The organism is Ruegeria sp. BI12 (assembly GCF_056537985.1).
Window position 1 is genome coordinate 2,547,924 of sequence record NZ_JBQFSL010000001.1, and the last position, 57,671, is coordinate 2,605,594.

Below are 57,671 nucleotides of genomic sequence, written 5' to 3' on the forward strand. Positions count from 1 at the left end.
ACATTGATAACACCCATATTAGTCGCGACACTTACCATCCAAGAAGGCATGCTATTGGGCAAAACCACGTCTTCCATGTAAGCCACGCACTCTTGGTTAGATTTAAAATCTGGAACCTCTAATCCGATTAACTCCGGGGGTGATTTGCCGTCGTCGATAACCGTATGCGTCAGAACTGTCGGAAGTCCTTCTCGTTTGAGCGCCTCCGCCGCTTTGTTCGTCAACGGAACGATATCGCCGGGGCGTTTCAAAACGTCTATCGCCCAAGCCCGAAGGGGATCAATATCATCTTGGTCTTCTTCGTATTCGGGTTCTTTGCTGACGATGCCAACGGCGATCTCAGCCATAGCTGCAGTGGTTTGCCGTTTGCTAGCCTGATTGCTGAACATCATGGTAACTACAACGACTGTGACAGGGATTGCAGCTCTAACGAGTATGTCCCAAAAATCATACCAATCCCTCTTGGGCTTATCATCCTGTTCTTCTTCTTTGATGTCGGTAACCGTTTTTGCCGCAGCGACTGCGCTGGCGACCGCGACCTGAATTGCCTCTTCCTGTTCTTTTGTCAAAGCCATCAAAAACGCTTCCTTTTGAATATTTTACCGTAAATATTGGCAAAATTTATCAAGCCCCCAAAAAATTCCAAGGCCCATTTTTGGCAACTTGTTCCATGCTTTGCCAAAAGGCCTCGCTGGGGGTCGTGCAGTACAATCAACTACCCAAAAAACCACCAAATTATCTCGGCAGCGTTCGCGGAAATTACGTCCCCCCGCAGATTGGCAGAAAAAGCCATAGTAATGACATTTTGGCACAATTCACTGCGCCACAATCACTTACATACAAACGAAGATGCCACTTTGGCGGCAGAACCCGCTTGTCGCCAAAAATAGAAAAAAGTATCTGATTGAAACATGGACAAGAAAGACAAACTTGAACTCAGCGAAATCGATATTTGCGATCTGTTCATTACTCCAAGCATCAGGGATGCGGGCTGGGATCCGCTTACCCAGATCCGGCGAGAAGTAACGCTCACGCCGGGTCCGGTCGTCGTGCGCGGCAACATGTCGGCGAGGAACAAGAAGAAAAAGAAATTCGCTGATTACGTCTTGTCTTGGCGGAAGGGTGTACCGCTTGCCGTGGTCGAGGCGAAGGACAACAAGCACACTGTAAGCCAAGGGATGCAGCAGGCTTTGTCCTATGCCGAAATCCTTGACGTGCCCAGCGCCTTCAGTTCCAACGGCGATGCTTTTGCAACGCATAACAAAACGGCTGTCCCGCCCGAGCTGATCGAGGATCAGGTTGGGCTTGATGCTTTTCCTGATCCCGACCTTCTTTGGGCGCGCTACAAGGCCTATCGCGGCATATCGGACGAGGAAGGCGCACTTGTCGAGCAGCCCTATTATTCCGATGGGAGCGGCAAGGAGCCGAGATATTATCAGGTCGAGGCCATCAACCGAACAGTTGAGGCAATCTCAAAAGGCGCGGACCGGGCTTTGCTCGTGATGGCCACTGGCACGGGGAAAACCTACACCACGTTCCAGATTATCTGGCGGTTGTGGAAAGCCGGAAAAGCTAAGCGTATCTTGTTTCTTGCGGACAGGAATATCCTTGTTGATCAAACGCTTGTGAACGACTTCAAGCCGTTCGGCAGCGTCATGACCAAAATCAAGAACCGTAAGATCGACCCCGCATACGAGGTCCATCTGGGCCTATATCAAGCGCTCACAGGCACAGATGAAGCGGACAAGGCGTTCAAGACCGTGTCGCGCGACTTCTTTGACCTCGTAGTCATCGACGAGTGCCACAGGGGCAGCGCCGCGGACGACGCTGCATGGCGTGAAATCCTTGACTACTTCTCCGGCGCTATACACCTGGGCCTGACAGCGACGCCCAAGGAAACCTATGACGTTTCGACCAAAAAGTACTTTGGTGACGCGGTCTACACATACAGCCTCAAGCAGGGGATCGAAGACGGGTTTCTAGCTCCTTATAAGGTGATCCGCATCGACATCGACCGCGACGTTGATGGCTGGTCGCCTGAGCCGGGTATGGTGGATGATCTAGGGCAGGAGGTCGAAGATCGCGTCTACAATCAGAAGGACATGGATCGCGTCCTCGTTTTGAACCAGCGGACGAAGCTGGTAGCAAATCGGGTTATCGAATTCCTCAATGCAACGGACCCATTCGCCAAGACCATCATTTTTTGCGAGGACATCGACCACGCGGAAAGAATGCGCGTGGCACTGGTGAATGCCGCAGGTCAAATTGCAATCGACAACCCGAAGTACATCACGCGCATTACCGGCGACAGCAAAGAGGGCAAGGAACAGTTAGATCCGTTCATTGACCCTGAAAGCCGGTTCCCGGTCATTGTGACAACCTCCGAATTGCTCTCGACCGGTGTAGACGCGAAAACCTGCAAGTTGATCGTTCTGGACAAGTCGATTTCATCCATGACCATGTTCAAGCAGATCATTGGGCGTGGCACGCGGATCGACGAGGAACACAACAAGATGTTCTTCACTATCATGGACTTCAAACAGGCGACCGAACTGTTCCGTGACCCTGCTTTTGATGGTGATCCTGTTCAGGTCATCGACGGCGATGATTGGACACCGGACGGCGGAGGCGACGATGGTCCCGGTGGTGGCGGCGAAGATGTTGATGACGATGACGGTGATCACGGCGTTGGGCAGTCCAAGTACAGGCTTGGTGCTGTCAGTGCGACAATCACGAACGAACGGATCAGCTACATGGGGCCCGATGGTAATCTGGTCACCGAAGCCTACCGCGATTTCGCAAAAAAACAGATCGTCGAGGAATACCGATCACTGGATGAATTTATCCGAGGCTGGAAAGAAGCGGACAAGAAGCGGGTGATCATCGAAGAACTGGCGGAACGAGGAGTGCTTCTGGACCACTTGGAAGAGGTGGTGGGCAAGGATGTCAGCGAACTCGACCTGATCTTGCACGTTGCGTTCGATCAGCCGCCCCTGACGCGTGCGGAGCGAGCCAACAACGTCAAAAAGCGCAACTACTTCGCCAAGTACAGTGATACAGCAAAAGCGGTGCTGGAAGCACTGCTGGACAAGTATGCGGACGGCGGTGTTGAAACGATTGAGGACAACCGGGTATTGAAGCTCGAACCCTTCGACAAGATCGGTACACCCCTCCAAATCGCCAAGGCATTTGGCGGAAAATCAAACTACGAACAGGCCGTTCGTGAGTTGGAAAATGAAATATTCAAAGAGGCCGAGGCAGGATGAGCATAAACGCGACCCTAAAGACGATCCGAAACATCATGCGCAAGGACGTGGGCGTTGACGGCGACGCCCAGCGGATTGGGCAGTTGTGCTGGATCTTCTTCCTCAAAATCCTGGATGACCAAGATCAAGAACTGGAGTTTACAAAGGACGACTTTGTGTCCCCGGTTCCCGAAGATCTGCGCTGGAGCGCTTGGGCCGCTGACGCTGAGGGTATCACAGGCGAAACCCTGCTGAACTTCGTCAACGATACGCTGTTCCCCGGTCTCAGAGATTTGCCGGTCGAAGCAGGCCCACGCGCGGTGGTCGTTCGCGAAGTCTTTGAAGACGCCAATAACTACATGAAATCCGGTCAGTTGCTGCGTCAGGTGATCAACGTCGTGAACACCGTGGATTTCAACGACATGGCCGAGAAACGCCATTTTGGGGAAGCCTATGAAGGTTTGTTGAAAGAACTGCAGTCTGCGGGTGATGCAGGCGAGTTTTATACCCCCCGAGCAGTAACTGAGTTCATGGTGGATCGGATCGATCCTAAACCCAGTGAAACGCTCATGGACCCGGCGTGCGGCACCGGAGGCTTCCTGACCTGTGCCATGCGCCATATGCGCAAGCACCACATAAAAACCACCGAAGATGAAGTTGAAATGCAAAGCAACCTGCGGGCAGTAGAGAAAAAGCCTCTGCCTCACATGCTTTGTACAACGAACATGCTGCTGAACGGTGTTGAAGCGCCGTCCTTTGTCAAACACGACAACACGCTGGCCCAACCGTACCGCGATTGGACATCAAAGGACGCCGTGAATGTCATTCTTTCAAACCCCCCTTTCGGTGGGAAAGAAGAGGATGGCATAGAGCAGAACTTCCCCCAGAATTTCCGCACGCGTGAAACCGCCGACCTGTTCCTGGCTTTGATCGTCCGCCTGTTAAAGCAGGGTGGGCGTGCAGCGGTCGTTTTACCCGACGGTTCGCTTTTCGGTGAAGGCATCAAAACTCGGCTGAAAGAGCATCTGCTTGAAGAATGCAATCTGCATACCATTGTTCGGCTACCGAACTCGGTGTTCAAACCTTATGCCAGCATTGGCACCAACCTGCTGTTTTTCGAAAAAGGAACGCCCACAAAAGAAGTTTGGTATTGGGAACACAAGGTTCCTTCTGACAGGAAGGCCTATTCTATGACCAAGCCCATCGAGATTGGGCACTTGGATGATTGCGTCGAATGGTGGGGCGGTGAGACACGCGAGGGTCGCGAGGAGGGGCCAAACGCGTGGAAGGTCACAATCGATGAAATCAAGGAGCGCGGCCTCAATCTTGATATCAAGAACCCCCATAGCGAGGAAGAAGACCTAGGCGACCCCGAAACGCTGGAGCAAGATTTGCAGAGGGCAGAGGCTGACGTTGTCGCTCTTCGCGATCAGTTGAAGACCATTCTGTCGGAGGCGTTGCTGCGATGAACGCCGATCTGCTGCTTCAACACTATGATAAGATTAGCGATGCACCGGACGCCGTGGAAAGGTTGCGACTTTTTATTTTGGATTTGGCAGTTCGTGGCAAGCTGGTTGAGCACTTGCCCGATGATGAGTGCGCGTCCGATCAAATTCCGAACATAGTGAAAAAAAAAGAAGAGCTGCGTATTGAAGGTAAGTTTAAGTCCATCGACAGAACTGAACTTCCCCGAACACGCTTTCCGTATTCTGTGCCGAAGTCTTGGACTTGGTGTTTGCTCGACGATATCACTGCAGTGGCAAGAGGCGGATCGCCGAGGCCAATAAAGTCGTTTTTGACTGAAAATGAAAACGGTATCCCTTGGATCAAGATTGGGGACGCGGAAAGGGGAAGCCGCTATATCGAAAAAGCGAGAGAGAGAATAGTTGAAAGTGGAATAAGCAGATCAAGAATGGTGTACGCTGGCGACCTGCTACTTTCAAACTCTATGAGTTTTGGTTTCCCTTATATCTCAAAAATCAAAGGCTGCATTCACGATGGCTGGCTTGTATTGCGCACGCCCGAGGAACTGGTTGAGAAACTATATTTGCATCTTCTCTTGCGCTCCAACCACGCGAAAGGTTTCTTTTCAGAAGCAGCGTCAGGCGCAGTGGTTCAAAACCTAAACGCAGACAAAGTGCGGCTTTTGCCAGTTCCGCTCCCCCCACTCGCCGAACAGCACCGCATCGTCGCCAAGGTCGATGAACTGATGGGGCTGTGCGACCAATTGGAGGAAGCACGCAAGATCCGCGAAGCCACCCGAGACAAGCTGACCACCGCCAGCCTTGCCCGACTGACAGATCCCGATAGCACCGATGAAGAGTTCCGGGATAACGCGCGTTTCACGCTGGACGCGTTGCCGTCGATCACGTGTCGGAAGGATCAGATCAGGGCAATTAGGAAGACTGTTTCGGGTTTGGCTGTTCGCGGAAAACTAGTTACGCAACAAACGGACGATGAACCTGCAACTCAATTGGTCTCTAGGATCAATGAATGGCGCCTAAAAGCAATTTCTGAAAGGCTGATCAGACCGCCGCGAAAGAAACTTGGCCCAATTTCCAATGAGGATCGCCCATATGTTCTTCCTCAAGGTTGGGTTTTCGCACGACTAGGCAATCTTCTAACTGTACAATCAGGCGACGGGTTGACCGCAAAGAATATGAAAGATGGGCCTTACCCAGTTTTCGGCGGCAATGGCGTCAATGGCTACCATGAAAAAGCGAATGTTGAAGAGCCGACCATTGTGATTGGGCGAGTTGGCTTTCACTGCGGATCAATACATGAAACGCCTTCGAAAGCATGGGTTACGGATAACGCTTTTGTGGTTAAGTATGATACTTCCAGTATTCATCAAGGTTTCTTGAAGCTATTACTGAGCGCAACAAACTTAAAAGAAAACGAAAGCGCTACTGCGCAACCAGTAATTTCCGGTTCGAAGATATATCCGATAGTCTTGGGCCTGCCTCCATTCGCCGAACAAAGGCGCATCGTCGCCAAGGTCGATGAACTGATGGGCATCTGCGATCAGCTGGAAGCAAGTCTCAGTGCCGCTGAAGCCACCCGAGCCAAGTTGCTGGAAGCAACCCTGCGCAAAGCGCTTGAACCCGTTCAGGACGCGCTGGAGGCCGCTGAGTGATGGCGGAAAACAGGCCAACTTGGACTGACTTGCGCAAGTTGGATCAGCATCACCAAAAGCACTGTACGGGTGAGGCAGGTGAGTGCCTCAAGGACGTGCTGGGAACAAACAGGCTCCTGTCCCGCGATGAATACGCTGACCTGACCGAAGAGGTCTACGATGGCGCGTACATTGAGTATGATGCACGCGAGAAAGGTGAGGGTGACCGTTGGAACCCGCTGAGCCATTACCGGGTCGATGGGCGCTCAATGAAAGTCGTTGCCGATCTTCCCAAAGCGAACCCGCGCCAGTTTCGGTCTTTGCACCACGTCCATTACAGTGGTGGACATGACCCAGATGAGGTCAACAGGCCTGCATTTGACCAGCTAGTGGATTATATCGAAAAGAAGCTTTTGCATCGCCACGCTCGGGACCATGTTAGGCAATGCAAACTGAAGGTTACAACCGCGTTCGCAGACGGCATTAAAGACGATCCAAGCACACTGAGGGCGGCAGGGTATCTGACCAGTAAAGTTGTACGAGCCCAGCGCCAACTTACCCGAACGGTTGCAAACAGATGATCCGTCCGTCGCGCAAACTGAATGCTCTGAAGTCCAGTTTAAAGGACGCGGCTGAACTGCTTTCTCAGATCATTGAAGAGCAATCGGACGGTCAAAGCCCGGAAGAATTGCTTCGAGCCTCTGTCGATGATCCGGGCGACAAAAATCCGTCCATGCTCTCACACCCAATGCCGGATGAACCGCAGGTGCTGCTTTCAGTTGGGCAGGTTCTGACAGATTACCTGACCGCATTTGGGCAGTTGATCGATTTCTATGAAGCTGTTGGACCGCTTTGGCCGCATAAGGCGGATTTGGTTGCCAGAGACCTCTATCGCTTTGAGCCGCGCGCGGTATTCAAATTCCATGGCAGGCGATACGTAGACCCTGTTGAGAATTTGGCTGCCAGACTGCTGGCCAATCTAAACAAAGCCGCATCCCAATGGCGATATGACGAGATCCCTCGAATTTCGCCCACCGATTTTGGGGATCTGATGTGTGCTTATCGCGACTTCGTTGCCTTCGGACGCGGCGCTGTCGAACTCAACGATAACTTGAGCGGGATACTCCAACAGTCCGCGTCAGTTACGCATGAAAGTTGCTCAGTGCTTTACGAAGCAGTGAAGTCGTATGGTGATCCGGACGAAGTGGCTCAACAGATGCGGCGCTACGCTGGCCACGAATACCTGCTGCGGGATGCGAAATACGTTGATCCGAGCACGGAAGATTTGCGCGATCTATTGCTTGAAATGGCGTCTTACGGCGGAGGGAACAAGATCATGGTCGATATGGATGGATTGATTGGGCAGACGTTTGATCAGGATGTTGGTGGTGATCTGCTGAGCCGTATCAAGCGCATACTCCAAGGGCTCAGTCGTATCTTGGAAGACGATGATTATGAAGGCTTGGGTCCGATCATAGATGATTGGGGCGGAATGAGTGCCTTTGGGCCAGTCAACGTAATTCCAGGCTCAGGCAAGGGTGGGCAGTGCCAGGAAATCCTACTGGCAATGGCCTCTGGTGGAGGGACCTCGGCGGGTAGTTTGCAAGACGTGATGCGCCGTTTGCGCGCCCACCTAATTAGGTGTTCCGGCAAAACCCGCGTGGTCATAATCCTGACGGACCATTGGGATGCGTCGGTGCTACGCGAAAGCAAAACCGACATCGCGGCCCACAAAAGAAACGGAACGGTCTTCATCTCAGGATTGGTTAGCGGCCCGAACATAACCGCCCAGCCGCTTCCCTACTAGACTAAATCAAAATCCTGCTGATTAATTCACCCTTGAGTATTTGCCTTTCTGATCATTGCCGCGACCTCTTCGACGCGCTCTCTCAAGTCAAGGATGTTTAACTTGGCGTCCTTCTTACACACCAGCGTGGCGGCTTTAACTTTGTCGCCTGTTTTGTGAACGTATGGGTCGTTTCTTGCCTTTGGGTTCTTTTTGCTCCTTTTGAAATAAAAGGCGTGATCGTACGGACCTGTACCCATCGGCTCTTTGTAGATTGAAGGGTGTATCGATGACAAAGCTGTATGCAGGTCTTCTGGATCAACGTAGTTTTCAACTTCACGACCCTTTGTAATCCAAACGATGCTGCTGGTATCTTCAAGCTCGTCGCGCAGGCGCTGAACAGCAGGCTTCAACGCAGCTCTTGGGCTATCCTTATCGCTGTCAAGAATGATTGCCATATTTTGGTTTAGAGCTTTGAGATCAATGAAGTCTTGCAAACTGTCCTGATCGATTTCCTCTCTGCCACCAAGGTGCCGTACTAATGCACCCCCATAAAACATGATCGAGTAGTGAATGCCTTCGACAAGATGCTGATCCACTTTTTCGAGCCATTTCCGGAAATAGATCCGGTCTGACGGACCCTCAACCCAAACCACTGCATTTGATTGCAAGATGTCGGACGCACGATAGCCCAAGTCGTCACAGATCTGTTTCTTTTCATTTCTGGCCGCCGCGCTCGAAATACGCGTCTGATCACCGTCATTGGCAACCCTGAAAATAGATGCTTCTGGCGTATCAATGAAGGCTGCCGAGTGCGTGGCGATGAAGTATTGATTATTAGTGTTTTCCTGCAAGTAGTTGATCAACTTTCGCTGAAGTACTGGATGGAGGTGAATTTCCGGCTCTTCCATACAAATGACCATATCGTCATGAAGCGTGCAGAAAGTCGCAATTAGTATAACCTCCTGTATGCCCGTCCCGAGGCTTGATAGCGGCAGCACCTTGTTGTCGATTTTTACTAGGATGTGGTTCCGTTCAAAAGGGATCTCAATAAACGCGTCCTTGCCCGTTACTTCATGCACGAAGACGTTAATTTTCGCGAATAGCTCCTTATTCCTGTCTTGTAGTTCGAGCGACGGTCTTTCCAGTTCAGCTAGATCAAGAATGAGTGGTTTGTCGTCCCGCACACTAAAACCATCACCCTTCTCGCCAAGGTCACGCTCAGCGGGGATATGCGCGATCTCTGGAAAGTTGATCGATACCATTCTGATAAGCGAATGGATAACCTCCGGGACCCATATCTCTAGGCTTCCGCCAGTCTTGTTGCAAAGCCTGTTCCAAACAAATCGCCATTTATCTGCTCCGCACAAATCCACGAAGTCCGCGCGCTCGAAGGGTTTCGCAAGGGTGGCGTTCGACCGCCCGCCTTGGGGAACGACCCATACAAAGCCATCCTCCGTCAGTTTGTCGACTATCGAAGAGAAAAGCCCCGGAATACCTTGCGTAACTTGCTGTTCTGCGCTGATCACTTTGTTCACCGCACTTAGGACCCTTTCTGGAGGAAGACCGACGGCCACGTTCAATCTTCCGGACTTTGCTCCCTTATACTCTTCAACGTGTTCAAGTTTCTTACTCCAATCGATCCCAGTAGCAAACGGTAGGCGGTCACGAATGAAGTTTAGAACTGTCGACTTTCCAGCATTGTTTGCACCGATGAACAAGTTCATTTGCGAAAACGGGCCTATTCTTTGTGTTTCCGCACCAATGCCGCGATAAAACTGCAAGGAAAGGGCATCAAGTTGATCTGCCATTGCTACTCTCTTTAAGATTGTTTTGAAGCGGATTAGTGCGAAAAATACTGAGCTATCTCAAGGGCATTATTCGCGGAATACACAATTTTTGAGTGTGTTCGGTTTCGCCCTAGAGCTGATTGCTTCTCTCAAACGCCCAAAATACCTTGCACATGGGCTTCCCACGCGTGCTGTGCCTTGCGTCGTTCTGCTTCCATCGTGCTTTTGTCGTATCGCTGGTGCAGATCTGATCGTGCATGTGCGACCATCAATTCGGCAACATCGAATGGCACGCCTAGTTCTGACAGGCCTGTGCGGTATGTCCGACGCAATGCATGAAATCCGAATTTCTCGTCGCCCAATGCCTCCTTCATGGGCTTAAGCAACTTTGACCATCCACTCATCTGCTTGAGATACCTACCGGGGAACACGAGGTCCGTTGCGTTGTATGTTTCCTGATCTGCAATAAGCGCCCGAGACATTGGGCCGAGATAGACCTTATGCGCGCGACCCATCTTGGTTTGCGCCGCAGGGATCACCCACTCGTTCTTGTTTCCAATATCCACTTGCGGCCATGCCATGGCTGCAGTTTCGGTGCGCCGCGTGCCGACCAGCAGCATGAAGCGAAGAAAGTCCCGAAACACCGGCGACCGCATGCTGCCGCTCGCACGCCAGAACAACCTCAATTCTTCCCAGGTCGTGAATGTGGTTCTGGTACTGGCTGCGGCTGACGCTTCGGCCTTAGTGCTGCGCTCGCGGCGATAACCAGCCATTGGGTTGTGTTTCAGGTGGTCCGCGCCCACAGCCCAGTTCAGCATGGCTGACAACGTCTTGCGCAGATAACCTGCAGCCCCTGCCCTACCGCCCGCTTCCATTTTATCAAGAATGGTGATGACCTGTTTTCGCGTCAGGTCGGCTGCTGGGCTGTTGAGGTGCTTTGTCAGCCCACGTTGGAGTGCTGAGACCATATCCGCTCGTTTGACCACGCCATGGGCGCTCAGACGGGCGTCATACAATTCGATTAGCCGTCCCAATGCCATCTGCGCCTCAAAGCGGGTGCGTGGATCAGACCCTTCCCGCATTTCACGCGCGAGGTCCAAGGCCCGTTCCCGCGCTTCCGAAAGTCTGACAGTTCCAACCGCGCCCAAATGTACTTCTATGCGCTTTGCAGCACGGCCTTTGCCTTGCCTCCCACGGACGTAAAAACTCTTTGCACCGCTAGGAAACACGCGCACGCCCAATCCGGGGGCTTTGGCATCTGATACGAGATATCTGCGGTCACGCGGCTCCAGCGCTGCGATACGCGCCTCGGTCAGAACTTGGGCTTTTTGCACTGTCATTTCTCAACTCGTTTAACTGATGGTCACGCACTGGTCACCCACAAGTATGATATGAATTGAGCGCCGACAAGCGCCAGCGAGCACAAAATTGCATTAATCGCAGTCACTTATAGCGCTATAGAACGACGAGATCACTAAGAGCATACTTTTGGTAAGGGAGAGGTCGAGAGTTCAATTCTCTCCAGCAGCACCATCCAATCTCAACTGGTGAATGCAAGCGCTGTTTTGTCATGAAGTTGGCAATTGGTTGTCGCGCTGATTGCGGCACCGCCCCGAACCAAGGCCGTGCGGTTCAAGCCCGAAAGCCCGTTTTAGAAATCACCCAGTTCGCGACGGTATCGTCGGATGCGTCAGACGCGCCGCTCCGACGCCGACAATGCACCAGCAAGTGAGCTTTTGATCTCAGACGGGATGTTCCGGCCTTGCTGTTTCATCTTTGCGGCGATCCAACCCGCGGAATGTCCGCGGCATCCGATTTTGTTCGTGCGTGCAGCGGCCAGCGTTGTCACCTTATCGCGAGCCAAGGCCATGGAAACCTCAACCTCGGACTCAGGCAGGGCCATTCGAACTGCGCTGAATACATCCATCGAAACCTGCAAAGTCTGATGCTCAAGCCGATGGGCGGCATTGGTCAGCAGCCGCATGCAATATGCCGACAAAAAATACCAACGGAACACTCGAAAAACCCGACTTTGGTAACCTGCTATGTCCGGCGCGCATCCAGCGAAGTCGGTCAACTCGGAAAAGGCAGCTTCAGCTAATTTGGCAGCATCGCAAATCTGCCGTTCGCGGCTTGCATGTGTAAGTGCGCCGCGATCGAAACGGGATTCAGATTTACCTATTTCCAGGTGCATTGATATACTCCACCGTCAATTTAGGATGAAGATATAAAATCTTCCGACGATGCCGGCATGGGATTTGCGGTCAAAGATTCCCGATGTGTCTGCTTTTTTGGCCAACTTCAGAGTCTGTCTATACATTTCACACTATAGGTTGGCCTGTTTTGCGCCTTTTGGTCAACTGGTGAAACATCGCAACGTTAATGTTTTAAACAAAAAGCACACATATCTGACACGATCTTGTAATAGTTATGCCCATTTCGATATGTATGAATACTCAATCCTGCTGACCAGTTTACCAGTAAAGTTTTAACGAGGGGGTACGAAGCAGGACCAGGGGGTGAGCGCCTGTCCGGCCAGGCTCGCCTTGGGACAGAGACGCTCCCCCCGTCCTCGCCAGTCAATCAATCTTGTTCTTTTGGGCATGCGGTGTCACACCAAAGCTTGATCGGTAAACGCGCGAAAAATGTCCCGGATTCTCAAAGCCGCAAGCCATAGCCACCTCGGTGACGGACGCTTCGGTCTGCAACAACAGCTTCTGGGCGCGCTCCAGCCGAAGCTCCATAAAGTACTTCTTGGGTGACGTATTGAGGTACTTGCCGAACAGCCGCTCCAACTGGCGCGTAGATATCCCCAGATCCTCAGCTATCTCAGACGGGGACACCGGGGCCTCGATGCAATCCTGCATGGTGTGAATCGCCTTGGCGAGATGTGCATTTCGCATCCCGTTGCGCGATTGAAGAGACACACGTTGTTTGGCCGTGGCGTTTCGAACGGCGTTATAGACCATCTGGTCAGCTACCGCGATCGACAACTCTTCGCCGTGATCCCGTTCGATCAGGTGCAACATCAGGTCAGCAGTCGCCGTGCCACCCGAGGCTGTGATGTGTTTTTCGTCGGCCACAAAGACACTTCGCACAAGGTTAACTTCGGGAAAAGCCTCCATAAAGGCATCGTGGTACTCCCAATGAATGGCGGCCTGCATCTCGTTTAGAAAACCGGCCTCGGCCAGCAACCATGCGCCCGAACACAAGGCGCCTATGGCCGTACCTCTCGCTCGCTCGCGCCGCAGGGTTGCAAGCAAGGGGCGCGAGACATGATTGCGCATATGAATGCCCGACAGAACGAACAGCTGATCCGTTTTTGGCAGCGCGTCCAGTGCGCCGTGCACTAGTGTCACTGACCCGTTGGAGCAAACGGCCTGCGCGCCATGTTCAGACACAAAAGACCACTCATACAGGTCTTCACCGCTCACCAGATTGGCAATGCGCAACGGCTCGACCGCACATGAAAAAGCAAGGTGCGAGAATTCCTCGATCAGGATGAACGTGATGTGGCGGGGTTTGCGCATAAACGTCCGTTTCAATTTGGCGTGGTCGACGGCTTATGCTGCACGATTTTTTTCTGTATACAAGTTGTATTTTCTTCGAATACAGAGAAAAGGTAAAACAACCGGCGCGATTCGTACAGCGGTCGGTGGAGGAACCGATGAAAGACGACGCCAAGTCTCGTAAAGCTGAACTGATGGAGCATCTGAAAGTGTCGATCCTGACGCTGCGCCTGCAACCGGGCACGGATCTGGACGAGGCGCATCTGTCCGACGCTTTTGGCCTGTCCCGCACGCCATTGCGTGAAGTGTTCCGGCAATTGGCTGGCGAAGGTTATCTGGACCTGCGCACCAACCGCAGTGCCCGAGTGTCCGAAATGTCCTATACGACTCTGCGCGACTTCTTTCTGGCCGCACCTATGGTGTATGGGGCGATATTGCGACTTGCCGCTCAGAATGCCACACGGACGCAGATTGACGACCTAAAAGACGCGCAGCTGGCGTTCAAGGCTGCGTTGCGGTCCGGATCCACCGAAGATCGGGCGCTGGCAAACAACCGCTTTCACGATGTGACCGGCGAGATGTCAGCCAATGTTTATTTACTGCCGTCATTCAACCGGTTGCTGATCGACCACGCCCGGATCGGGATGACATTTTACAGGCCTCAGTCAGCACATAAGGCTGAGAACCTATCTGAAGCCAGTCGCCAGCATGACGCTATTATCGCCGCCATCGAGGCGGGCGATGAGACGGCGGCCGCGCAGCTGGCCGAAGACCACTGGAACCTGTCACGCGACCAAATCGAGTTGTTTGTGATGCCTGACGCACTGGATGTCCCGATGGGCATCCCGCCCCTTTCAAAACCTGCATGAGGACGGAATGAACCCGATTTTCAGATTTGAGGGGATATATACCCCTGTGGTCACGCCCTATCACGCCAATGGAAGCGTGAACTGGGATGCTCTGGCGCAGGTGATCGAATACCTGATTGAGAATGGCGTGCATGGATTGATCTCTGGTGGATCGACCGGTGAGAATTACGCCCAAACTGTTGCAGAACGATTGGAGCTGGCAACATTCACGCACAAGCAGTTGAAAGGTCGGTTGCCCTTGGTGGTTGGAACCGGAGCGATGCTCACACCGGATTCGATCGCGCTAGCGTCTGGCGCGCGAAAGATCGGCGCGGATGCGATCCTGCTCGCCAGCCCGCCTTATTCGGTGCCGACCGACCGGGAAAACGCGCTGAATGCGCTGGCCATCGACAAGGCGGCTGATCTGCCGGTGATGCTTTACAATTACCCTCACCGTACCGGCACGATGATGGGTGAAGAATTCCTTGACCGTGTGGGGCGTAGCCGGAATTTTTGCGGCATCAAGGAAAGCTCGGGCGATATCAACCGGGTGCACCTGCTGGCCCGCGACTACCCACATATCCAACTGGGTTGTGGCATGGATGATCAGGCCCTGGAGTTCTTTGCTTGGGGCGCGCCGTTCTGGGTGTGCGGCGGATCGAACTTCCTGCCAGCCGAGCACGTGGCGTTGTATCAGGCCTGTGTCATTGAAGGCAATTTCGCAAAAGGACGCCGGATCATGAGCGCCATGATGCCGCTGATGCGGGTGCTGGAACAGGGCGGCAAGTTTATCCAGACGATCAAGCATGGCGTGACGATGAACGGGATCGACGCAGGTGCGATGCGGCCTCCGCTAAAGGGCCTGAACAAGGATGACAAACGCGCACTGGAACAAGTGACCCGCGTGCTGAAAAAGACAATCGCTGACATCGTGGCGGAAGGGTGAAAGACATGGATCTGCAGACACAGGACGAATACCAATCCATCGCCGCAGGCCTGGCCCTGCCGACCGGAGCCTTCATCGACGGCGCTTTCCGTCCGGCGATCTCCGGCAAGACCTTCGAAACGGTGAACCCCGCCACAGGCACAAAACTGGCCGATATCGCCGCATGCGACGCAGCAGATGTGGACTTTGCCGTCGAAAAGGCGCGGGAAGCGTTCGACGATGGCCGCTGGTCTAAGATGCACCCCTCGGATCGCAAGGACGTCCTGATCCGACTTTGCAAGCTGATGACCCGAAACGCCCGCGAACTGGCAGTGATGGAGAGCATCGACAGTGGCAAGACCATCTATGACTGCGAAACCGTGGACGTGCCCGAGACGATCCACTGCTTGAAATGGCACGCCGAAGTGATCGACAAGATTTATGATCAGGTTTCGCCCGCCAGCGACGACCACATCGCCATGATCGTGCGCGAGCCGATTGGTGTCGTCGGGCTGGTTTTGCCGTGGAACTTCCCGCTGCTGATGCTGGCGTGGAAGATTGGACCCGCGCTGGCGGCGGGCTGTTCGGTTGTGGTGAAACCGGCGACCGAGACCTCTCTGACCGCCCTGCGTCTGGCCGAACTTGCAATGGAGGCCGGTCTGCCACGCGGTGTTCTGAACATCGTTCCGGGTGGTGGCGCAGAGGTCGGCGAACCCATCGGGCGGCATTCGGATATCGACATGGTGTCCTTCACCGGCTCGACCGCCACCGGCAAAAGGTTCCTGACCTATTCGGCCGAAAGCAACGCCAAGGAAGTGGTGCTTGAAATGGGCGGCAAGAACCCCGCCATAGTGATGGAAGATGCGGAAAACCTGGACCGCGTCGCCGCGCATATCGTCAACGGTGCGTTCTGGAATATGGGCGAGAACTGCTCGGCCTCGTCGCGTTTGATCGTGCATAAGGATGTGAAGGCAGAACTGCTGGAGCGCATCGCCCATCATACAAAACAGTGGAATATCGGCGACCCGCTTGACCCGGAAACCCGCATGGGAGCACTGGTTAGCGAAGGCCATTACAACAAGGTTTGCGGCTATCTGGATCAGGCTGAAAACGTGGTGATCGGCGGCAAGGCGGACAAAGGGTTTGTCGAAGCCACCGTAGTCGAAGTCCCTAACAACGACGCCCCCTTGGCGCGGGAAGAGATCTTTGGCCCGGTTCTATCGGTGATAGAGGTTTCGGGTTTCGATGAGGCCATCAAGATCGCCAACGACACCGAGTACGGACTGTGTGCGTCGATCTTCACCGCCAACGCCAAACGCGCCATTCGCGGCGCGCGGGCAATCCGGGCGGGTACCGTTACGGTCAACAGCTTTGGCGAGGGCGATATCACCACACCCTTCGGCGGCTACAAGCAATCGGGTTTTGGCGGGCGCGATAACTCGGTTCACGCTCATGATCAATACACCCAACTGAAAACCATCTGGATCGATTTGGCCGATGATGCGGATGAGGCGGTCGATTGACGACTTATACCGCAAAGCGGCTACCGCAGCAGACTGGTCCGGCAGGGTGGAACGCCATCCTGCCGCCGCAAACACCGCTGCCGCGGCTGGAACAGAACATTGCAGCCGACGTAACGATTGTCGGTGGCGGGTTTGCCGGGCTGAGTGCGGCGCGCCGGTTGCACCAGCTAGACCCTACACTCAAGATTGTCCTTTTAGAGGCCGGGTGCTTTGCCGACGGATCCGCGGGTCGCAATTCGGGTTTTATGATCGACCTGCCGCATGATCTGGCGTCAGACAATTACGCCGGTGAGGGGCTAGAAGCCGACCGCGCGACTATAGCTCTGAACCGCCGTGCCATTGGGTTTGCAAAGAAAGTGGCGGACGAGTGCAACCTGCCGCGGGAAATGTTCGACCCCTGCGGCAAGTTCAACGCTGCCGCCACCCGTGCCGGAGACAAGCACAATCGCGAGTTTGCCGCGCATCTGGACCGGTTGGGCGAACCATATACGCTTTATGATCGCCAACAGATGCAAGAGATCACGGGCAGTCCGCATTATTCCTCGGGCCTTTATGCGCCCGGCACCGTGATGATCCAACCCGCTGGCTATATTCGAGCTTTAACCTCTGGCCTCTCGGTACAGGTCGATCTTTTCGAAAACTCACCCGTGACCGGATTTGAGAAACAAGGCACGGGGTGGCTGGTAAAAACACCTGATGCGCAGGTTTCGACAGGTCGGATCATTCTGGCCAATAACGGCCATTTGGAAAGCTTCGGGTTCTACGAACGGCGGCTGATGCATATCTGTCTCTACGCGTCGATCACTGAGCGTTTGACGCCTGCACAGATTAAGACATTGGGAGGCCAGCCCCGCTGGGCCGTCACCCCAGCCGATCCGATGGGCACCTCAGTCCGGCGCGTCTCGGGCAGTTATGGCGACCGACTGCTGATCCGCACCTGTTCGACCTTCCACCCGACGATCGAGACCAGCCCCATGCGCCTGCGCAATGCAGGCTGGGTGCATGACCGCAAGTTCCGTGAACGGTTTCCGCATCTGCCAGATGTGCGAATGGAGCATCGTTGGGCAGGCATGCTCTGCCTCAGCCGAAACGGGTCCGCCGCATTCGGAGAGCTGGACGACAACATCTTCTCTGCTTGCTGTCAGAACGGTTTGGGGATTGCCAGAGGGACGCTGCAAGGCATGGCTGTCGCAGAACTAATCACACAGAGCGAATCCGACATCGCGGATCATTTCCTGGCTCAACCAATGCCGCCGCGACTACCGCCAGAGCCGTTTGCCTCACTCGGTGCAAACAGCTATTTGATTTGGAAAGAGTGGCGTTCCGGCAAGGAATGACGGGTCAGGGCAGGCTGAGCTTCGTCATACGGCCACCATCAACAGTGTAAACCTGACCGGTGACAAAACTGGCCTCCTCGGACGCAAGAAAGGCCGCTAACGCAGCGACCTCCTCTGGTCGACCGGTCCGGGTGACAGGGTGAATGCGGCCAATATCACGGCGAAATGCATCTGGATCAGGCTGGGCGTCGATGAATTCCATGTTCAATTCGGTGTCGATCCAACCGGGGGCTACCGCGTTGCACCGGATACCGTCCGCGCCATGATCGACGGCAATTGCGCGGGTCAAGCCATGCAGCCCGGCCTTCGTCGCGCAATAGGCCGCATGCCCGGGATTGCTGCCCAGCCCTTCGATCGAGCCAATGTTGACAATACTTCCTTGCGTCTTCCGCAGATAGGGCAGCGCGGATTTGATCAGCAGAAAAGGGGCCGTCAGGTTGACCGCCAGGTTGCGGTGCCAGTCATCCAGGCTCATGTCCTCGACAGGGGATTCCTGCATCATGCCCGCATTGTTGACCAGAACGTCCAAACGCCCTGCGCGTTCGATAACACTGGCAATAACTGCGGCCGGGCTGTCCGGATTGCAAAAATCCGACTCGATCGCTTCAAACTCGGTGTCCTGCCCGCGCTGCGCGGTAAACACCCGCGCCCCGTCCTGGCGCAGTCGTTCAGCAATGGCCCGACCGATCCCGCTGCGTCCGCCGGTGACAAGGGCGGTTTTGCCATTAAATCGAGTCATGATACCGGCTTGCCTCCATTCACTTCCAGCAACGCACCACAAACATACCGCGACGCATCCGAGGCCAGAAACAGGATCACGTCGGCAATATCCTCAGGTTCGGCAATTCTGCCCAAGGGAACAGTCTGTCCCAGCTCGGCCACCGCGGTGTCCGGGTCGAACCCGCGCTTGGCGAACCCAGACCGCAGCATAGGCGTGTTCACCTCGTTCGGGCAAACGGCGTTGATGCGGATGCCCTGATGGGCGTGGTCCATCCCCATACATTGGGTCAGCGAAGCGATCGCGGCTTTGGTCATGCAGTAGACCGCATGGTTTGGGCCAGGACGCAGACCCCAACAGGATGCGGTGTTCACAATCGCCCCGCCCCCGTTGGCAGCCATAATCGGGATTGCAGCGCGGCAAATGCGAAATGGGGCCTCGACATTCACTCCCAGTGACAAGGACCAATCCTGATCCGAGGTTTCGGTAACGGGACCACGCGCAATGGCGCCTGCGTTGTTGACCACAATGTCCAACCCGCCCAGCGCGTCCGCCGCCCGTTTCGGCAGCGCATCGGCATATGCCGCGTCCAGCAGATCACCGGGCAGATGGGCCTCGGCATCCACCCCTTCGACCATGCGGTCGGCGACGGCGACTCGCGCACCGGCGGCACGCAACCGCCGCACCAGAGACCCCCCGATCCCACCGGCCGCACCCGTGACCAAAGCTGATTTTCCCATGAAATCCATGGCTTGCTCCTTCAGAACGACGCGACCGGGGTGCCAAAGCGAGTTTCGTCGGGCACGACACCCAACCCCGGTCCAGTCGGTACTTGGATGTGCCCACCGTCAATCCGGATTCCATTCTGGGCATCGTAGTTGCCTTCGATGTATGGCGCGGCCAGCCAAACACCTTCCAGCAGATCGGGTCGGACCGTCGCGCCGATATGCACGCAGGCCGCGGCGATAATGTCCCCGCCCCAACTGTCGTCGCAGGTATGAGGCAGATTGCGCGCCTCGCAGAGGTCTCGGAACGTGCGCATTGGCTGCAGGCCACCTATCCGTGTGACTTTCATACCAAACCCATCCACCAAGCCAGTGCCGGCCGCTGAGATAACGGTATTCAGATCGGTGGAATTCTCGTCCATGTAGATCGGATGGCCAAGTTGTGGCCGTATCTTTTGCAGGTCCTCAATCGTGTTGCAGGGTTGTTCCATGACAAACGGGATGTCCGGGCATTCGCGACTGACGCGCAATGCGTCGCGGGTTGTCCAACCTCGGTTTCCGTCCACGGCCAAGCGCATTCCGGACCCGCCAATGACCTCCCACACTTTGCGGATGGTTTCGATGTCAACCTCAACCGGCCGGCCGCCAACCTTGATTTGCAGTCGCGGATAGCCTTCGGCCAATTTTCCGGCTGCCAGAGTTGCGATATCATCCGGCGCCCCAACACCAGTCGCGTAATACGACGGAACCTTGTCCACTTCGGCACCGCCGAGCAGTTCCGATACGCTGACACCAAAATGCTTGCCGAGCAAGTCATGCGCTGCAATGTCTATGGCCGCTTTGGCATAGTTGTGGCCGTTTAGAAGTCCATCCATCCGACGGTGCAGCCCCAGCAGCGAAACCTCGGCGCCTAGCAACCCATTTGCCATTTGGGCCACAGCGGCACGCGCACCAGCGGCGTGTGCCTCGGCATACGTGGGGCCAACCGGGCAAGTCTCACCCCATCCAACCAATCCATTGTCGGTCACCAACTTAACCACTGTGGCGTCCAGCGCCCAAACCTCGGCGTTGGCCATTGTATAGGGGCCGTTCTTGACGGGCAGATCGTGGCTATAGATGTGAATTTCGGTAATTTTCACTGCAGATATTCCGTCGTGTCTTGAAAGGAAAAAACCCGCCCTGTTTTCGGGCGGGCAAGTCTCGGGGGAGATGATCCTAGTAACTCTGGTTCAGCTCGTCAGCCGCCGGGATCTCGCGCTCACGCCGGGCGATGTATTCCAGCAGGGCTTCGTTTTTCGCCTCGTCCAGTTTGGGTTCCTCATATTCGGCCAGCAACGCGCGTGCCCGACCCAACGCGCGTTCCGTAATTTCGACACTTCCTTCGGCCTGCCATTGTTCGATCGAGTTGTTGTCGAACAGTTCAGGCATGAAGAAAGCGTCCTGAAAGTTGTCCTGCGTGTGGGGATGGCCCAGATAGTGACCACCGGGGCCGACATCCGGCACGGCAGCAAGGGCCTGATCGAAATCGTGCCACTTGGGCCCTTCGGCCATGCGGTAAGCCATGGCGCATTGTTCGGCATCTACGATGAACTTGGCGACCGAGCAGTGCATCCCCGCTTCGTTCCACCCCGCCGAGTGCCAGATGTAGTTGGCACCAGCATGCATGACCGCCTGCAAGGTCGTTGCGGATTCATATCCGGCCTGCGCGTCGAACGTCTTGGCCCCGCCCAGGGTGTTCGACGTGCGCCAGGGCACACCGTAGTAGCGTGCCATTTGGCCGATCATGAAGTTCATCAAGCTGATCTCGGGCGTGCCCGCCATCGGTGCACCGGACTTCATCGACACAGTCGACAGGTAGTGACCATAGATCGCCGGTGCACCCTTGCGAATGACCTGTGTGTAGGCCAGCGCACTGAGAGCCTCGGCATTCAACTGCGCTACGGTTGCCGGAACAGATGCAGGCGTGTTGGCGCCCCCGAGGACGAACGGCGAGCAGAGCACCGGCTGCTTGCGACGACAAAAAGCGCGCATCGCACCCAGCATGGTTTCATCCCAAACCAAGGGCGAGTTGCCGTTACAGTTGCCGGTGGTTACCGGATGGTCCTCTAAGAACTCCTCGCCGAACAGGATCGCACACATATCCATCACATCCTCGGCGTTCTTAGGCGAGGTGGTCATGCCCATGAACGTCTTGTCCGAATGCTTCATCGAGGAATAGGTGATCCGCAGGTGCCGTTGACTGATCGGGTGATCATACGGTTCTACGATGTGATGCGCCGAAGAATGCAGAGCAGGCATCATATGGCTGAGCTTGTGAAACATTGCCAGATCGTCCAGCGTCGGGTTGCGGCGCACGTCGTCCAGATCGCGCAGGAACGGCGCACCGGTCATCGGCACAAAGATCGAGTGCCTGCCACCCAAACGAACATTCTTTTTAGAGTCACGTGCGTGGTAGGTGAAATCACTTGGGATAGTGGCAATCAACTCGCGCACCAAGCCACGGTCCAGATAGACCAGTTCGCCTGATACCTTGGCACCGGCTTTCTTCCAGTCCTCTAAAGCGATGGGATCGCGAAACTGAACACCGACATTTTCCAGAATGTCCATCGAGGCGGCATCGATGCGTTCGATCTGGCTGCCGTCCATCACTTCACACAACGGAATGCCGCGGGTCAGGCCGGGCAACATTTCAAAGTTCGGGGCGGTGCGCAGGGCGCGACGGGCAGAGCGTCCGCCTGAGCGTGTCGCAGTACGAATATTCACGGTGCAATCCTCCAGTCTTGTTAACCAGACTGACGGATTCGGCGGCCTTGCACCTCACTGATTGCGATATCTGGCTGCAGGAAGCGACACAGGCAACCGAACGAAAAACGCCGCCCCGGTCGGGGCGGCGTCTGTTTTGGCACTATGAGCTATACTTATTCAGCGGCCTGTGTGCTCGTGTCAGAGTGCTGGTCACGCCGACCGTCGCGGTAGAGCGCCTTGGCCAACGACACCATCATCAGCCCCATAACCATGGTAAATGGTAACGCGCCAATGATCATAGCGTTGCGCAACGCGTCCATCGGATTGTTTTCGCCTGCTGCCAGGATCAAAGCACCGATCACGGCTGTAAGAATAACACCCCAGATGATGCGATGCTTGATGCCGGTTTCCTGGCTGCCACCCGACATGATGGTGTTCATCACTAGAATGCCCGAGTCCGCGGAGGTCACCAGGAAGGTCATGATCAGGATCACGCACATGACGTTCAACATGGACAACAGCCCACCGTCGATCATGTAGGACAGTGTCACGAACAGCTTATTGGTGTTCGACGCACCGATGATCGCGCCTTCAGCAGCACCGGCCAATTCCAGATCAATCGCAGTACCGCCCAGAATGGTCATCCACGCAAAACATACCAGCGCTGGCGCGAACACACAGCCCAGAATGAATTCGCGTACAGAACGACCCTTGGAGATGCGCGCAAGGAACAATCCCACAAACGGCGAGAATGCAATCCACCAGGCCCAATAGAAGGTGGTCCAGCCCGACTGCCAACCAAACTGACGTCCTTGCTCACCAGCAGCGTAGACTGCAGCCAGAGTGTCATCGCTCAGCTCTGCAGCGGCACCTTCGAGACCGCTTTTGAAGCCATCAAAGCTGCCCCATGCGTTCGTTGCGCCACCCACAAGGTCAGCCGCATGCGCCTGTGCTTCCGCAGGCAGAGCCGCAGTAAAGGCTTCAACCGACAACGGACCATATGCACCAAAGCTCATCGAAAGGAAGTGCAGCAGGTAGTCAACCAGGGCCGTGCCATAGGTCGTCATGGCAAAGACAAACGAGCCGAATACGACAAAGGTGCCCAGCAGGATGATCGACAGAACAAGGTTCAGGTTCGACAGGTATTTAACACCGCGACCAACACCCGACACCGCCGAAATGATCGACAGTCCCATGATGACAACCAGACCTGCGATCAGGCCAACTTTGCTCGGGGTCGGCACTTCACCACCAAAATCCATGATCCATCCCATCCCAGTGATGGCATACAAACCGTCGATGAACTGGCTGACACCAAACCCGATGGTAACGGACACGCCGAGAATTGTTGCAACAACGCCCAGAACGTCAACGACATGGCCAAGAAAACCGTTCATCAGGCGACCAAACAGTGGGGTAAGTGCCGCGCGAATGGTCAAAGGCATGTCACGGGTATAGGCGTAATAGGCCAGCGACAGACCGGTCACCACGTAAATCGCCCAGGCGTGGAAGCCATAGTGCAGGAAAGTGTACCGATAAGCCGACTGAACGGACTCTGGGTCGTTACCTGCAACAGCGCCACCTACAACCTCGGGGTTTGACCCCCACAGTCCCAGCGGTTCAGCAGTCGCAAAAACCATCAGGCCGACACCCAGACCAGCGCCGAACATCATCGAGAACCAAGAGAAATTTGAGAATTCAGGCTTTTCGCCCGCTGTTCCCATGATCCGCTTTCCGGTTGCCGGGAGGGCTGCCACCACGACGAGGAAGAAGACAAACAAGCCAACAATGACAATGTAGAAGCTGTTGAAGATTTCCAGGATCTTGCCATTCCAGCTGCCGAGTGTGCTATTGGCATTGGCCGGGAAAATAAGCGCCCACAGTACAAGGGCAACCATTATGCCCTTACTGATCAGCGCGATTGGCACGCTGTAGTTTTCATAGAAACCGGCATCCGCCGTTTCTATCTCTAGATCCGTAAAGGGTTCGGGTATCGACATGTTGCTCCTCCGTGATGTCGTATTAATTTCGAAACTGTCTGTGCATTTCCCGCCATTTACCCAATCGCTTCTTACGTGGGAGATGGTGCTGCAGCAGACGTATCGGTTCTTTCTTGTTTCGTTCCTGTTTATCAGAAATGCTTCTCAGCGGCATGGTTCCGCGCCTGCTGGGTTGCATTGAATTCAACACACATTCCAATCTGGCGATATGCAGCCGTACCAACCGGGAGTGAGTTCCACGCCTCCTTCACTTTCCCTTTCGGCTTTCCCCGGTGGTCAGTTTGGGACGTCGTTAGGTCGCAGGCCCGTCACATGACGTCGGGATTTCGCTATTGAAAAGCCTGCAAAACACGACATTTGTTGGTAGAACTGACTATAGTGGCGCTCCGATCTAAATTCGGCCAGAACCGACGCATTGGCGAAAAATGCGACATTCGCCGTTAACATGAGCCAAAAGAACATCAAATCTTTAAAAGCGCTATAGCTTTCACCTTCAAAAAAACTAAAACTGAGTTGACAAAAACTAAACTAAACCGAATAGCGATTCACCAGCCACTATGTCCCGACGCCATTACAACCTGCCGCCGCTGACAACATTGTCAGCCTTTGAGGCCGCCGCCCGTCACCTGAGCTTCAAGAACGCCGCCGTGGAATTGTCTGTCACGCCCGGTGCGGTCAGTCACCAGATCAAGGCGCTTGAAGGCGATCTGGACACGCCTCTCTTTCAACGCAAGCATCGCGGCGTTGACCTGACCGAAGACGGCAAAGCCCTGTACGAGGCGCTGTCCACGTCCTTTGGGCGCATCTCGAAAACGCTGAGCATGATCCGCGACCGATCCACGGCCGGAAAGGTGACCGTAGGATCGACAACAGCGGTTGCCGCGTTGTGGTTGTCTCCGGCCGTTATTCGGTTCTGGCGTGACATGCCCGAGGTCAATGTGGATCAGCTGTCGCAGGACCGACCCTTTCGCGATCGCCCAGACGTCGACTTTTTCATCCGCTACGGGCGGGACAGCGATCCGAACCTGTCACATACGCCGCTGTTTCGCGACCAGCTTGTCCCTGTTGGCAGCCCCGAGATGGCAGAGAGGCTGGCAGATGCCGGTCTCGAGGATCTGACGTCTGAACGGCTGATCCACCTGGATTCAGAAGACCGCACCTGGACCACGTGGCCCGAATGGTTCCAGCAGTTGGGATATAACGGCACCGTACCCGTTGAATCCCGCGTCAACAGCTACTCGGTCGCGCTGCAGCTGGCGCGGAAGGGTGCCGGGCTGGCGCTAGGTTGGCAGCGGTTGATTCAACCTATGCTGCAATCAGGTAAACTGGTTCCTATTGGCACGCATCAAGTGCCCGCGCCGAACCAGTTTTACCTGGTCGGACGCCGCGACGAAGAGCTCTCAGAGAGCGCCCGCGCCCTGAAAAACTGGATCGTTCAAGAGGTTCAGGAAGGCTCGGTTTAGGTGAAATCACCCTCTGATGAGCTTTTCTGATATTGAGGCAGGCAGGTTCGATCCGCCAATAGGGATAAAAAGCATCCAGCAAAACCTCAGGAGAGCCCGATGAACAAGCATAGCGCGCTGTCTTCCGTTCTGGCCGATGTAAATGTCGCAAATGGCCTGCCGAACGAACACTATGTCGACCCGGCCGTTTTCAACGAAGAAAAACGATCTGTGCTGTATGCCAACTGGTCCGGCATCGGGTTCGGCAAGGACGTACCAGAAGAAGGTGATGCAAAGCCGGTCGATTTTCTAGGCATGCCGCTGTTGGTTGTTCGGGACAAGGATGGCGAGGTTGGCGTTTTCCAGAACACCTGCCGCCACCGTGGGATGATCCTGGTGGACACGCCGCGCAAAATCGGCGGCGCAATCCGCTGCCCCTATCACAGCTGGTGCTACAGCCTGAAAGGCGAGCTGCGTGCAACTCCACACGTGGGTGGCCCAGGCCAGAACAAGCACGAGGACGTCAAGCGCGAAGACCTGGGCCTCGTTCGCGTACGCTCCTATGTCTGGCGGGATGTGATCTTTGTGAATGTCGATGGCAATGCGCCTGAGTTCGAAGAGGTTCACGGCCCTCTGCTGGAACGTTGGAAGGAATTTGAGAAACCCGTCTTCCACGGCGGTGAAACGTCCTCATTCAAGCTTGACGTCAAGACCAACTGGAAGCTGGCGGTCGAGAACTATTGCGAAAGCTATCACCTGCCATGGGTGCATCCCGGTCTGAACAGTTATTCGCGGCTGGAGGATCACTACAATATCGAAGAGCGCGGTCAGTATTCGGGCCAAGGGACCCTGGTTTACCGCCAACTGACAGATCAAGACGGCGCAACCTTCCCGGATTTTGACGGGCTGAGCGACAAGTGGAACGAAGGCGCTGAGTATATTGCGGTTTATCCAAACGTTCTGCTGGGCGTGCAGCGCGATCACGCATTTGCCATTGTGCTGGAGCCAGTCGATCAGGAAAACACCGTCGAACATATCGAGCTGTACTACGCCAAAAGCGTTGATGACACTCCACAGCATGATGGACTGCGTGCCTCGAACGCGCAGCTGTGGAAGACTGTATTCGAAGAGGATGTCTTTGTCGTCGAAGGCATGCAAAAAGGCCGACATGGTATGTTATTCGACGGCGGTCGGTTTTCGCCCGCTATGGACGGGCCGACGCATAACTTCCACCATTGGGTCGCGACGCAAGTCGAAAACGGCCGCGCAGGCTAACCTTATTGGATCGGCCAGCCAGTCAGAGGTTGGCCGGTCGACGACAAATAGGGACACCCATGGACAAACAGGAACTGGATCGACTTCTGCTGGACGCGCATGATCGCAACGATCCTGCCGACCTGATCCGGTACTACACCCTGGCCGCAGATGAGCGCGAAACGGCGCGGGACATCGACGCGGCCTGCTTTTACCTAACACATGCCTTCATTTTCGCGCTGGAATCCGGCGCGCCAGAAGCTGATGCGCTGAACGAGCGGCTGGTGGCATACGGCCGGGCGCATAAGCTGGATTTCTGAGTTTAGCTTCAGATTAAATTCACTCAACCCAACTTGAAATTTATGTCCATTGCCGGTGCCATTGCGATGATGACACATGGCGGCGGGACCAACTTTGATACGGCAGGCTCATGAAAACGAATGCACAGGCGGTGGTGATTGGCGGCGGGGTGATCGGGTGTTCGATCCTCTATCATTTGACCAAACTGGGATGGTCGGATGTGGTTCTGCTGGAACGGGATGAACTGACATCCGGGTCCACTTGGCACGCCGCGGCGAACATCCACGGGCTGCACGACAGCACCAATATCAGCCGCATTCAGCACTACACGATGAACCTGTACAAAGAGCTTGAAGCCGAAACCGGCCAAAGCTGTGGCGTGTTCCAGCCCGGTTCGCTGTATCTGGCGCAGACCGAAGAACGCGAACATCAACTGAAGTTGCAGGCCGCTAAGGCCAAGCTTTACGGCATGAACTTTTATGAGATCAGCATCGAAGAGGCCCAGCGACTAAACCCACTGGTCAACTACGATGGCATCCGTTGCGTGATGTACGAACCTGACGGCGGCAATGTGGACCCTTCGGGCGTCACAAATGCCTACGCGGTGGGCGCCCGGCAGCGTGGGGCCGAGATTCATCGCTTCACTCCGGTCACCGCGACCGACCAGCAAGAAGATGGCACCTGGATTGTGCGTACTCCCAAAGGCGATATCCGTACCCCTTGGGTCGTCAATGCCGCCGGTCTGTGGGGTCGCGAAGTCGCTAAATTGGCTGGCATCGAGCTTCCCCTGCAACCGACCGAGCATCAGTATTTCGTGACCGAAACCATGGCGGACGTGGCCGCGCACGGCACGCGCTTGCCTTCGGTCAGTGATCGCGACGGCGAATACTACCTGCGGCAGGAAGGTCAGGGCTTGCTGGTTGGCGCCTATGAAAAGGACATGAAATTCTGGGCCGAGGACGGCACGCCACTCGACTTCGCGCATGATCTCTTCCCCGACGATCTGGAACGGATCGAAGAGAATATGATGAACGCCATCGAACGTCTGCCCGCGGTGGGTGAAGCCGGTATAAAACGGGTTATCAACGGGCCGATGATCTGGTCGCCCGACAGCAACGTGCTGATGGGACCAGTGCCCGAGGTCGACGGCTATTTCTGTTGCAACGGTATCATCCCCGGCTTCTCGCAATCCGGCGGCATGGGCCTGATGGCGGCGCAATGGATCATCGAGGGTGAAACGCAGTACGATATGTTCGCCTGGGATATGGCTCGGTTCGATGACTGGGCGACGAAAGAGTTCACAATGGCCCGCGTTCAGGACCAGTACGCCCACCGGTTCGCCATTCACTTCCCCAACGAAGAGCGCAGCGCAGGTCGTCCGGCGCGTACGCGCCCTGTCTACGACACGCAGGCTCAAATGGGTGCCGTCTTCGGCCTGAATGCTGGCTGGGAACATCCGCTATGGTTCGCAGACACTCCGGGCGCCAAAGACACCAATGGTTTTACGCGTCAGAACTGGTGGGGACCGGTTGGCGAGGAATGCCGCATGCTGCGTGACCGCGCAGGGATCATCGACATCTCGAACTTTGCCAAATATGTCTGCAAAGGCCCCGGTGCCGAGGGTTGGCTCAACGCAGTTTTCGCCAACACTATGCCCAAGGCTGTAGGTCGGTCCTGCCTGACGCCGCTGATCTCGAAACGCGGAGGAATCGCTGGGGACTTCACCGTTACCCGCGTGGCCGAGGACGAATTCTGGGTCATCGGTTCAGGCATGGCGGAACGCTATCACAAGCGGTTCTTCAAGCAGGTTCCTCTGCCCAAGGGCACCACTTTCGAAAGCAAGACCCAAGCTGTGTGTGGATTCAACGTCGCGGGCCCAAAATCGCGCGAGATTTTGCAACGACTCACTAATACCTCACTCGCCACCGAGGATTTTCCGTTCATGCGGTCGGCGAAAATCGAACTGGCCGGGATCAAGGTGCTGGCCCTGCGGGTCTCGTTCACGGGTGATCTGGGGTGGGAGGTGCACTGCGCCACCGAAGATCAGGCCAACCTGTACGACGCGCTGCTTCAAGCCGGTCAGGAATTTGGCGCGGGTCCAGTTGGCAGTCGGGCATTGATGTCTTTGCGCGTCGAAAAGGGGTATGGGTCGTGGAGCCGCGAATACAGCCCCGAATACTGGCCGCATGAGGTAGGTCTGGATCGGTTGTGCAAGTTCAGCAAAGACTTTCTGAACAAGAACGCAGCCGAGACTGTTTTGACCAACCCTGCCCGCGAACAGCTTGTCCTTTTGCAACTGGATGAGGCAGACACCAGCGCGTCGAACGCCGACGCGACTGGCGGTGAGCCAATCTTCAAAAATGGTCAGGGTATCGGCCGCGTGACCTCTGGCGCTTATGGTTATTCCGTCAGCATGTCTCTGGCGCTTGGCTTTGTGACCGGTGCCAAAGCAGGGGATGAGGTCGAGGTGATGGTATTGGGACATCCGCACAAGGCGACCATTCTTTCCGAGCCGCCTTTTGATCCAAATGGTGAAATCCTGCGCGGCTGAATAAACCGAGAACGGCGCCTGACCCTACGGGAGGCTGTTCTCACGCATTCCAGCGCCTATAGTCTGACCCAACCATATCGGTCGTTTTGGGAGGGACGGGCGCATGGAATGTCAAACCGATATGCTGATCGTCGGCGCCGGGTTTTCCGGCCTGACGATGGCGATTGAGGCCCGCAAACGCGGCATCAAGAATATTGCGATCCTTGAAAAAGCGAATGAGATTGGCGGGACATGGCGTGAGAACACCTATCCCGGTGTCGCTTGTGATATCCCATCGCACCTCTATTCCATGGCAACGCATCTGAACCCAGACTGGAGCCGAGCCTACGCGGGCGGCGCTGAAATTCAGGCCTATCTGAAAAAGGTCTGCCTTGATGAGGGGATTTACGAGCTATGCCATTTCGGTCAGCAGCTGAAATCTGCCCGCTGGGACGGCATGCGCTGGCAGGTGGAAACCGAAAGTGGGCAGCGCTGGTCGGCGCGGTTTCTGGTCTCGGCCATAGGGGCACTGCATCTGCCCAGCATCCCCGATTTACCCGGTGCGGACAGTTTTCCCGGGCCTTGCTTTCACTCTGCCGAGTGGGATAACGACACGCCGCTGGAGGAAAAACGCGTCGCAGTTGTCGGAACCGGCGCATCCGCTGTCCAGTTTGTTCCAGAAATTGCGAAAACTGCTGCACACGTCACAATCTTTCAACGCAGCGCCCCCTATGTCCTGCCCCGCCCGGATGGCCCGATCGCGCCCTGGTTACGCCGCCTTTACCGCAGCATCCCGGTGTTACCTTGGGCACGCCGGAAACTGATTTACATGGTCTTCGAGTATCGCCATCGCGTGTTCCGCGGCGAAAAACGGATGGTAAATTTTGCCATGAAGATGTGGCGCAAATCGTTGGAAAGCGCGATCGCAGACCCGGGTCTGCGCAAACAGCTGACGCCGGACTATAGTATCGGCTGCAAACGCATCCTCAGCTCAAACGATTGGTACCCGGCGCTGGCGCGTGAAAACGTGACGGTGCTCCCGCACGGTGTGGCATCAATTGAGGGCGATCAGATCATTTCATCTGACGGAAGCCGTACACAGGCCGACGTCCTGATCTGGGGCACCGGGTTTCATGTCACAGATGTCGTCGAGCGCCTCGACATAACTGGATCCGATGGACTGACATTGCGCCAGGCATGGTCGGACGGAATGAAAGCTCATCTGGGTACTGCCATCGCAGGTTTCCCCAATTTCTTCATCTTGCTTGGGCCACACACCGGCCTCGGTCACAACTCGGTTGTGCTGATGATCGAAGCACAGGTTCGCCACATCGGCCGAGTGCTGGACCAGATGAACCGCGACGGACTGCAGATTATAACACCCCGCCCGGACTACCAGGAAGCCTTCGAACAGGAGATGCGCGAACGGCACAAAGGCAGCGTATGGCAGGTGGGTGGCTGCGCCTCATGGTATCAGGACGCAAAGGGCCGGAACACGACGCTTTGGCCCGGGACCGTTTCAGAGTATGAAAAGCGCATGGCGCAATCCGGGCTGGAACAATACCACCCTGCCCCTTCCTCAGGCGGAGAGTGATGAGATGACCACAATTCTAGTTATCGCCCTTCTGGTAGGCATCTTCTTTGTCGGCATGAACCTGTGGACCCGAAGACTTACCCAACAAGGGTTAGAGCGCGTACCGCAACTTGGACAGATTGTTCCAGTCCGGGGCGGAACCATTCATTTCGTTGAAAAGGGCGACCCAACCAAACAGACAATTGTCATGATCCACGGGCTTGCAGGGCAACTGCAGCATTTCACCTATGCCCTGATGGATTTGCTGGCAGATGACTACCACGTCATCGCAGTCGACCGCCCTGGCTGCGGATATTCGACCCGCGACGGTGCAGATCTTGGACGCCTGCCCGAACAGGCCCGAATGATTCAGGAGTTTCTGGATGCAAAAGGCATATCAAACGCCGTTCTGGTCGGTCACTCACTGGGTGGGGCCGTTTCGCTGGCTATGGCGCTGCAACACCCCGAGAAAACCAGGGCGCTCGCCTTGCTTGCCCCTTTGACGCAAAAGCTGCCCGCAACGCCGCAAGTTTTCAAACCACTGGAAATACGCACTGAGTGGTTGCGCAACTTTATCGGCAATACGATCGCCGTTCCTATATCCGCTAAGACCGCCCCGCACACGTTGGGGGCCGTTTTTGATCCGGAACCTGCGCCGGATGACTTTCTAGACCGCGCCGGCGGCGCGCTGGGGTTGCGGCCTTCGGCTTTCATAACGGCATCGCAGGACGTCGTCGGCGTGGATGAAAGCATCGAAAAACAGGTAAGCCGCTATACCGATTTGTCCGTACCCGGAGGCATTCTTTACGGGTCACGGGACGCCATTCTTTCACCTGCCGCCAACGGTGCCCCCATGATGCAGTTTGGACTGAGTGACGAACAAATCGAGGGTCTGGGCCATATGATCCTCATCACCGCACCCGACGCCTGCGCAGCGTTCATTCGCAGAATTGCGGATACCACTGAGGTCAGCGCGCAACCGGGAATCCAAGCGGATTGAACGGGCCAAAAATAATCGTCATTGAGCGGTGTTTCCCCCTTGACCCTTCCCGGTCCCTCGCTTAAATCGCCTCTCACTCATGGCGGAGTAGCTCAGTTGGTTAGAGCAGCGGAATCATAATCCGCGTGTCGGGGGTTCAAGTCCCTCCTCCGCTACCATCCCCCACTTCAGATTTTTTGGATCGAGACGAAGGTGTTTCTGCATCGATAATCCTCGACCGAAGAGCCATCGTTTCCCACAAGGGAAACAGTGATATCAGAAACGAAGGATCTGATGTCGTCCAGAGCGTTGGTTTCTGATATCACCAATGGATTGACCACCGCGCTCACAAAACCTGGACGCAGAACAGCGTCGGCTTTCGGGCGAATTTGCAGAGTTGTCAGGACAATTTGGGTAGGCGTGGCCGCCAGTTAAGACCGTTTCAACCGCGCCATCCCTGCAACCAGCAGAGATGGGTCGGCATGTACGACCCGATTAGCGTTTGTCGGACAGGTATTGCCATCAAGGCACGTACCGTCATCAGAGAGTTCAAACAAGGAATGAACTGAACGCGAGCAACCTTGCCGATTGCGGTGCCATTGAAGGTCACCGTCCCGCTCGGAATCCAAGCCTAGGCCGGATGGGTCACAACCCAAGCCCGGGAGGATGGAACAGATGAGTTCTGATCATCGACGACATCCACGCCCTGGTCGCCTCACTTCGCGAGTAAGGCGCACCCTTTCGCACCGAAATCACTGCGAGTCCCGGGGGCATGCAAATCCTCTGCGAAGATCCATAAGGTAGTGTTGTGGAGCTTTTTCAGCCAAGCTAATCACCATCAATTGGAAACTGGAACCAACGCGCTTGGGCTAATTGCCGTGGTCATATGTTAGATCAAATTCGTAAATCGGTGTGGCGCCACGAATATCGACTCTGCCGGCCTTTATTCCGAAGTCCAAACGTCTCTCCGAAGCCGCGCTCACAAAGCTCAGCTTCGTTTCGTAGCGGAAAAGCACCCACGGTTTCTCGCGTTGCTAGTCTTCGCGCATGAGCGCGACAACCTCATCAAGTTCCGGGCGTCGCCTTGACGGGTGCGGAAGGTTTATCACCAGCGCCCGACCTGTTTCGCAGGCTTGCGCAGACATGCGCACCAATTGTCCGGATTTGAGTACGGGCGCGATCAGGCTTCCATGTGCCATCAAGGCACCTGCCCCGGACTTGGCTTCTTCGACCGCAAGGCCATAAAGCGAGTATTTCGGCCCCTTGGTGGGGTCGCTGACATATGCCCCTGTCGCGTTGGACCACCGTTGCCAGTCATCCTGCCATGTCTGATCGTGCAGCAACGGAACAGATTCAAGATCACAATTGCCGGCCAACTCCGGCGCGCAAACCGGGAAAATCAGGTCCTTCTCAACGACTACCTGATTGGCCGACCCGTCGGGTTCGTCAATGAATACCGAAAGGTCGAATAGTTCGCGCGACAATCGAGGCGGTGTTTCCATGGCAGTTACCGAGAACTTCATATTTGGCCGAATTTTTCGGATCCGCCCCAAGCGGGCCGGCAGCCACAATTGCGCGACCGACGGTAAAGCCGCGATGTGAATCTCGACGCTTGGGCTCAGATTCCGCAGTTTCTGCGTTGCAGCGGCAAGCTGATCAAAGGCCATAGTGAATTCTCCAGCCAGTTCTCGCCCGGCCGCAGTCAGTTCAACCCCTTGCGCATTTCGCCGGAATAGCGGCACATCAGACCAGGCTTCAACCGTTTTGATATGCTGAGAAATCGCGCCGGGAGTGACGCTCAGCTCTTCAGCGGCTGCTACGAAACTGCCCAGCCTTGCCGCCGCTTCGAAGGCGCGGAGAGCATTTAGTGGTGGCCCTTTCGGGCGTCTTGGAAGAACAGCCATCAGCACAGACTCAGTTTTTCTACGCCAAGAAATAGCAATTCTGATTTGCGATGTCGCCCCGATTGTTCAATCTGGTGACAAGCAGGAGGTCACAGATATGACAATCACACCCCGAAACTGGGTCCCGGATCAGTGCGAAACCCGTGTTCAGAAAATTGCCGCCAAGACTTCTAAGGCTGCGTCGGATGAATTGATCAAACGGATCGACGATCTTGCGAGAAAAAACCGCGAAATCCACGAACAAGAGTGTTTCAACCTCAACCCGGCAACAAATGTGATGAATCCAAGGGCCGAGGCTCTGTTGTCGTCTGGCATCGGGTCCCGACCATCGCTGGGCTATCCCGGCGACAAATACGAGATGGGGCTGGAAGCTATTGAAGAGATTGAAGTGATTGCCGCCGAGCTTTGCGCCGAGATCTTTGAAGCCAAATTCGCCGAAATCAGGGTGCCGTCAGGCGCGATTGCCAACCTCTATGGGTTTATGGCGACCTGCAAGCCGGGCGATACAATCATCGCACCGCCGGCCTCGATTGGCGGGCACGTCACTCATCACTTTGGGGGGTGTGCCGGGTTGTTTGGACTACGCACGATTGACGCGCCAACGGATGGTGACGGCTATACGGTCGATCTGGATCGGCTACGGGCATTGGCTTTGAAAGAACGGCCCAAGCTGATCACCATCGGCGGCAGCCTCAATCTGTTCGAACATCCCGTAAAGGAAGTCCGGCAGATTGCCGACGAAATCGGGGCCAAGGTCATGTTTGACGCCGCCCACCAATGCGGGATCATAGCAGGTAAAGCGTGGCGAAATCCTTTGGCCGAAGGCACGCATTTCATGACGATGAGCACGTACAAAAGCCTGGGCGGACCTGCCGGAGGTTTGATCGTTTCAAATGACGCTGAAATTGCGCAAAAGCTGGATGCGATCGCCTTTCCGGGTATGACGGCAAACTTCGACGCGGCCAAATCTGCAGCGCTGGCTGTTTCGATGCTGGACTGGCGCGACTTCGGCAAACAGTACGCCGCCGAAATGATCGCGATGGCGCAAGAGCTCGCGGCACGGTTGGACGCACACGGCGTTCCCATCTTTTCCGGACGGGAAGGGTTTACCAATTCACACCAATTCGCTGTGTTGGCAGAAACTTATGGTGGCGGGCAAACGGCGTCCAAAACATTGCGTCATGCCGGGTTTCTTGCTTGTGGAATTGGCCTGCCCGCGCCCGATGTTGAGGGGGACATGAACGGTCTCCGGATCGGGACGCCTGAGCTGGTTCGATGGGGAATGACGTCGAAGGACGCTGACCGCTTGGCGGCTCTGATCACCTCTGGATTGGCAGGAGCGGATATCGCCGCCGAGGTCGCCGAGTGGCGGAGGAGTTTTTCCGAACTGCATTTCGTGCATTGATTGCACCGTGGATGCCATCCCTGGCCGCCTTGCCTGCGGCCAGGGACGGCCGTCGCTTTTACCACGCTCGCAAATTTACACCATTGGAAATGCAAACGGGCGCATGCCGGTCCAAATGGTCCAAGATTTGGCGCGTCACATATCCAAATTTGGCTGGCTACGGGTTACTTCATGTGCCTGGGTCTTTCCGGATCTGGTAACCCGCAAAACCAGCTTCTGCGCGTTTTCAAACCGTTCGAAATATGCAAAGCGAATATTTTCCAGCGCGGAAACATCCTCACACTGGATAAGGTAGTCCGCCAGAAAGTCGCTATGTTGGTCTTGCTCGGCAGCCTCGTCGGTTTTGTCTTGCCCCAAACCCTCACCCGTCAGGGTCACATTGGCCGACGCGGTAAAGCACCCGGCCTCTTCCGGCAGCACAAACAAGCTTAAAGGCTTGGAAAGATCTGAGACCGCAACCGCCACTTGCGCACGATCGTCATCGGTTTCAGCCGAGCCTTCAAATCCTATGACATCAGCGGCGGGCACGGTGAGCGATAAAGAAAATGACTGATCGGAAAACGCAATATCCACATATCCCGTACCATGTTCATGGGCAGCGCTTTCCGCCTGCGACAGAACAACCGCAGGGGTAAATATCAAAGCAACGGCTGCACATTTAGCAAACAAGGCACCACCCAACATAGAATCACCCAGTCCATTCTAATCTGATTAAGACCCCGTGCAATCGCGGCATCGGATCGTCGACCCCGCTATTTCTGGGGATGGGGTGCGGCATTTATTTCCGACAATAAAACTCAGGTTGACTTAGTTTACTAATTAACTCAGTTTTTAGCGCATGCGCGCCGCTGAGGCGGCGCTTGTGAGTTATTTCTGACAGGGAAGTGTCACCTCTATGACCAGATTTTTTGCCGCCACCAGCGTCTTGACCCTTGGGATCGCGACTTCAGCATTTGCAGATGCCCCCGCGAAGGTGGATGTTCTGAACACCTACGCAAACATCGCCGAAGCCAAATATTACGACAGCCTGATCGCCGCGAAGTCGCTGCAGGCCGCCGTAAATGCGCTGATCGCTGATCCGTCGGACGCCACGCTGAACGCCGCCCGCACCGCATGGATTGCTGCACGTGTTCCTTACCAGCAGACCGAAGTTTACCGTTTCGGCAATGCAATCGTCGACGACTGGGAAGGTAAAGTTAATGCATGGCCGCTGGATGAAGGCCTGATCGACTATGTGAACGCAGCCTATGGCGGCCCAACCGACGAGAACGAATTCGCCGCACTCAACGTCATCGCCAACCCAACATTCGAGCTGTCCGGCAATACAATTGACGCAAGCGAGATAACCCCGGAACTGCTGGGCGAGACCCTGCACGAAGCCGATGGGATCGAAGCAAACGTTGCCACAGGCTATCACGCTATCGAATTCCTGCTGTGGGGTCAGGACCTGAATGGTCACGGCGCAGGCGCAGGCAACCGCCCCTATACCGACTATGTTCAGGGTGACGACTGCACCGGCGGCAATTGTGACCGTCGTGCCCAGTACCTGAGCGCGGCAACCGACCTGCTGGTCAGCGATCTGGAATGGATGGCAGCACAGTGGGCTGAAGGCGGCGAAGCACGCGCAGCACTGACGGCCGACGAAACCGCTGGCGTCAGCGCCATTCTGACCGGCATGGGTTCGCTGTCCTACGGCGAGCAGGCCGGTGAACGTATGCGCTTGGGCCTGATGCTGAACGACCCGGAAGAAGAGCATGATTGCTTCTCGGACAACACCCACAACAGCCATTACTACGATGGATTGGGGGTTCAGAACGTCTATCTGGGCAGCTACACCCGCATTGACGGCACCCCGGTTTCCGGCGCATCGCTGTCGGATCTGGTTGTCGCCAACGATCCATCCCTGGACGCGGAGATGAAGGTGAAACTGGCCAACACCATGCAGGCCCTTGGACGTCTGAAATCGACCGCGGAAGCCGGTTTTGCCTATGACCAGATGCTGGAACGCGGCAACGAAGGCGGCGAAGTGCTGATCATGGGTGGTGTAAACGGGCTGGTCGATCAGACCAAGACGATCGAGCGCATTGTGACTGCTCTGGAACTCGACCAGATCGAGTTCGAGGGTTCGGACAGCCTTGATAACCCTGACGCGGTCTTCCAGTAACTCGCAAGGCCCACACCAACGCGGAGGCGGCAGTATCACGCCGCCTCCAACACTTGTGAGGAACCTTTCGCGCGCTTCCTCTGGACGTTCTTGAAGTAACTTACTAATAAAGTAAGAAATACAACTCAGAGCCTGATTGCTATGATCGTATGCCACTGCACAAACATCTCGGATCACGATATCCGCGCGGCTATTGATTGGATGCGCACGTCTGATCCTTACGCGGTCATTACACCTGGTAAAATCTACCATGCCCTTGGAAAGTCAGCAGATTGTGGCGGGTGCATGCCACTTTTCCTAGACTCGATGCGTTCCAGCGATAAGTTGGAAGTGCCAATGCAGCTTCGCGCACTTCGCAGCGAGGCAACACAGGAGAATGCAGATGAAGGGCGACCCCAAGGTCATAGAATATCTAAACAAATCACTGCGGCATGAGCTAACGGCAGTCAGCCAGTATTGGCTACACTACCGCCTGCAGGAGGATTGGGGCCTTGTTCATATGGCCAAGAAAAGCCGTGAAGAGTCCATCGAGGAAATGGAGCACGCGGACAAGCTGATCGAGCGAATCATTTTCTTGGGCGGTCACCCGAATTTGCAACAACTTGACCCATTGCGCATCGGTCAGACTCCGAAAGAGACACTGGAATGCGATCTGGCAGCAGAGGTCGATGCCCGGGCCTTGTACAAGGAAGCACGCGAATACTGTCAGAGCGCTGGCGACTACGTCACTATGTCTCTGTTTGAAGGATTGCTGGCGGATGAGGAAGGGCATATCGATTTCCTCGAAACGCAGCTCGACCTGCACGAAAGGATTGGCGAAGCCAATTATGCGCACCTTAACGCATCGAAAATGGACGAAGGCGAGTAAGCTTTCCCTTTTGCCGGTGGCCGCCCTTGCGGCCACCCAATCCCTGTCGGCAGAGCTGCGGGATCTTCATCTCAACTACCTTCCCAGAACTGAAGACGAACAAGCAAGGATTGCGCGCGTAACAGATGCACCTGACGATTTCAGTGTGCCACAGCGTTTTGAAGAGTTGTCCGCAGGTGCTGCGACAGTCCGGGCGCGTACCGACGCAGATGTTTTTTCGCAGCCCTCTGGCAACCTGAGTTTCGAGCAGGAGCTCGACTTCAAAGTCGGTAACGGCCTGTTCAAGAAGATCTGGGTGTCTTCCCCGTCTTCCACGCTGGCCTCAGATGGGTTGGGGCCGCTGTACAACGCACGATCCTGTCAACGCTGTCACATCAAAGACGGGCGCGGACATACGCCCAACGGGTCAGATGACAACGCGATTTCGATGTTCCTGCGCGTGTCCATCCCTGGCACATCCGAAGACGGGTACGCCGAAATCGAAGACTACATCGCCACCATGCCCGAACCGAATTACGGCGGGCAAATGCAGGATCTGGCCCTTCCCGGCCACCCGGCAGAATACCGGTTGGATATCACTTACGAAGACGTTCCCGTCACTTTGTCGGATGGGGAAACCGTCACTTTGCGGCGTCCTACCTACAAAGCTGCCGATCTGGGTTATGGCCCTTTGCACCCTGACGCGATGATCAGCCCCCGCGTGGCTCCGCAGATGATCGGCCTGGGCTTGCTCGAGGCGATCCCGGTAGAAGACCTGCTGGCGAATGCCGACCCGGAAGATGAGGATCGCGACGGAATATCCGGCCGGCCTAACATCGTATGGGCAATTGAATATGGCGCGCCGATGATGGGCCGGTTTGGTCATAAGGCGGGCATGCCGACAATAATGGAGCAATCCGCCGCAGCCTTTGCCGGTGATATCGGCATTTCCAGCCCCCTCTATCCGGCTGCGCACGGCGATTGCACTGCGACGCAGGCGGAATGCGTAAACGCTCCACATGGCGCTGGCGACGACCGGACCTTTGAAATTGACCAGGTCGGCATGGATCTGGTCGCCTTCTATAGCCGCAATCTGGGTGTACCGGCCCGCCGCAATATGGACGATCCTCAGGTGTTGCGCGGCAAGCAGGTGTTCCACGACACCGGGTGTGCATCATGCCACACGCCCTCATTCGTGACGCATCGTATGGAAGACCGTCCCGAGCATAGCTTCCAGCTGATCTGGCCCTATTCGGACCTGCTGCTGCACGATATGGGCGAAGCGCTTGCCGATAACCGGCCCGAGGCCCGCGCCACGGGTCGTGAATGGCGGACACCACCACTTTGGGGGGTCGGCCTGACCCAACAGGTGTCAGGCCATACGCAGTTTCTACATGATGGGCGGGCGCAATCGTTGCTCGAGGCGATCCTGTGGCACGGCGGTGAGGCGCAGACAGCGCGTGACACGGTCGTCGGGATGCCAAAGCCTGACCGCGATGCCCTTATCCGTTTTCTGGAAAGCCTTTGACCCATGCGCGCCTTCGTACTTGCTCTTTCCCTGACAATGCCTCTGGGCGCCAACGCACAAGATCGTGGGCTGATCCTGTCCGACGCCATCGAGGCTCATATCCTACCCGGCTATTCCGCCTTGTCAGAGTCCACCAACGCTTTGGCTGATGCTGCGCGGGCGGATTGTGACCCGAACTCGACCCCGCTTCGCAATGCATACAACGACGCGTTTGACGATTGGATTTCGGTTAGTCATCTGCGCTTTGGCCCATCCGAAGCCGAGGACCGCGCCTTTGCGTTGGCGTTTTGGCCCGATACCAAAGGTTTCACCCCTAAAGCCCTGTCCGGCCTGATTTCTACTGAGGATACAGCCATTCAATCCCCGGATGCCTTTGCGGAAACCTCCGTGGCCGGACGCGGTTTTTTCGCGCTGGAACTGATGCTCTACGATCCACGGTTCACCGATCTGGGCGGCGCCGAGTATCGCTGCGCGCTGATGCAGGCCATAACCGCAGACATCAACCGCAATGCCGGGGCAATTGATGCAGACTGGGCGGACTACGCACGCGCATTGGCAAGCCCGGGTGAGAACAGTCCATACCGGTCTGAAGACGAAGCCATGCAAGAGCTTTACAAGGCCCTGACAACTGGTCTGGAATTCACCGCCGAAACCCGCCTTGGTCGCCCAATGGGAAGTTTCGATCGCCCCCGCCCCAAACGCGCCGAGGCGCGGCGTTCAGAACGTTCGTTGCGCCATGTGGAGTTGTCTTTGATCGCCCTGCGTGACCTTGCCGCGCGTCTGTCGGCAGATCACCCGGACATCGCCGCCGATCTGGATGACGCATTCGCCGCCGCCATCGATCGGGCGCAGTCGCTGGATGATCCGGCATTTGCCGGGGTGGCAACCCCACAGGGAAGATTTCGCGTCGAGGCGCTGCAACAATCCATCAACGATATCCGCGCCATTGCCTCGACCGAGCTGGGCCCCACGCTGGGCATCAATGCCGGGTTCAACTCACTGGACGGGGATTGAACCGTGACAAGCCGTCGAAGCTTTCTCGCTGGGTTGGCCGCTGCCAGCCTTGCGCCTTTGCGTGGATGGTCAGCTGTCGGCGCACCGGATTATCTGGCCGCCGCACTGTTACCGGATGGGACTTTTCGGCTGGCCGGGTTGGATACGGGCGGCGACATCCTGTTTTCTCTGCCGTTGCCCGCGCGCGGGCATGCGGCGGCGGCGCATCCGCACCACGCGCAGGCGGTAGCCTTTGCACGCCGTCCGGGAACATTTGCAATCATCATCGACTGCGCAACCGGCACACAGACCGCTGTGTTAGAAGCCCCGAAAGGCCGCCATTTCTATGGGCATGGTGTGTTCTCAACCGATGGAACGCGGCTGTTCACCACCGAAAACGATTTTGAGACCGGTCAGGGCGTAATCGGTGTCTGGAACACGGATGACTACACACGAATTGGCGAGTTCGCTTCGGGCGGTGTCGGTCCCCATGATATGCGTCTGATGCCAGATGGTCGCACATTGGTTGTGGCAAATGGCGGGATCGAAACCCATCCAGAAACAGGAAGAACCAAACTCAACCTGCCTGTGATGCAACCGCGCCTGACCTATCTGGACCAAAATGGCGGGGTTCTTGAGCAGGTGGAACTGCCACAAGAGCTGCACAAAAACTCGATCCGCCATCTGGCGTTGCGACCTGACGGTTTGATCGGCTTTGCGATGCAATGGCAGGGCGATACATCGCAACATCCTCCCCTTTTGGGTTTGCATTGCCGTGGCGAAAAGCCCCTGCTACTCAGCGCGCCCGACACTGACCAAAGCACGTTGCAGGGATATGCGGGCAGCATCGCGTTTTCCGGTGCAGGCGAAACAGTCGCTATCACCTGCCCCCGCGGCAATGCTCTGCACCGCTTTCGGGTCGCGGACGGACAGTTTGATGGCGTCTTCCTGCACGAGGATGTTTGCGGCCTTGGCACCGCATCAAACGGGTTTGTGTTCACAACCGGGACCGGTGTGATCGGGCAATTGTCCACAAACGAAGCCCAAATATCCAACAGAGCTGATTGCCAATGGGACAACCACCTGATCCCAATTCGCACAGCTGCATGAATTCGGAAAATTCCGCCCCATAGATTACACTTGGAAGAATCATATAGCTGCCGTATTGGCGGGCGCGAAACTGGCACCCTGACTTACAAGGACTGACTTGATTGAAACACACGCCCGACGCACCGCATTCCATCTACGGAGTTGAGAAATGGGGCAAAGATCTCATTGAGGTGACGGAGCAGGGCGAAATCGGTCTGCGCAATCCCATGGCACCCGACGCTGAAGCGATCAGCTTACCGGGTATTCTCAGTGATCTGGATGAACGCGGCATCAAAGCGCCGATGATTCTGCGCGTCAGTTCGTATCTGGAACACGAGATTGCCCATATCAACGAAAGCTTTCGCGATGCGATCGCACGTACTGGCTACAAAGGCACCTATCGCGGGGTCTTCCCGATCAAGGTGAACCAGCAGGCGCAAGTGGTCGACCGGATCGTCGAGTTCGGCAAGAAGTACAACTACGGGCTCGAGGCCGGATCGAAACCCGAATTGGTGGTCGCGCTGGCGCACCGTCTCGCCCCGGAGGCGTTGATTGTCTGCAACGGCGTCAAGGATGCCGAGTTCATCCAACTGGCCATCCTCAGCCGCAAGATCGGCTTCAACACCGTCATCGTTTTGGAAAGCCCAAAAGAGGCTGACACAGTGATCCAGGTCTACAACGAGTTGGGCATCGAACCCCTGATCGGCGTGCGGGTCAAACTGACGAACCAGATCAGTGGCAAGTGGGAAGAAAGCTCGGGCGACCGGTCCGCCTTTGGTATGAACACCGACCAGTTGGTCGCCACAGTGGACAAACTGAAGGGCGCGGGCCTGCTGCATTGCCTGAAGCTTCAGCATTCGCATCTGGGCTCTCAGGTGCAGGACGTCAACGATGTGCGTCGCGCGGTGGGCGAGGCCTGCCGGTACTACACCGAGTTGACCCGCGAGGGCGTGCCGCTGACCCATCTGGACCTCGGCGGCGGCATGGGCGTGGACTACACGGGTGAGAAGAAGGCCGCCGAGAACTCGATCAATTACACGGTCGAAGAATACTGCGCCAACGTGGTCGAAACTGTGGCCTATGCCATGGACGAGGCCGAAGTGGATCACCCTACGCTGGTCACCGAAAGCGGCCGCGCCGTGGTGGCAACCTCGTCGATGCTGGTGTTCAACGTGCTGGAAAGCACTTTGTATGACGCACCCAACGGACCAAAGGTCGAAGCGGACGATCACCATTTGGTCTCAGATCTTGCGGCGATCAACGGCTATCTCAGCAGCGACCGCCTGCAGGAATGCTGGAACGACGCGAATTTCTATCGCAATGAGCTGCGCGCGCTGTTCCGTCGTGGCCATGTCGACCTGCGTCAGATGGCGCGGGCCGAGCGAATTTACCTGTCGCTGATGGCCCGCCTCAAGACGCTGGCCGCAAGCGATGATCTGGATACGGATGTGGATGATCAGCTCGAGAAAGTGGCCGATATCTATCACTGCAACTTCTCACTGTTCCAGTCGCTGCCTGATGTCTGGGCGATCGACCAGCTACACCCGATCGTGCCCCTGCAAGGCCTGAACCAAACGCCTGATCGTCGCGCGGTGCTGTCCGACATCACTTGCGACAGCGACGGGAAGATTGATCGGTTCATTCTGGCCGACGGTGTCTCGCCCAGTCTGCCCGTGCACTCACTACCCGAAGATCAGGAATACCTCATGGGTGTTTTCTTTGTCGGGGCCTATCAGGAAACGCTGGGCGATCTGCACAACCTGTTCGGCGATACCAACGTCGTCACCATTGACCTGCGCACAGATGGCGGCTTTGACTTGCTACACGAGCAGGAGGGCGACACGATCAGCCAGGTCCTGTCCTATGTGGAATTCGACCCTCACGACTGTGTTGCCGCCTTCCGCAAAATGGTGGACGAGGCGATCTCGACCGGTACTCTGAAAGCCAGCGAACGCAAAACCCTGATGAGCGCCTATCGCGACTCGATCAACGGCTACACCTATTACGAATAACCCCAGAGAGGAGATGACCCCCATGGGAACTTTGAGTGGCAAAACACTGGTTGTCGGCGCGGGCGGCGTATCCCACGCAGCCGTACACAAGATGGCGATGAATTCGGATATTTTCACCGAAATCACCCTGGCCAGCCGCACCAAATCTAAATGCGATGCCATCGCCAAAGCGGTGAAAGAGCGTGTGGGCGTTGATATCGCGACCGCTGAGCTGGACGCCTACAAGGTCGAAGACACGGTCAAGCTGATCAAGGAAACCGGCGCCGAGTTGCTGGTGAACCTCGCCCTGCCCTATCAGGATCTGGTGCTGATGGACGCCTGTCTTGAGGCTGGGATCCACTACCTCGACACTGCAAACTACGAACCCGAGGATGAGGCGAAGTTTGAATACCACTGGCAGTGGGCCTATCAGGAACGCTTCAAAGAAGCTGGCCTGACCGCCATCCTCGGCTCGGGCTTCGATCCGGGCGTTACATCCGTCTTCGCGAAATGGTTGAAAAAGCACAAGCTGGACACCATCCGCCAAATCGACGTGCTGGACGCAAATGGCGGGTCCAACGACCAAGAATTTGCCACCAACTTCAATCCCGAAATCAACCTGCGTGAAGTGCTGGCCGAAGTGCGTCACTGGGAAAATGGCGAGTGGAAACATTCCCCTGCCATGACCCATAAGGTCGAGTTCGACTTCCCCGCCATTGGCCAGAAAAACATGTACCTGATGTATCACGAGGAACTGGAGTCGCTCTCGACCCACTTCCCCGAGATCGAACGCGCCCGCTTTTGGATGACCTTCGGCGACGCCTACATCACACACGCCAAAGTGTTGGAAAATGTTGGCATGACCCGCATCGACCCGGTAATGCATGACGGCAAGGAAATCATCCCGATCCAGTTCCTGAAAACCCTGCTGCCCGATCCTGGCGATCTGGGTGCAGAGACCAAGGGCAAGGCTTGCATCGGCGACATCGCCACAGGTCAAGCCAAGGATGGCTCGGGCGAGAAGACCTATTACATCTACAACATCTGCGATCACGAAGAATGTTACGCAGAGGTCGGATCACAAGCGGTCAGCTACACCACCGGTGTCCCCGCCATGATCGGTGCAGCGCAGGTGCTGAAAGGCAACTGGAACGAACCAGGCGTGTGGAACATGGAACAGCTCGACCCGGATGACTTCATGGACATGCTGAACGAGCACGGCCTGCCGTGGCAGGTCCACGAACTCGACGGCCCGGTCGAGTTCTGAGCCTTAGCCCGGCGGCAACGCCGGGCAGCGCCCGACCGCTCCCATGGGCGGGCGCTTCGCACCCACCCGCGGCCGGGCACTGCCCTCCGCACTGTTCGGAGATCAAACCGTGTCGGAAATGATGACCACACAGGCAGGCGACGCCGGCGCCTTCCGCGCGTTCGACCTTAGCCGCGTGCCAACCCCTTGCTTCGTGGTCGACGAAAAGGCCGTGGAACGGAATCTGACCATCCTGTCCGAAATCGGCACCCAATCCGGCGCGCATGTGCTCAGCGCGCTCAAAGCATTCTCGATGTTCGCGTTGTCCCCACTGGTGCGCCAACACCTTGGTGGCACCTGCGCATCGGGTATCTATGAGGCGCGTTTGGGTCGCGAAGAATACGGTGGTGAAGTCGCAACCTTCTGTGCGGGTTACAAGGATTCCGATATCGACGAAATCCTGTCCCTCTCCGACCACATCATCTTCAATTCTCCGGCGCAAAAGGACCGCTTCCTCGCCAAGGCCCGAGCCGCAGGCGTTCAGGTTGGCCTTCGCATCAACCCGGAGCATTCCGAAGGTGAGATTCCCAAATACGACCCTTGCGCGCCCTGCTCTCGCCTGGGAACACCAGTCAGCCAACTGTCAGCCGAAACCCTGACTGGCGTAGGCGGGCTGCATATGCACACGCTCTGCGAACAGGGTTTCGAACCATTGCTGCGTACATGGACTGCTGTGGAACCAAGACTCAAACCGTTCCTCGGTCAGCTCAAATGGCTGAACTTCGGCGGCGGTCACCACATCACCCGTGATGACTATGACCGCGAAGGGCTGGTGGCGTTTATCAAAAACATTCGCGAAACGTACAACATCGACGTCTATATCGAACCCGGTGAGGCCGTGGCGCTGGATGCGGGCATCCTGATCGGTGAAGTCCTCGACCTGCCTACCAACGGCATGGACCTTGCGATTACAGATATCTCGGCCACCTGCCATATGCCCGACGTGATCGAAGCCCCCTACCGCCCTGCCCTGATGAACGAGGCAGAAACAGGCCACACCTATCGATTGGGTGGCCCCTCCTGCCTGGCGGGCGATGTGATCGGCGACTACACATGGGATCGGCCACTGGCAATCGGCCAGCGCTTTGCCTTCCTCGATCAGGCGCACTATTCGATGGTCAAGACCAACACGTTCAACGGCGTTCCTCTGCCGACCATCGCCTTGTGGAACAGCGAGACAGACGAACTGAAGATCATCAAACAGTTCGGCTATGAAGACTTTAAGGACCGACTCTCATGAGTATTTTCCTCGACAGTGAACTGACCGCATCCGAGCGCTCTGAGGACGCACGCTTTCGCGTGATTCCGGTGCCGTTGGAACGCACGGTTTCTTATGGCTCGGGTACTGCCAAAGGTCCCGACGCCATAATTGAGGCCAGCAATGAACTGGAGCGTATTACCGGTCATTCAGAGCCTTGTGTCGAAGGCATCTTCACCGAAGAGCCCGTGGATTGTGACGCGTCGCTGTCCGAAATCATGGAACGCCTTGCCCAGCGCACCGAGGCTGCGATCCACGCGGGCAAAGTGCCCGTCACATTGGGCGGGGAGCATTCACTTAGCTACGGTGCGGTGATGGGCGTGGCGCGCGCCCTTAACCAACCGATTGGTATCGTTCAAGTCGACGCTCATGCAGACCTGCGCAATGCTTATCAGGACGAGAAGCATTCCCACGCTTCCGTGATGCACTTGTTGGCCGAAGAAGGTGTCCGGCTGGCTCAGTTTGGCGTCCGCGCGTACTCAACCGAAGAGGCCAAAAGCCGCCTTAAGAACCACGTCTTCCACGTAGATGCAGAGGAACTGGTCACGGGCAATATCCACGCCGTCGATTTGCCCGAGGATTTCCCCGAACTGGTCTATGTCAGTTTCGATGTGGACGGCCTGGACCCATCGCAAATGCCAGCCACCGGCACACCAGTTCCAGGCGGATTGGGGTACTATCAAGCTTTGCGACTTGTCGAGCACGCCTTGAAGGGCAGAAAATGTGTGGGCTTCGACGTGGTGGAACTGGCCCCGGACGGCAATGCCGCCTGGGACTTTACCGCCGCGCAGATCGTCTACCGTCTGATGGCGGCCTGTTAGCTTTCTGACGTTTCGTTCAGCTCCATATGCCCTTCGCCCTTATTCAGGACACGGCGCAACATAGGCTCAAAAAACTCCAGCGGTTTGGTCGGATAGTCCGGATCAAACGCCTTCTGATCGTATTCATGACAGAAATACCGGCAATCCTCCCAATAGGGACTGTCGCGGTACTTGTCGCGGGCGTTGCGGTCCCCGCCAAGGTGGTGGTTGTAGTAATAGCCCTGAAACACGCAGTGATGTTTCAAAATCCAATAGGTCTTTTCGCTGACATACGGCTTCATCATCGCTGCTGACAGTTCACCATGGTTGTACGGTGACAGGATATCCCCGGTGTCGTGGATCAGGGCGGCGACCACAATTTCCTCGTCCGCGCCATCTTCATAGGCGCGCGTGGCGGCCTGAAGGCTGTGCTGGTATCGGTTCACCGGGTAAGGCGTCCATGCCTCGTCCAACGAACGGATCGCATCCAGAATCCGGTCAGGAAGGGCCGCGTTATAAGCCTCTTCATACTCCATGACCGCATCCCAATCGGCTTTGGTTGCCTCTTCAAAACTGGTCCAGGTGGGTTTGTGGCTTTTGTCCAGCATGGTATTTCCTCTGGCTGATCTGCTGTCGTCAGCATAGTCGAGGTCAGCAGTCCAAAAAAATGAATTGATTTTATCATTGCGATGAAAAAATACTTTCAACATGCAGATCAAAGCCATTGAGACATTTCTATGCGTGGCGGACACCGGTGGGTTCCATGCCGCTGCACGGCAACTAAACGTCACTCAGACTGCGGTTAGCGCCCGGATCAAGCTGATCGAAGAGGAAACCGGAAAGCCCCTGTTTACGCGTGGTGCAGGTGGCACCAACCTGACAGAGTTCGGGCGACAGTTTCGCCCCTATGCCGAGCAGATGTTGTCGTTATGGTCGTTCGCTTCGCACGAATTGCCGGGCCAGACACCACACCGCGCGGCTTTGCGTCTTGGCGCGCAGCTCAGCATTTGGGACCCGTTGCTGGTTGATCTGGCCGTTCGCTATGAGCAACGACACGGACAATTGTTGCTGACTCTGAACTACGATCACGACCTTAACATGGTCGATGCCGTTGCGACGCATGTGCTGGATGCGGCATTGACCCACGAAAAGCCGTCCGATCGGCGCGTTCTGTACCAGGAACTGGCGCCCGAGCGTTTGCTCTTGGTCGAAACGCCTGACGCGGCGGAAGATGCGGTTTTCGTAAATCTCGAATTGGGCGAAGTCTATCAGGACCACGTGCGTTCGGCAGCGCGCAAAGCGTCGGGACAGACGCTCTTTTTAGGAAATTGCATGATGGGTCTGCGGTATGTTTTTAAGCGCGGCGGTACGGGTTACTTTCCGGAATACGTAATTCGGGATCAGTTGAACGACGGCACTGTGGTATCGGTTGCCGAAGCAATGGATCTGATGTTGCCGCTGTATCTGGTGACCAGACGAGATAGCGAGGCGTTTGACGACGTGATGGCCTGCCTGACTGAACTGCGTGAAACGGGTTAAGCCTGAGACAAGGAGCCATTCGACCCGCGTGATCGGGCTCGAATTAGTGGTCGCCCGGCGATCAGCAGGAAAACGCAAGAGATCAGAACACCGATGGCGGCCGGAATATAGAGTAAAATCCACAGTTTCGGATCTGCAATCACGACAGGCGAGACAAAGCCCCGGACACCTTCCAACAGGATCAAAATCGTGAAGGCCCCAAATATCTGAGGCCATAGCCCAAAGCGCGAAAAGCTGCCCAACATCAGCGTTGAAAACCCAGCCATTGCCACAGCAATACAGATGGCAATCCACGAGAAGCGCTGATGTAGTTCTTCAATCAGTTCCCCTTCCGAGAAATACTCATTCGCCAGAATCCCATCACGACCCTGCATTAGTTCGATCGTTGGGATCGCCTCAAGAGTCCGCATTGCATTTGTGTCAGAATTTGTCAGCTCGGAAATGTCATATGATGCATCCGCAAAAAGCGTTGAAGACAGCGCTCTGCTCTCAGGGTTCAAACGCAGTGCAATCCCGTCCACCATCACCAGGTGAATGCCGGTGCCATTGTTGACCAGATAGGCCGTTTTACTTGAGTAGCTGACCGGGTTCTCTTCATCCCGGCGATCCGAGACAAAAACCTCGGACAGCGTCCCGTCCAGATCGATTTCCCCGATGTAGACCGTCACGCCTTGCGCAGGGTGCAGAAATTCACCCTCATTCAATAGCTGTGCGGTAACATCCCCGGCGACCTCAGCTTGACGTTGGTCTAACCGATCCACTGATGCCGGGCGCAGGAAAACACTTATCGCGGCCATCATCAGACCGGTCAGGATGCCGAATACGAACACTGCACGCGCTAATCTCCAGGGGCTAGTCCCGGTGGCCAGCATCACCGTCATCTCGCTTTCGCGGCTCAGGCGGTTGGTGGCATAAACGGCCGCGGCGAACACCGCCATTGGCATCACCGTGCGGATCAAGGTCGGTAAGGTCAGTGCGGTGAATTCCAGAAACACCATCGCGGGTTGTCCACCGCTGATCACGCGATCAAACAGGCTGACGGAACGGGTAATCCAGAACACCCCCACCAATACCAGAGTGAAAAAGCCGAACAGAATCAGCAGTTGCCGCAGGAAGTAACCATCAAAGCGCGACATGAACCCTCTTCCGCCTGTCTGTTGTGGGCAGGACCATATGCCATTCTACTGGCGTAGGAAACCGGGATTGACCCTTTGACAGCAGGCCGCGGGAGGAACGATGTCAGGACAAAGTAAGATTGCAGACTTCCCCCCCCCAAAAAAAACAAGGCGAGTAAAGATCAAAACTCTTTATTTCTGAATTATTTAGAAGATCACGTAGTGATGGACACCGGTTACGATAACGACAGAGGCGGCAATGACTACGACAGATGCATAGTCGGTTAGTTTGAACTTGCGCTTCTTAGGATGCATCGTCCATTCGGCCCACTTCTTTTGGTCTTCCGTCAGTTCCGAACCTTCACCATACGCCATCACTACTACCTCAAACTTGACATCGCTAAGTCGACAAACTTTCGCCAGTATTTTGACACAAACCGAATAAATCAAGTAAAAACACTGTGTTCTTATCGGGTTAACCTTACGGCAGGCTCGGCGCCTGGGCTCTGAAAAGCTTTCACAGACATCCAACCTCTCGAAAATCCTCGCTCGTCTGACCATAGCGATCCGATAATTGTCCATGAAGCAGCCTGCAGTCGTGCGCCACGACGAACAAGAGCAATCCACAAGGCTTGCACCGATTCCAGATTTTCATTGGAAGAATGGCAGGGGCAGCAGGGTTCGAACCCGCGACCTACGGTTTTGGAGACCGTCGCTCTACCAACTGAGCTATACCCCTAAGGTGCGCATCAGATATGCCAGCCGCGCCGCGGACTCAAGAGGCTTTTTCAGATTCCGGTGGACTAATCCAACTCACAAACAAGTTGCGAACTGCGTTTAGTTCTATAAGACACGGTTTGGCCAGTACGAGGGAGCCAATCCGTGAGTATCCGCAAAAAGATCGCCGACAGCGAAGCCATTCTGAACTGGGCCGCGCGCCGCATCGCCAGCTATATCCGGATGGTCAATCGCAACACCAAGTGGCAGCGCATCGGATATGAAGAACTGGACCAGCTGGTAGAACAAGGTGAGCCGGTGATCGTGGTGCTGTGGCACCAAAGGCTGGCGCAGTCGCCGTACTTCTTCCCGCTGGACAAAGGGCGCATCTGTTCAATCACTTCGTCTGCGCGGGCCGGCAGCATGGTGGGTCGAGTACAGAAATTATTCGGAATGGACACGATCGCCATGGCCAGCAAACACAAGAGCAATGTTGCCGTGTCGCGAGAAGTAATCGGTAAGATCAAACAAGGGATTTCCATCGGCATCGCAGCTGACGGACCACGTGGACCCGAGCGTGTGCTTTCCACGGTGCCATTGGTTTGGGCGCGCACATCTGGCAAACGAATCTTCGGGATCACCTTTTCTGCACAATACGGCAGCGAAGCGAGTACATGGGATCGTCTTTTGATGCCCCGCCCATGGCGGAACAAAGGAGTCTTTCTGTGCAGCGAGTGGACCGAGACCGTGCCTCGCAAAGCATCCGAAGAGAAAATCGAGGAGCTGCGCCAAAGCCTTGAGCAGCATATGAACGATATCACTGCCGAGGCCGACCGCATGGTCGGGCGCGAACCGTGGTCGCCAGAGGCCTAACCGCCTCTCAACCGCTGCATCAGGTAAACTTCGCTGCCTTCAGGGATTGGCTCGGTCAACCCTGTGGCGATAACGCGGCCATCAATCGCAATCGACACGCCGGCATCAATAGGACCTTGAAGCTGTGGGTGAGCCAGCACCAATGCGCGTAATAGGTCGCCGGTCGTCTTGGCTTCAACCTCGACGACCTGCTGGCCCCCGGTCAATGACCGGAGGCCGGACCAGAGATGAACCTCAACCATCGTCCTTGAGCGCGGCCAGAATACGCGGCGGCGACATCGGCAACTGACGCATGCGCACGCCAGCCGCATGGGACACGGCGTTGGCAATGGCGGCCAGAGGCGGCACGATGCCGGTCTCGCCGACGCCTCGCACACCGAAGGGGTGACCGGGGTTGGGCACTTCGACAATCACCGTGTCGATCATCGGCAGGTCACTGGCAACGGGGATGCGATAGTCGAGGAAGATCGAGTTCTGCAGGCGACCGTCATCGCCGTAGATATACTCTTCGTTCAGCGCCCAGCCGATGCCTTGCGCGGCGCCGCCCTGATACTGGCCTTCCACATAGGTCGGGTGAATCGCCTTCCCGGCATCCTGGATGACCGTGTAGCGGGTGATCGAGGTCTTGCCGGTTTCCGGATCAACCTCGGCATCAACAATATGAGTGCCAAACGACACGCCTGCGCCTTCCGGGGTCGCTTCAAAATGGCCTGAGATCGGTCCGCCTGTCGAGCCCATATGAGCCGTGATATCAGCCAGTGGCCGCGGATCGAAATCACCGGCATTGGGGCCAGAGGGCACCGCACAGCCGTTTTCCCATTTGACTGCGTCCGTCGGAATTCCCCAGCTGGCCGCCGCACGTTCGCACAGTTTTTCGACCGCGTGTTTGGCTGCTTTGATGGTCGCCAGACCGGAGGCGTAGGTCACGCGAGAGCCGTGGCTGACGTCGTTGTACCCAAGCGTCGCTGTATCGGCGATGGTCACCCGGATGTTTTCGTAGGGAATACCCAAAACCTCAGCCGCCATCAGTGCCATAGATGCACGCGAGCCGCCGATGTCCGGCGTACCGACCATCAACTGGGCCGAACCGTCCTCGGACAGAGATAGCGAGACCGAAGTTTCACCACCGTGGTTAAACCAGAACCCACAGGAGATGCCGCGCCCCTGCCCTGGCTTTAGCGGGGCTGAGTAATGCGGATGCGCCTTGGCCGCTTCCAACGTCTCAACCAGACCGATGCGCTCATAGCGCGGGCCATAGCTAGCCTTGGTGCCCTCATGCGCGGCGTTCTTCAGACGCACATCAACAGGATCGAGGCCCAGCTTTTTGCACAGCTCATCGATCACCGATTCAACGGCGAATGCACCCATGGGGGCACCCGGTGCACGGTAGGCAGCCTGTTTCGGCCGGTTGGCCATAACGTCATAGCCAATCTGTTTGACGTTGGTCAGATTGTACGGCGCAAACGCACACATGGCCGTCATGTCACCCGGCGCACCAGGAAACGCGCCACCCTGCAGGCGAAACACGCCCTGAGCGGCGGAAATGGTGCCGTCCTTCTTCATCCCGATCTTGATGTCCATAGACGCCGAAGACGTGGGGCCAGTTGCCCGAAACACTTCGGATCGGGTCATCACAACTTTGACTGGGCGATTGGCCTTGCGGCTGAGCGCCAGCGCAACGGGTTCGATAAAGACGGTCGTCTTGCCGCCGAAGCCACCACCAATCTCGGACGCGGTCACGCGCAGTTGCGAGGTTTCAATACCCAACAGCGCCGCACAAGTCTTCTGCGCGATCCAGTGCCCCTGGGTCGTGCACCACAGCTCACCCTTACCGTCATTTCCCAACATGCCCAAACAGGCATGGGGCTCGATATAGCCCTGATGGGTGGCTTCGGTGACAAAGCTGTCTTCGATGACCAGATCGGCCTCGGCAAAACCAGCTTCGACATCGCCGTGCCCACTTTCATGGTAGCGAACGACGTTCGGGTGCATGCCTTCAGGCACCGAGTAATCCGCCGCCCCTTCGCGAATGACAGGCGCATCTGAGGCCATCGCCTTGTCCACATCTGTAACGTGGGGCAGCACCTCGTATTCGACCTCAATCAGCTTGAGCGCATCACGCGCTGCAAGGGCAGACGTAGCAGCAACAGCGGCAACGGCGTGACCGTCATACAGGGCCTTTTCGCCCGCCATAACGTTTTCCAGAACGTTCCAGAATTCGCCCTCCAATCCCGGTTTAAACGGGACGTCCGCAAAATCCGCGCGGGTCACGACGGCTTTCACATCCTTATGCGCCTCGGCTTTCGACGTGTCGATTTTCACAATCCGCGCATGGGCGTGAGGCGAGCGCAGGATCGCGCCGTGCAACATACCGGGCGCCGACATATCGGCCCCGAACTTGGCGCGGCCCGTAACCTTGTCCAACCCATCGGGACGGTTCGGTCGCGTGCCAACAAAAGTGAATTCAGATTTGCGATCGTCGAGTGCCATTACGAAGCCTCCCGCAGTTCTTCTGCCGTTTCCATGACGGCGCGAATGATTTTGTCATAACCGGTGCATCGGCAAAGGTTGCCCGCCAGCCAGTACCGGGTTTCTTCTTCGGTCGGGTTGGGGTTCTTTTCCAACAGAGACTTGGCCGCGACCAGAATACCCGGAGTGCAGATACCGCACTGCAGCGCTGCATGTTCGATGAACTTCTGCTGCAGCGGGTGCAGAACGTCACCATCCGCGATGCCTTCGACGGTCTCGATGGACTTACCATCCGCTTCAACCCCCAGCATCAGGCATGAGCAGACCAGCCGGCCATCAACTGAGACCGAACACGCACCGCAGTCACCGGTCCCGCAGCCCTCTTTCGCGCCGGTCAGGTTCAGCTTGTCGCGCAAACAGTCCAGCAGGGTTTCCCGCGGATCGCACAGGTATTCGACAGTGTCGCCATTTACGGTGGTAGATACGTGGAACTTGCTCATGCTTGTTCTCCCTTCGCACGGGCATAGGCGATTTTCGCGGCACGCTTGGCCAGAACGCCTGCGACATCGGTGCGGAATGCGATTGTGCCGCGTTTGTCGTCGATCGGGTTGCAGGCGGCGGATGCCGCAACAGCCAGCGCGTCCAGCGCGGCATCATCCAGCGTACTGCCGATTATGGCTTTAGCGCAGTCTTCAACCAGCAGCACGGTCGGGGCAACAGCACCCAATGAAACGCGAGCCTCGGTTACGGTGTCGCCGTCCAGGCGAAGGTTTACACCAACGCCGACAACGGCAATGTCCATTTCGGTGCGCGGAATAAACCGCAAATAGGCGTCTCCGCCATTCTCGCCACGGGCGGGAATGTGGACGGCCGAGATCAGTTCACCTTTGGCCAAAGATGTCTTGCCGGGACCGGTCGGGATATCTTCGACTGCAACCTCTCGGTCGCCCTCCGGACCGGTCACCGTGACGGTCACACCCGCTGCCACCATGGCTGGCACGGAATCCGCTGCAGGCGATCCATTGCACAGGTTGCCGGTCAAGGTCGCGCGCCCCTGCACCTGAGTCGAACCGATCAGGTCCATCGCTTCGACAACACCTGGCCAGTCCCGGCTCAGTTCGGGATGTTCGCTCATCTCCGCGCCGGTAGCAGCGACGCCGAGGGTCCAGCTGCCGTCGGCATTGCTGTTGATGTCACTGACGCCATCAATCTTTTTGATGTCGATCAGCGTATCGGGCGTCACCAACTCTGACCGTAGCTGCACCAGAACATCGGTACCACCCGCCAGAAAACGTGTGATGCCCGTCGCGTTTGCGGCCAGTGCCGACGCCTCGGCAAAGCTGGCGGGGCTGTGATAATCCATGAAAATACCTCGCACCTGTTGATCAGGATTCACTGGGGTTCGCAGGGGACGTTAGTGCAGCAACCCCACGGCGTCCATGGCTGGAACGACCAATTTTTGTGATTCACACGGTCGTTTTCAGACCTCGGATCAGAGGTCGAGTTCGATCACACCGTCAGGTTCAGCAGCGCGGCTTTGGCACAGAATGATCGCATCTTCGCGTTGTTTGTTCGAAAGGACAAAATCCCGATGCTCAATATCGCCCGAAACAACACCGCATTTACAGACGCCACAGATGCCATCGGCGCATTTCACATCCACGTGAATGCCTGCTTCATTCAGAACCTGTGCCGCGTCTTTATCCTTGGGGACAGCGAGTTCCCTGCCGGACTTTGCCAACTTCAGCGAGAAGGGGTGGTTCTGGTATTCCGGCTGTTCGGGGACTGAGAAATACTCAAGATGCCGGGCGTCATCCGGGAAACCTTGGCGTTCTGCCGCCTGGATCACCCCGTCCATGTACCGATCCGGTCCACAGGTATAAACGTGCCATCCATCGCGATAACCCGACAAGATTGTGTCGAGGTCAGCACGCGTGCCCTCATCTGAGAAATGGTAATGCACATGATCTGCCCAGGGCATCGCGGCAAGATCAACGAGGTACCCGGCCCCGGCACGGGTGCTGGCGGAGTAATGTAACTCGAACGGCTTTCCCAGCGCGTGCAGGCGGTGTGCGAATGCGATCATCGGCGTGATCCCGATCCCGCCACCCATCAAGAAGGTCTTGGTTGCAGTTTCATCCAGTTCGAAATGGTTGATCGGCTTCGAGATAAAGACCTTGCGCCCCTCACTGAAGATACGGTGCAACAGGGCCGAACCGCCGCGCCCATCGTCCTCGCGCAGGACGCCGATCTGATAGGCGGACGCGTCCGACGGATCACCTGACATCGAATACTGGCGCAGGAATTCGGGCGCAACCAACACGTCCAGATGTGCGCCCGCTGTCCATCCCGGCAGGGGCGCACCGTCCAGCGGTGAGAATTCATACTTCGTTACATCAGCAGTCATTTTGTCGACTTTGGTCACCGCAACCCGCATCACCGGCGCGTCTCCGGCAATCTGGTAGCGATGGATAACTGACATGTCGCCCGCAGTCTTACGGGTCTTGTATTCATCAGCACTGACCAACGCCTCGTAAGCCGCGATCCCTGCCTCGCGATCCATCGCAAATGGATAGGGCCAGGGATGCGGGGCCAGATAGGCGGGATAAACGGCGAGGGTCTGATCTTCGTATCTCAGATCCAGATCTTTTTGCAGATCACGCCTGTTCAGCGGGTGTTCCGTCGGACGATAGGCTCCATCCGCCTGCAACTCGATATCCCACCACCATTTTTTGGTGTCGTTCAGACCCCCGTTGCCCACGGCATCGTCCAGCTTTGCCAGGGCTGGCGCGGCCTGGGGGATATTCATCGCAGCCCAACGGAAAGGTCGTTCCTTGAAGATGCCTTCAAGGTTCCACGGGCAGGTTTTCATGCAGCGACCGCACATTGCACCGCCCGGTGTGGTCACGCGGTAGGTTGCGCATTTCTGGCTGTCGGATTTCCAGATCTCATAGCCGTTAAACATAAGCTTTGGCCCTGCGGTGATTGCCCCCGAAGGGCATTCGCGCGCGCATTTGTTGCAGCTTTCACAGAAGGTCTGCAGACCAAAATCAATCGGCTTGTCATGTTCCATTGGCATGTCAGTCGTCACTGCACCGGACTTGAGCCGGGGACCGAGATACGGGTTCAGGATGACTTCGCCTATCCGGCTGACTTCTCCCAATCCGGACAACAGCAATAGTGGCGGCTGCAAGACTTCGCCGTCCATAACCGTATGCGCTTTGGCCTTGTAACCGAGGTTGCGGATCTGCTGCGCGATCACACCACCCAAAAGTGAAAACCGCAGATAGGCCCGCATCGACTGGGCAACGCTGATCCAGTCGTCACCG

At 56.2% G+C, this 57,671-nt stretch carries 48 protein-coding genes and 2 tRNA genes (2 of these 50 cut by a window edge); 29 read left to right on the plus strand and 21 right to left on the minus strand.

Going from position 1 to position 57,671, the window contains the following annotated elements; genetic code table 11:
* On the minus strand, nucleotides 1-575 hold the 5' portion of the coding sequence (locus ACR0AK_RS12885) for a hypothetical protein (protein WP_480793565.1). Its footprint begins 229 nt before the window's first position; 575 of the gene's 804 nt are visible here — the first part of the coding sequence; the start codon lies at nucleotides 573-575; the stop codon falls past the left edge of the window.
* A gap of 336 nt (nucleotides 576-911) precedes the next feature.
* Here ACR0AK_RS12885 and hsdR point away from each other — a divergent pair, with 336 nt between their 5' ends.
* Genes hsdR through ACR0AK_RS12910 form a run of 5 tightly spaced genes read left to right on the plus strand, consistent with a single transcriptional unit; the run spans nucleotide 912 to nucleotide 8,167 of the window.
* Nucleotides 912-3,266, plus strand: a complete 2,355-nt coding sequence (hsdR, locus tag ACR0AK_RS12890; protein ID WP_480793566.1) for an EcoAI/FtnUII family type I restriction enzme subunit R — start codon at nucleotides 912-914, stop codon at nucleotides 3,264-3,266.
* Nucleotides 3,263-4,714 (plus strand): type I restriction-modification system subunit M, encoded by a 1,452-nt coding sequence (locus ACR0AK_RS12895; RefSeq protein WP_480793567.1) that lies wholly within the window; start codon nucleotides 3,263-3,265, stop codon nucleotides 4,712-4,714. Before hsdR ends, ACR0AK_RS12895 begins: the two co-directional genes overlap by 4 nt.
* Entirely contained in the window at nucleotides 4,711-6,381 is a 1,671-nt protein-coding gene (locus ACR0AK_RS12900; protein ID WP_480793568.1) for a restriction endonuclease subunit S, read from the plus strand. The genes ACR0AK_RS12895 and ACR0AK_RS12900 overlap by 4 nt, the downstream gene beginning before the upstream one ends.
* Nucleotides 6,381-6,941: a hypothetical protein gene (locus ACR0AK_RS12905; RefSeq protein ID WP_480793569.1), complete on the plus strand. Its 561-nt coding sequence runs from the start codon at nucleotides 6,381-6,383 to the stop codon at nucleotides 6,939-6,941. Before ACR0AK_RS12900 ends, ACR0AK_RS12905 begins: the two co-directional genes overlap by 1 nt.
* The gene (locus ACR0AK_RS12910; RefSeq protein WP_480793570.1) at nucleotides 6,938-8,167 is read left to right on the plus strand and encodes a hypothetical protein; all 1,230 of its coding nucleotides are present in this window, start codon (nucleotides 6,938-6,940) and stop codon (nucleotides 8,165-8,167) included. Before ACR0AK_RS12905 ends, ACR0AK_RS12910 begins: the two co-directional genes overlap by 4 nt.
* Before the next feature lie 26 nt (nucleotides 8,168-8,193).
* On the opposite strand, the gene ACR0AK_RS12915 is transcribed toward ACR0AK_RS12910, so the two are convergent.
* From ACR0AK_RS12915 to ACR0AK_RS12930, 4 genes are all read right to left on the minus strand, one after another.
* On the minus strand, nucleotides 8,194-9,957 hold the full coding sequence (locus tag ACR0AK_RS12915) for an AAA family ATPase (RefSeq protein WP_480793571.1): 1,764 nt from the start codon (nucleotides 9,955-9,957) through the stop codon (nucleotides 8,194-8,196).
* Between the two features lie 128 nt (nucleotides 9,958-10,085).
* Nucleotides 10,086-11,276 (minus strand): tyrosine-type recombinase/integrase, encoded by a 1,191-nt coding sequence (locus ACR0AK_RS12920; RefSeq protein ID WP_480793572.1) that lies wholly within the window; start codon nucleotides 11,274-11,276, stop codon nucleotides 10,086-10,088.
* A gap of 350 nt (nucleotides 11,277-11,626) precedes the next feature.
* Nucleotides 11,627-12,130, minus strand: coding sequence for a hypothetical protein (locus ACR0AK_RS12925; protein ID WP_480793573.1), 504 nt, complete (start codon nucleotides 12,128-12,130; stop codon nucleotides 11,627-11,629).
* Nucleotides 12,131-12,515: 385 nt separating this feature from the next.
* Entirely contained in the window at nucleotides 12,516-13,466 is a 951-nt protein-coding gene (locus ACR0AK_RS12930) for a GlxA family transcriptional regulator (protein ID WP_480793574.1), read from the minus strand.
* Between the two features lie 137 nt (nucleotides 13,467-13,603).
* Here ACR0AK_RS12930 and ACR0AK_RS12935 point away from each other — a divergent pair, with 137 nt between their 5' ends.
* The 4 genes from ACR0AK_RS12935 to ACR0AK_RS12950 are packed head-to-tail and all read left to right on the plus strand — an operon-like array spanning nucleotide 13,604 to nucleotide 18,078.
* Nucleotides 13,604-14,314 (plus strand): GntR family transcriptional regulator, encoded by a 711-nt coding sequence (locus ACR0AK_RS12935; protein ID WP_480793575.1) that lies wholly within the window; start codon nucleotides 13,604-13,606, stop codon nucleotides 14,312-14,314.
* A 7-nt stretch (nucleotides 14,315-14,321) separates the two neighbouring features.
* Nucleotides 14,322-15,239: a dihydrodipicolinate synthase family protein gene (locus tag ACR0AK_RS12940; protein ID WP_170559164.1), complete on the plus strand. Its 918-nt coding sequence runs from the start codon at nucleotides 14,322-14,324 to the stop codon at nucleotides 15,237-15,239.
* Between the two features lie 5 nt (nucleotides 15,240-15,244).
* Nucleotides 15,245-16,741 carry an aldehyde dehydrogenase gene (locus tag ACR0AK_RS12945; protein WP_480793576.1) on the plus strand — a complete coding sequence of 499 codons (1,497 nt, stop codon included), beginning with the start codon at nucleotides 15,245-15,247 and terminating at the stop codon, nucleotides 16,739-16,741.
* Nucleotides 16,738-18,078, plus strand: coding sequence for an NAD(P)/FAD-dependent oxidoreductase (locus ACR0AK_RS12950; protein WP_480793577.1), 1,341 nt, complete (start codon nucleotides 16,738-16,740; stop codon nucleotides 18,076-18,078). Before ACR0AK_RS12945 ends, ACR0AK_RS12950 begins: the two co-directional genes overlap by 4 nt.
* Before the next feature lie 4 nt (nucleotides 18,079-18,082).
* Here the strand turns inward: ACR0AK_RS12950 and ACR0AK_RS12955 are convergent, their stop codons facing one another.
* The 5 genes from ACR0AK_RS12955 to ACR0AK_RS12975 all read right to left on the minus strand — a co-directional run bounded on the left by ACR0AK_RS12955 (nucleotide 18,083) and on the right by ACR0AK_RS12975 (nucleotide 24,266).
* Nucleotides 18,083-18,817 (minus strand): SDR family NAD(P)-dependent oxidoreductase, encoded by a 735-nt coding sequence (locus ACR0AK_RS12955; protein WP_480793578.1) that lies wholly within the window; start codon nucleotides 18,815-18,817, stop codon nucleotides 18,083-18,085.
* On the minus strand, nucleotides 18,814-19,545 hold the full coding sequence (locus ACR0AK_RS12960) for an SDR family NAD(P)-dependent oxidoreductase (protein WP_480793579.1): 732 nt from the start codon (nucleotides 19,543-19,545) through the stop codon (nucleotides 18,814-18,816). Before ACR0AK_RS12960 ends, ACR0AK_RS12955 begins: the two co-directional genes overlap by 4 nt.
* An 11-nt stretch (nucleotides 19,546-19,556) precedes the next feature.
* On the minus strand, nucleotides 19,557-20,660 hold the full coding sequence (locus ACR0AK_RS12965) for a mandelate racemase/muconate lactonizing enzyme family protein (protein WP_480793580.1): 1,104 nt from the start codon (nucleotides 20,658-20,660) through the stop codon (nucleotides 19,557-19,559).
* A gap of 76 nt (nucleotides 20,661-20,736) precedes the next feature.
* Nucleotides 20,737-22,284 (minus strand): trimethylamine methyltransferase family protein, encoded by a 1,548-nt coding sequence (locus tag ACR0AK_RS12970; RefSeq protein ID WP_480793581.1) that lies wholly within the window; start codon nucleotides 22,282-22,284, stop codon nucleotides 20,737-20,739.
* A gap of 155 nt (nucleotides 22,285-22,439) precedes the next feature.
* The gene (locus ACR0AK_RS12975) at nucleotides 22,440-24,266 is read right to left on the minus strand and encodes a BCCT family transporter (protein WP_170559171.1); all 1,827 of its coding nucleotides are present in this window, start codon (nucleotides 24,264-24,266) and stop codon (nucleotides 22,440-22,442) included.
* Between the two features lie 557 nt (nucleotides 24,267-24,823).
* Here ACR0AK_RS12975 and ACR0AK_RS12980 point away from each other — a divergent pair.
* The 7 genes from ACR0AK_RS12980 (at nucleotide 24,824) to ACR0AK_RS13010 (ending at nucleotide 32,523) form a co-directional block, all read left to right on the plus strand.
* Nucleotides 24,824-25,729 (plus strand): LysR substrate-binding domain-containing protein, encoded by a 906-nt coding sequence (locus ACR0AK_RS12980; protein ID WP_170559173.1) that lies wholly within the window; start codon nucleotides 24,824-24,826, stop codon nucleotides 25,727-25,729.
* Between the two features lie 99 nt (nucleotides 25,730-25,828).
* Nucleotides 25,829-26,983 carry an aromatic ring-hydroxylating oxygenase subunit alpha gene (locus ACR0AK_RS12985; RefSeq protein WP_170559175.1) on the plus strand — a complete coding sequence of 385 codons (1,155 nt, stop codon included), beginning with the start codon at nucleotides 25,829-25,831 and terminating at the stop codon, nucleotides 26,981-26,983.
* Nucleotides 26,984-27,042: 59 nt separating this feature from the next.
* The gene (locus ACR0AK_RS12990; protein WP_480793582.1) at nucleotides 27,043-27,282 is read left to right on the plus strand and encodes a hypothetical protein; all 240 of its coding nucleotides are present in this window, start codon (nucleotides 27,043-27,045) and stop codon (nucleotides 27,280-27,282) included.
* 110 nt (nucleotides 27,283-27,392) lie between these two features.
* Nucleotides 27,393-29,813, plus strand: a complete 2,421-nt coding sequence (locus ACR0AK_RS12995) for a GcvT family protein (RefSeq protein WP_480793583.1) — start codon at nucleotides 27,393-27,395, stop codon at nucleotides 29,811-29,813.
* 103 nt (nucleotides 29,814-29,916) lie between these two features.
* Nucleotides 29,917-31,386, plus strand: a complete 1,470-nt coding sequence (locus ACR0AK_RS13000; protein ID WP_480793584.1) for a flavin-containing monooxygenase — start codon at nucleotides 29,917-29,919, stop codon at nucleotides 31,384-31,386.
* Nucleotides 31,387-31,390: 4 nt separating this feature from the next.
* Nucleotides 31,391-32,365, plus strand: a complete 975-nt coding sequence (locus ACR0AK_RS13005; protein WP_170559183.1) for an alpha/beta fold hydrolase — start codon at nucleotides 31,391-31,393, stop codon at nucleotides 32,363-32,365.
* Between the two features lie 81 nt (nucleotides 32,366-32,446).
* Nucleotides 32,447-32,523 (plus strand) — tRNA-Met (locus ACR0AK_RS13010).
* Between the two features lie 855 nt (nucleotides 32,524-33,378).
* On the opposite strand, the gene ACR0AK_RS13015 is transcribed toward ACR0AK_RS13010, so the two are convergent.
* Entirely contained in the window at nucleotides 33,379-34,248 is an 870-nt protein-coding gene (locus tag ACR0AK_RS13015; protein WP_480793585.1) for a LysR family transcriptional regulator, read from the minus strand.
* A gap of 97 nt (nucleotides 34,249-34,345) precedes the next feature.
* On the opposite strand from ACR0AK_RS13015, the gene ACR0AK_RS13020 reads away from it, so the two are divergent.
* Nucleotides 34,346-35,653 (plus strand): aminotransferase class I/II-fold pyridoxal phosphate-dependent enzyme, encoded by a 1,308-nt coding sequence (locus ACR0AK_RS13020; protein ID WP_480793586.1) that lies wholly within the window; start codon nucleotides 34,346-34,348, stop codon nucleotides 35,651-35,653.
* A 135-nt stretch (nucleotides 35,654-35,788) separates the two neighbouring features.
* On the opposite strand, the gene ACR0AK_RS13025 is transcribed toward ACR0AK_RS13020, so the two are convergent.
* Nucleotides 35,789-36,337 carry a ZrgA family zinc uptake protein gene (locus tag ACR0AK_RS13025; protein WP_480793587.1) on the minus strand — a complete coding sequence of 183 codons (549 nt, stop codon included), beginning with the start codon at nucleotides 36,335-36,337 and terminating at the stop codon, nucleotides 35,789-35,791.
* A 211-nt stretch (nucleotides 36,338-36,548) separates the two neighbouring features.
* Between ACR0AK_RS13025 and ACR0AK_RS13030 the strand changes: the two genes are divergently transcribed.
* From ACR0AK_RS13030 to speB, 10 genes are all read left to right on the plus strand, one after another.
* Nucleotides 36,549-37,817 (plus strand): imelysin family protein, encoded by a 1,269-nt coding sequence (locus ACR0AK_RS13030; RefSeq protein WP_480793588.1) that lies wholly within the window; start codon nucleotides 36,549-36,551, stop codon nucleotides 37,815-37,817.
* 141 nt (nucleotides 37,818-37,958) lie between these two features.
* Nucleotides 37,959-38,252 carry a (2Fe-2S)-binding protein gene (locus tag ACR0AK_RS13035; protein ID WP_170559192.1) on the plus strand — a complete coding sequence of 98 codons (294 nt, stop codon included), beginning with the start codon at nucleotides 37,959-37,961 and terminating at the stop codon, nucleotides 38,250-38,252.
* Nucleotides 38,200-38,685, plus strand: a complete 486-nt coding sequence (gene bfr, locus ACR0AK_RS13040; RefSeq protein ID WP_170559194.1) for a bacterioferritin — start codon at nucleotides 38,200-38,202, stop codon at nucleotides 38,683-38,685. The genes ACR0AK_RS13035 and bfr overlap by 53 nt, the downstream gene beginning before the upstream one ends.
* The gene (locus tag ACR0AK_RS13045; protein WP_480793589.1) at nucleotides 38,645-40,192 is read left to right on the plus strand and encodes a di-heme oxidoreductase family protein; all 1,548 of its coding nucleotides are present in this window, start codon (nucleotides 38,645-38,647) and stop codon (nucleotides 40,190-40,192) included. The genes bfr and ACR0AK_RS13045 overlap by 41 nt, the downstream gene beginning before the upstream one ends.
* A 3-nt stretch (nucleotides 40,193-40,195) precedes the next feature.
* A complete protein-coding gene (locus ACR0AK_RS13050; RefSeq protein ID WP_480793590.1) occupies nucleotides 40,196-41,206 on the plus strand; it encodes an imelysin family protein in 1,011 nt (336 codons plus the stop codon).
* A 3-nt stretch (nucleotides 41,207-41,209) separates the two neighbouring features.
* Complete coding sequence (locus tag ACR0AK_RS13055) at nucleotides 41,210-42,295, plus strand: DUF1513 domain-containing protein (RefSeq protein ID WP_480793591.1); 1,086 nt, start codon at nucleotides 41,210-41,212, stop codon at nucleotides 42,293-42,295.
* 101 nt (nucleotides 42,296-42,396) lie between these two features.
* Nucleotides 42,397-44,286, plus strand: a complete 1,890-nt coding sequence (gene speA, locus ACR0AK_RS13060; RefSeq protein WP_480793592.1) for a biosynthetic arginine decarboxylase — start codon at nucleotides 42,397-42,399, stop codon at nucleotides 44,284-44,286.
* Between the two features lie 22 nt (nucleotides 44,287-44,308).
* The gene (locus ACR0AK_RS13065) at nucleotides 44,309-45,532 is read left to right on the plus strand and encodes a saccharopine dehydrogenase family protein (protein ID WP_170559204.1); all 1,224 of its coding nucleotides are present in this window, start codon (nucleotides 44,309-44,311) and stop codon (nucleotides 45,530-45,532) included.
* 109 nt (nucleotides 45,533-45,641) lie between these two features.
* Entirely contained in the window at nucleotides 45,642-46,811 is a 1,170-nt protein-coding gene (nspC, locus tag ACR0AK_RS13070) for a carboxynorspermidine decarboxylase (protein WP_480793593.1), read from the plus strand.
* The gene (gene speB / locus ACR0AK_RS13075) at nucleotides 46,808-47,650 is read left to right on the plus strand and encodes an agmatinase (RefSeq protein WP_480793594.1); all 843 of its coding nucleotides are present in this window, start codon (nucleotides 46,808-46,810) and stop codon (nucleotides 47,648-47,650) included. Before nspC ends, speB begins: the two co-directional genes overlap by 4 nt.
* Here the strand turns inward: speB and ACR0AK_RS13080 are convergent.
* Entirely contained in the window at nucleotides 47,647-48,237 is a 591-nt protein-coding gene (locus ACR0AK_RS13080) for an HD domain-containing protein (RefSeq protein WP_480793595.1), read from the minus strand. The genes speB and ACR0AK_RS13080 overlap by 4 nt on opposite strands.
* A 100-nt stretch (nucleotides 48,238-48,337) precedes the next feature.
* Here ACR0AK_RS13080 and ACR0AK_RS13085 point away from each other — a divergent pair, with 100 nt between their 5' ends.
* On the plus strand, nucleotides 48,338-49,168 hold the full coding sequence (locus ACR0AK_RS13085) for a LysR family transcriptional regulator (protein WP_170559212.1): 831 nt from the start codon (nucleotides 48,338-48,340) through the stop codon (nucleotides 49,166-49,168).
* Here the strand turns inward: ACR0AK_RS13085 and lptF are convergent.
* The 3 genes from lptF to ACR0AK_RS13100 all read right to left on the minus strand — a co-directional run bounded on the left by lptF (nucleotide 49,165) and on the right by ACR0AK_RS13100 (nucleotide 51,022).
* A complete protein-coding gene (lptF, locus tag ACR0AK_RS13090; RefSeq protein ID WP_480793596.1) occupies nucleotides 49,165-50,304 on the minus strand; it encodes an LPS export ABC transporter permease LptF in 1,140 nt (379 codons plus the stop codon). The genes ACR0AK_RS13085 and lptF overlap by 4 nt on opposite strands.
* 186 nt (nucleotides 50,305-50,490) lie before the next feature.
* A complete protein-coding gene (locus tag ACR0AK_RS13095) occupies nucleotides 50,491-50,658 on the minus strand; it encodes a hypothetical protein (protein WP_480793597.1) in 168 nt (55 codons plus the stop codon).
* Between the two features lie 288 nt (nucleotides 50,659-50,946).
* A tRNA-Trp gene (locus ACR0AK_RS13100) sits at nucleotides 50,947-51,022 on the minus strand.
* 143 nt (nucleotides 51,023-51,165) lie between these two features.
* Between ACR0AK_RS13100 and ACR0AK_RS13105 the strand changes: the two genes are divergently transcribed.
* Nucleotides 51,166-51,873 (plus strand): lysophospholipid acyltransferase family protein, encoded by a 708-nt coding sequence (locus ACR0AK_RS13105; RefSeq protein ID WP_480793598.1) that lies wholly within the window; start codon nucleotides 51,166-51,168, stop codon nucleotides 51,871-51,873.
* Here the strand turns inward: ACR0AK_RS13105 and ACR0AK_RS13110 are convergent.
* The 5 genes from ACR0AK_RS13110 to ACR0AK_RS13130 all read right to left on the minus strand — a co-directional run.
* Entirely contained in the window at nucleotides 51,870-52,115 is a 246-nt protein-coding gene (locus ACR0AK_RS13110; RefSeq protein ID WP_170559220.1) for a MoaD/ThiS family protein, read from the minus strand. The genes ACR0AK_RS13105 and ACR0AK_RS13110 overlap by 4 nt on opposite strands.
* Entirely contained in the window at nucleotides 52,108-54,363 is a 2,256-nt protein-coding gene (locus ACR0AK_RS13115; protein ID WP_480793599.1) for a xanthine dehydrogenase family protein molybdopterin-binding subunit, read from the minus strand. Before ACR0AK_RS13115 ends, ACR0AK_RS13110 begins: the two co-directional genes overlap by 8 nt.
* Complete coding sequence (locus ACR0AK_RS13120) at nucleotides 54,363-54,842, minus strand: (2Fe-2S)-binding protein (RefSeq protein WP_170559223.1); 480 nt, start codon at nucleotides 54,840-54,842, stop codon at nucleotides 54,363-54,365. Before ACR0AK_RS13120 ends, ACR0AK_RS13115 begins: the two co-directional genes overlap by 1 nt.
* On the minus strand, nucleotides 54,839-55,705 hold the full coding sequence (locus ACR0AK_RS13125) for an FAD binding domain-containing protein (RefSeq protein WP_480793600.1): 867 nt from the start codon (nucleotides 55,703-55,705) through the stop codon (nucleotides 54,839-54,841). The genes ACR0AK_RS13120 and ACR0AK_RS13125 overlap by 4 nt, the downstream gene beginning before the upstream one ends.
* Before the next feature lie 129 nt (nucleotides 55,706-55,834).
* A protein-coding gene (locus ACR0AK_RS13130; protein ID WP_480793601.1) for a reductive dehalogenase crosses the window boundary here: on the minus strand, nucleotides 55,835-57,671 show its 3' portion. 1,376 nt of this gene lie beyond the right edge of the window; the window shows 1,837 of its 3,213 coding nt (coding positions 1,377-3,213); its start codon lies beyond the right edge, outside the window — the gene reads right to left on this strand; the stop codon is at nucleotides 55,835-55,837.

Bases quoted from the DNA above. Each gene is read 5' to 3' on its own strand.
- hsdR (WP_480793566.1), top strand. From the start codon at position 912: ATGGACAAGAAAGACAAACTTGAACTCAGCGAAATCGATATTTGCGAT.
- ACR0AK_RS12895 (WP_480793567.1), top strand. From the start codon at position 3,263: ATGAGCATAAACGCGACCCTAAAGACGATCCGAAACATCATGCGCAAG.
- ACR0AK_RS12900 (WP_480793568.1), top strand. From the start codon at position 4,711: ATGAACGCCGATCTGCTGCTTCAACACTATGATAAGATTAGCGATGCA.
- ACR0AK_RS12905 (WP_480793569.1), top strand. From the start codon at position 6,381: ATGGCGGAAAACAGGCCAACTTGGACTGACTTGCGCAAGTTGGATCAG.
- ACR0AK_RS12910 (WP_480793570.1), top strand. From the start codon at position 6,938: ATGATCCGTCCGTCGCGCAAACTGAATGCTCTGAAGTCCAGTTTAAAG.
- ACR0AK_RS12915 (WP_480793571.1), bottom strand. From the start codon at position 9,957: ATGGCAGATCAACTTGATGCCCTTTCCTTGCAGTTTTATCGCGGCATT.
- ACR0AK_RS12920 (WP_480793572.1), bottom strand. From the start codon at position 11,276: ATGACAGTGCAAAAAGCCCAAGTTCTGACCGAGGCGCGTATCGCAGCG.
- ACR0AK_RS12925 (WP_480793573.1), bottom strand. From the start codon at position 12,130: ATGCACCTGGAAATAGGTAAATCTGAATCCCGTTTCGATCGCGGCGCA.
- ACR0AK_RS12930 (WP_480793574.1), bottom strand. From the start codon at position 13,466: ATGCGCAAACCCCGCCACATCACGTTCATCCTGATCGAGGAATTCTCG.
- ACR0AK_RS12935 (WP_480793575.1), top strand. From the start codon at position 13,604: ATGAAAGACGACGCCAAGTCTCGTAAAGCTGAACTGATGGAGCATCTG.
- ACR0AK_RS12940 (WP_170559164.1), top strand. From the start codon at position 14,322: ATGAACCCGATTTTCAGATTTGAGGGGATATATACCCCTGTGGTCACG.
- ACR0AK_RS12945 (WP_480793576.1), top strand. From the start codon at position 15,245: ATGGATCTGCAGACACAGGACGAATACCAATCCATCGCCGCAGGCCTG.
- ACR0AK_RS12955 (WP_480793578.1), bottom strand. From the start codon at position 18,817: ATGACTCGATTTAATGGCAAAACCGCCCTTGTCACCGGCGGACGCAGC.
- ACR0AK_RS12960 (WP_480793579.1), bottom strand. From the start codon at position 19,545: ATGGATTTCATGGGAAAATCAGCTTTGGTCACGGGTGCGGCCGGTGGG.
- ACR0AK_RS12975 (WP_170559171.1), bottom strand. From the start codon at position 24,266: ATGTCGATACCCGAACCCTTTACGGATCTAGAGATAGAAACGGCGGAT.
- ACR0AK_RS12980 (WP_170559173.1), top strand. From the start codon at position 24,824: ATGTCCCGACGCCATTACAACCTGCCGCCGCTGACAACATTGTCAGCC.
- ACR0AK_RS12985 (WP_170559175.1), top strand. From the start codon at position 25,829: ATGAACAAGCATAGCGCGCTGTCTTCCGTTCTGGCCGATGTAAATGTC.
- ACR0AK_RS12990 (WP_480793582.1), top strand. From the start codon at position 27,043: ATGGACAAACAGGAACTGGATCGACTTCTGCTGGACGCGCATGATCGC.
- ACR0AK_RS12995 (WP_480793583.1), top strand. From the start codon at position 27,393: ATGAAAACGAATGCACAGGCGGTGGTGATTGGCGGCGGGGTGATCGGG.
- ACR0AK_RS13000 (WP_480793584.1), top strand. From the start codon at position 29,917: ATGGAATGTCAAACCGATATGCTGATCGTCGGCGCCGGGTTTTCCGGC.
- ACR0AK_RS13005 (WP_170559183.1), top strand. From the start codon at position 31,391: ATGACCACAATTCTAGTTATCGCCCTTCTGGTAGGCATCTTCTTTGTC.
- ACR0AK_RS13015 (WP_480793585.1), bottom strand. From the start codon at position 34,248: ATGGCTGTTCTTCCAAGACGCCCGAAAGGGCCACCACTAAATGCTCTC.
- ACR0AK_RS13020 (WP_480793586.1), top strand. From the start codon at position 34,346: ATGACAATCACACCCCGAAACTGGGTCCCGGATCAGTGCGAAACCCGT.
- ACR0AK_RS13025 (WP_480793587.1), bottom strand. From the start codon at position 36,337: ATGTTGGGTGGTGCCTTGTTTGCTAAATGTGCAGCCGTTGCTTTGATA.
- ACR0AK_RS13030 (WP_480793588.1), top strand. From the start codon at position 36,549: ATGACCAGATTTTTTGCCGCCACCAGCGTCTTGACCCTTGGGATCGCG.
- ACR0AK_RS13035 (WP_170559192.1), top strand. From the start codon at position 37,959: ATGATCGTATGCCACTGCACAAACATCTCGGATCACGATATCCGCGCG.
- bfr (WP_170559194.1), top strand. From the start codon at position 38,200: ATGAAGGGCGACCCCAAGGTCATAGAATATCTAAACAAATCACTGCGG.
- ACR0AK_RS13045 (WP_480793589.1), top strand. From the start codon at position 38,645: ATGCGCACCTTAACGCATCGAAAATGGACGAAGGCGAGTAAGCTTTCC.
- ACR0AK_RS13050 (WP_480793590.1), top strand. From the start codon at position 40,196: ATGCGCGCCTTCGTACTTGCTCTTTCCCTGACAATGCCTCTGGGCGCC.
- ACR0AK_RS13065 (WP_170559204.1), top strand. From the start codon at position 44,309: ATGGGAACTTTGAGTGGCAAAACACTGGTTGTCGGCGCGGGCGGCGTA.
- speB (WP_480793594.1), top strand. From the start codon at position 46,808: ATGAGTATTTTCCTCGACAGTGAACTGACCGCATCCGAGCGCTCTGAG.
- ACR0AK_RS13080 (WP_480793595.1), bottom strand. From the start codon at position 48,237: ATGCTGGACAAAAGCCACAAACCCACCTGGACCAGTTTTGAAGAGGCA.
- ACR0AK_RS13085 (WP_170559212.1), top strand. From the start codon at position 48,338: ATGCAGATCAAAGCCATTGAGACATTTCTATGCGTGGCGGACACCGGT.
- lptF (WP_480793596.1), bottom strand. From the start codon at position 50,304: ATGTCGCGCTTTGATGGTTACTTCCTGCGGCAACTGCTGATTCTGTTC.
- ACR0AK_RS13095 (WP_480793597.1), bottom strand. From the start codon at position 50,658: ATGGCGTATGGTGAAGGTTCGGAACTGACGGAAGACCAAAAGAAGTGG.
- ACR0AK_RS13110 (WP_170559220.1), bottom strand. From the start codon at position 52,115: ATGGTTGAGGTTCATCTCTGGTCCGGCCTCCGGTCATTGACCGGGGGC.
- ACR0AK_RS13115 (WP_480793599.1), bottom strand. From the start codon at position 54,363: ATGGCACTCGACGATCGCAAATCTGAATTCACTTTTGTTGGCACGCGA.
- ACR0AK_RS13120 (WP_170559223.1), bottom strand. From the start codon at position 54,842: ATGAGCAAGTTCCACGTATCTACCACCGTAAATGGCGACACTGTCGAA.
- ACR0AK_RS13125 (WP_480793600.1), bottom strand. From the start codon at position 55,705: ATGGATTATCACAGCCCCGCCAGCTTTGCCGAGGCGTCGGCACTGGCC.